54 protein-coding genes, 1 tRNA gene, 1 pseudogene and 1 riboswitch (2 of these 57 cut by a window edge) are annotated in these 56,177 nt (G+C 71.0%); of the genes and pseudogenes, 17 read left to right on the forward strand and 39 right to left on the reverse strand.

The window, feature by feature from the left end:
• Window positions 1–660, reverse strand: partial view of a PP2C family protein-serine/threonine phosphatase gene (locus IE207_RS16620; RefSeq protein WP_190184982.1) — the 5' portion only. It extends 516 nt beyond the left edge of the window; only the first 660 of its 1,176 coding nucleotides appear in the window; it begins with the start codon at window positions 658–660; its stop codon lies beyond the left edge, outside the window.
• 186 nt (window positions 661–846) lie between these two features.
• On the opposite strand from IE207_RS16620, the gene IE207_RS16625 reads away from it, so the two are divergent.
• From IE207_RS16625 to IE207_RS16635, 3 genes are all read left to right on the forward strand, one after another.
• A complete protein-coding gene (locus tag IE207_RS16625; RefSeq protein WP_190184983.1) occupies window positions 847–1,353 on the forward strand; it encodes a MarR family winged helix-turn-helix transcriptional regulator in 507 nt (168 codons plus the stop codon).
• Window positions 1,354–1,573: 220 nt separating this feature from the next.
• Window positions 1,574–1,969, forward strand: coding sequence for an STAS domain-containing protein (locus IE207_RS16630; protein WP_190184984.1), 396 nt, complete (start codon window positions 1,574–1,576; stop codon window positions 1,967–1,969).
• Window positions 1,970–2,054: 85 nt separating this feature from the next.
• Window positions 2,055–2,348: a DUF3072 domain-containing protein gene (locus IE207_RS16635; protein WP_190184985.1), complete on the forward strand. Its 294-nt coding sequence runs from the start codon at window positions 2,055–2,057 to the stop codon at window positions 2,346–2,348.
• Window positions 2,349–2,412: 64 nt separating this feature from the next.
• On the opposite strand, the gene IE207_RS16640 is transcribed toward IE207_RS16635, so the two are convergent.
• Together IE207_RS16640 and IE207_RS16645 are read right to left on the reverse strand one after the other, a co-directional pair.
• A complete protein-coding gene (locus IE207_RS16640; RefSeq protein ID WP_190184986.1) occupies window positions 2,413–2,595 on the reverse strand; it encodes a hypothetical protein in 183 nt (60 codons plus the stop codon).
• 126 nt (window positions 2,596–2,721) lie between these two features.
• On the reverse strand, window positions 2,722–4,140 hold the full coding sequence (locus IE207_RS16645; RefSeq protein WP_190184987.1) for an MFS transporter: 1,419 nt from the start codon (window positions 4,138–4,140) through the stop codon (window positions 2,722–2,724).
• Window positions 4,141–4,229: 89 nt separating this feature from the next.
• Between IE207_RS16645 and IE207_RS16650 the strand changes: the two genes are divergently transcribed.
• The gene (locus IE207_RS16650) at window positions 4,230–5,102 is read left to right on the forward strand and encodes a helix-turn-helix transcriptional regulator (RefSeq protein ID WP_373304715.1); all 873 of its coding nucleotides are present in this window, start codon (window positions 4,230–4,232) and stop codon (window positions 5,100–5,102) included.
• 135 nt (window positions 5,103–5,237) lie between these two features.
• Here the strand turns inward: IE207_RS16650 and IE207_RS16655 are convergent, their stop codons facing one another.
• A complete protein-coding gene (locus tag IE207_RS16655) occupies window positions 5,238–7,037 on the reverse strand; it encodes an ABC transporter ATP-binding protein (protein WP_190184988.1) in 1,800 nt (599 codons plus the stop codon).
• A gap of 627 nt (window positions 7,038–7,664) precedes the next feature.
• Here IE207_RS16655 and IE207_RS16660 point away from each other — a divergent pair.
• Window positions 7,665–8,168: a nucleoside deaminase gene (locus tag IE207_RS16660; RefSeq protein ID WP_190184989.1), complete on the forward strand. Its 504-nt coding sequence runs from the start codon at window positions 7,665–7,667 to the stop codon at window positions 8,166–8,168.
• Between the two features lie 222 nt (window positions 8,169–8,390).
• Here IE207_RS16660 and xdhC read toward each other — a convergent pair whose 3' ends face one another.
• From xdhC to IE207_RS16695, 8 genes are all read right to left on the reverse strand, one after another.
• Window positions 8,391–9,200 carry a xanthine dehydrogenase accessory protein XdhC gene (gene xdhC, locus IE207_RS16665; RefSeq protein WP_190184990.1) on the reverse strand — a complete coding sequence of 270 codons (810 nt, stop codon included), beginning with the start codon at window positions 9,198–9,200 and terminating at the stop codon, window positions 8,391–8,393.
• A 1-nt stretch (window position 9,201) separates the two neighbouring features.
• Window positions 9,202–11,649 carry a xanthine dehydrogenase molybdopterin binding subunit gene (gene xdhB / locus IE207_RS16670; protein WP_190184991.1) on the reverse strand — a complete coding sequence of 816 codons (2,448 nt, stop codon included), beginning with the start codon at window positions 11,647–11,649 and terminating at the stop codon, window positions 9,202–9,204.
• A complete protein-coding gene (locus IE207_RS16675) occupies window positions 11,646–13,133 on the reverse strand; it encodes a xanthine dehydrogenase small subunit (RefSeq protein WP_190184992.1) in 1,488 nt (495 codons plus the stop codon). Before IE207_RS16675 ends, xdhB begins: the two co-directional genes overlap by 4 nt.
• Window positions 13,134–13,613: 480 nt before the next feature.
• Complete coding sequence (locus IE207_RS16680) at window positions 13,614–14,231, reverse strand: histidine phosphatase family protein (RefSeq protein WP_373304716.1); 618 nt, start codon at window positions 14,229–14,231, stop codon at window positions 13,614–13,616.
• A 5-nt stretch (window positions 14,232–14,236) separates the two neighbouring features.
• Window positions 14,237–14,716, reverse strand: a complete 480-nt coding sequence (locus IE207_RS33195) for an SRPBCC family protein (RefSeq protein ID WP_229873775.1) — start codon at window positions 14,714–14,716, stop codon at window positions 14,237–14,239.
• Window positions 14,717–14,730: 14 nt separating this feature from the next.
• A complete protein-coding gene (locus IE207_RS16685; protein WP_190184993.1) occupies window positions 14,731–16,539 on the reverse strand; it encodes a carbamoyltransferase family protein in 1,809 nt (602 codons plus the stop codon).
• A gap of 22 nt (window positions 16,540–16,561) precedes the next feature.
• Window positions 16,562–17,629 carry an NAD(P)/FAD-dependent oxidoreductase gene (locus IE207_RS16690; protein ID WP_190184994.1) on the reverse strand — a complete coding sequence of 356 codons (1,068 nt, stop codon included), beginning with the start codon at window positions 17,627–17,629 and terminating at the stop codon, window positions 16,562–16,564.
• A 2-nt stretch (window positions 17,630–17,631) separates the two neighbouring features.
• Window positions 17,632–18,591 carry a cucumopine synthase-related protein gene (locus tag IE207_RS16695; RefSeq protein ID WP_190184995.1) on the reverse strand — a complete coding sequence of 320 codons (960 nt, stop codon included), beginning with the start codon at window positions 18,589–18,591 and terminating at the stop codon, window positions 17,632–17,634.
• A gap of 348 nt (window positions 18,592–18,939) precedes the next feature.
• On the opposite strand from IE207_RS16695, the pseudogene IE207_RS16700 reads away from it, so the two are divergent.
• A pseudogene (locus IE207_RS16700) lies at window positions 18,940–19,080 on the forward strand (CbtA family protein); the annotation flags it as partial.
• Between the two features lie 845 nt (window positions 19,081–19,925).
• A complete protein-coding gene (locus IE207_RS16705) occupies window positions 19,926–20,066 on the forward strand; it encodes a hypothetical protein (protein ID WP_190184996.1) in 141 nt (46 codons plus the stop codon).
• 270 nt (window positions 20,067–20,336) lie between these two features.
• On the opposite strand, the gene IE207_RS16710 is transcribed toward IE207_RS16705, so the two are convergent.
• Window positions 20,337–22,172, reverse strand: coding sequence for a glycoside hydrolase family 15 protein (locus tag IE207_RS16710; RefSeq protein ID WP_190184997.1), 1,836 nt, complete (start codon window positions 22,170–22,172; stop codon window positions 20,337–20,339).
• Between the two features lie 405 nt (window positions 22,173–22,577).
• On the opposite strand from IE207_RS16710, the gene IE207_RS16715 reads away from it, so the two are divergent.
• From IE207_RS16715 to IE207_RS16735, 5 genes are all read left to right on the forward strand, one after another.
• Window positions 22,578–23,210: a TetR/AcrR family transcriptional regulator gene (locus tag IE207_RS16715; protein WP_229873776.1), complete on the forward strand. Its 633-nt coding sequence runs from the start codon at window positions 22,578–22,580 to the stop codon at window positions 23,208–23,210.
• 128 nt (window positions 23,211–23,338) lie between these two features.
• Window positions 23,339–23,806 (forward strand): ester cyclase, encoded by a 468-nt coding sequence (locus IE207_RS16720; RefSeq protein ID WP_190184999.1) that lies wholly within the window; start codon window positions 23,339–23,341, stop codon window positions 23,804–23,806.
• 123 nt (window positions 23,807–23,929) lie between these two features.
• Complete coding sequence (locus IE207_RS16725) at window positions 23,930–24,505, forward strand: NADPH-dependent FMN reductase (RefSeq protein WP_190185000.1); 576 nt, start codon at window positions 23,930–23,932, stop codon at window positions 24,503–24,505.
• A gap of 69 nt (window positions 24,506–24,574) precedes the next feature.
• Entirely contained in the window at window positions 24,575–24,949 is a 375-nt protein-coding gene (locus IE207_RS16730; protein ID WP_190185001.1) for a nuclear transport factor 2 family protein, read from the forward strand.
• Between the two features lie 444 nt (window positions 24,950–25,393).
• The gene (locus IE207_RS16735) at window positions 25,394–26,086 is read left to right on the forward strand and encodes an alpha/beta hydrolase (RefSeq protein WP_190185002.1); all 693 of its coding nucleotides are present in this window, start codon (window positions 25,394–25,396) and stop codon (window positions 26,084–26,086) included.
• 627 nt (window positions 26,087–26,713) lie between these two features.
• On the opposite strand, the gene IE207_RS16740 is transcribed toward IE207_RS16735, so the two are convergent.
• Both IE207_RS16740 and IE207_RS16745 read right to left on the reverse strand, forming a co-directional pair.
• Entirely contained in the window at window positions 26,714–27,073 is a 360-nt protein-coding gene (locus IE207_RS16740; RefSeq protein ID WP_190185003.1) for a nuclear transport factor 2 family protein, read from the reverse strand.
• A 25-nt stretch (window positions 27,074–27,098) separates the two neighbouring features.
• Window positions 27,099–27,884, reverse strand: coding sequence for an SDR family oxidoreductase (locus tag IE207_RS16745; RefSeq protein ID WP_190185004.1), 786 nt, complete (start codon window positions 27,882–27,884; stop codon window positions 27,099–27,101).
• A 99-nt stretch (window positions 27,885–27,983) separates the two neighbouring features.
• Between IE207_RS16745 and IE207_RS16750 the strand changes: the two genes are divergently transcribed.
• On the forward strand, window positions 27,984–28,499 hold the full coding sequence (locus IE207_RS16750) for a winged helix-turn-helix transcriptional regulator (RefSeq protein WP_190185005.1): 516 nt from the start codon (window positions 27,984–27,986) through the stop codon (window positions 28,497–28,499).
• Window positions 28,500–28,934: 435 nt separating this feature from the next.
• On the forward strand, window positions 28,935–29,654 hold the full coding sequence (locus IE207_RS16755) for a tyrosine-type recombinase/integrase (protein ID WP_190185006.1): 720 nt from the start codon (window positions 28,935–28,937) through the stop codon (window positions 29,652–29,654).
• A gap of 28 nt (window positions 29,655–29,682) precedes the next feature.
• Here the strand turns inward: IE207_RS16755 and IE207_RS16760 are convergent.
• Window positions 29,683–29,759: transfer RNA gene (locus IE207_RS16760), tRNA-Pro, on the reverse strand.
• A gap of 158 nt (window positions 29,760–29,917) precedes the next feature.
• On the opposite strand from IE207_RS16760, the gene IE207_RS16765 reads away from it, so the two are divergent.
• Window positions 29,918–30,619 carry a thiamine pyrophosphate-binding protein gene (locus IE207_RS16765; protein ID WP_190185007.1) on the forward strand — a complete coding sequence of 234 codons (702 nt, stop codon included), beginning with the start codon at window positions 29,918–29,920 and terminating at the stop codon, window positions 30,617–30,619.
• Between the two features lie 26 nt (window positions 30,620–30,645).
• On the forward strand, window positions 30,646–31,554 hold the full coding sequence (locus IE207_RS16770) for a transketolase family protein (protein WP_190185008.1): 909 nt from the start codon (window positions 30,646–30,648) through the stop codon (window positions 31,552–31,554).
• 26 nt (window positions 31,555–31,580) lie between these two features.
• On the opposite strand, the gene IE207_RS16775 is transcribed toward IE207_RS16770, so the two are convergent.
• The 8 genes from IE207_RS16775 to IE207_RS16810 all read right to left on the reverse strand — a co-directional run bounded on the left by IE207_RS16775 (window position 31,581) and on the right by IE207_RS16810 (window position 39,008).
• Window positions 31,581–32,126, reverse strand: coding sequence for a GAF domain-containing protein (locus IE207_RS16775; RefSeq protein ID WP_190185009.1), 546 nt, complete (start codon window positions 32,124–32,126; stop codon window positions 31,581–31,583).
• 19 nt (window positions 32,127–32,145) lie between these two features.
• On the reverse strand, window positions 32,146–32,751 hold the full coding sequence (locus IE207_RS16780) for a GTP-binding protein (protein ID WP_190185010.1): 606 nt from the start codon (window positions 32,749–32,751) through the stop codon (window positions 32,146–32,148).
• Entirely contained in the window at window positions 32,729–33,151 is a 423-nt protein-coding gene (locus IE207_RS16785; protein ID WP_190185011.1) for a DUF742 domain-containing protein, read from the reverse strand. Before IE207_RS16785 ends, IE207_RS16780 begins: the two co-directional genes overlap by 23 nt.
• Window positions 33,148–33,579: a roadblock/LC7 domain-containing protein gene (locus IE207_RS16790; protein WP_190185012.1), complete on the reverse strand. Its 432-nt coding sequence runs from the start codon at window positions 33,577–33,579 to the stop codon at window positions 33,148–33,150. The genes IE207_RS16785 and IE207_RS16790 overlap by 4 nt, the downstream gene beginning before the upstream one ends.
• Window positions 33,580–33,650: 71 nt before the next feature.
• Complete coding sequence (locus IE207_RS16795; RefSeq protein WP_190185013.1) at window positions 33,651–35,444, reverse strand: ATP-binding protein; 1,794 nt, start codon at window positions 35,442–35,444, stop codon at window positions 33,651–33,653.
• Window positions 35,445–35,651: 207 nt separating this feature from the next.
• Window positions 35,652–36,851, reverse strand: coding sequence for an MBL fold metallo-hydrolase (locus tag IE207_RS16800; protein WP_190185014.1), 1,200 nt, complete (start codon window positions 36,849–36,851; stop codon window positions 35,652–35,654).
• Window positions 36,852–37,074: 223 nt separating this feature from the next.
• Window positions 37,075–37,860, reverse strand: coding sequence for an SGNH/GDSL hydrolase family protein (locus IE207_RS16805; RefSeq protein ID WP_190185015.1), 786 nt, complete (start codon window positions 37,858–37,860; stop codon window positions 37,075–37,077).
• Between the two features lie 164 nt (window positions 37,861–38,024).
• Window positions 38,025–39,008: a LysM peptidoglycan-binding domain-containing M23 family metallopeptidase gene (locus IE207_RS16810; protein ID WP_190185016.1), complete on the reverse strand. Its 984-nt coding sequence runs from the start codon at window positions 39,006–39,008 to the stop codon at window positions 38,025–38,027.
• A gap of 2 nt (window positions 39,009–39,010) precedes the next feature.
• Window positions 39,011–39,187, reverse strand: a riboswitch (cyclic di-AMP (ydaO/yuaA leader).
• A 361-nt stretch (window positions 39,188–39,548) separates the two neighbouring features.
• Here IE207_RS16810 and IE207_RS16815 point away from each other — a divergent pair.
• The gene (locus tag IE207_RS16815) at window positions 39,549–40,355 is read left to right on the forward strand and encodes a tyrosine-protein phosphatase (RefSeq protein ID WP_190185017.1); all 807 of its coding nucleotides are present in this window, start codon (window positions 39,549–39,551) and stop codon (window positions 40,353–40,355) included.
• Between the two features lie 36 nt (window positions 40,356–40,391).
• Here the strand turns inward: IE207_RS16815 and IE207_RS16820 are convergent, their stop codons facing one another.
• From IE207_RS16820 to IE207_RS16890, 15 genes are all read right to left on the reverse strand, one after another.
• Entirely contained in the window at window positions 40,392–41,795 is a 1,404-nt protein-coding gene (locus tag IE207_RS16820) for an aspartate aminotransferase family protein (RefSeq protein ID WP_190185018.1), read from the reverse strand.
• Window positions 41,792–42,823: an adenosyl-hopene transferase HpnH gene (hpnH, locus tag IE207_RS16825; protein ID WP_190185019.1), complete on the reverse strand. Its 1,032-nt coding sequence runs from the start codon at window positions 42,821–42,823 to the stop codon at window positions 41,792–41,794. The genes IE207_RS16820 and hpnH overlap by 4 nt, the downstream gene beginning before the upstream one ends.
• Window positions 42,824–42,828: 5 nt before the next feature.
• Window positions 42,829–43,476 carry a phosphorylase family protein gene (locus IE207_RS16830; RefSeq protein WP_190185020.1) on the reverse strand — a complete coding sequence of 216 codons (648 nt, stop codon included), beginning with the start codon at window positions 43,474–43,476 and terminating at the stop codon, window positions 42,829–42,831.
• Window positions 43,476–45,515, reverse strand: coding sequence for a squalene--hopene cyclase (shc, locus tag IE207_RS16835; protein WP_190185021.1), 2,040 nt, complete (start codon window positions 45,513–45,515; stop codon window positions 43,476–43,478). Before shc ends, IE207_RS16830 begins: the two co-directional genes overlap by 1 nt.
• A gap of 130 nt (window positions 45,516–45,645) precedes the next feature.
• Entirely contained in the window at window positions 45,646–46,740 is a 1,095-nt protein-coding gene (locus tag IE207_RS16840) for a polyprenyl synthetase family protein (RefSeq protein WP_373304717.1), read from the reverse strand.
• A gap of 68 nt (window positions 46,741–46,808) precedes the next feature.
• Window positions 46,809–48,182: a hydroxysqualene dehydroxylase HpnE gene (gene hpnE / locus IE207_RS16845; protein WP_190185022.1), complete on the reverse strand. Its 1,374-nt coding sequence runs from the start codon at window positions 48,180–48,182 to the stop codon at window positions 46,809–46,811.
• A gap of 61 nt (window positions 48,183–48,243) precedes the next feature.
• A complete protein-coding gene (hpnD, locus tag IE207_RS16850) occupies window positions 48,244–49,221 on the reverse strand; it encodes a presqualene diphosphate synthase HpnD (protein ID WP_373304718.1) in 978 nt (325 codons plus the stop codon).
• On the reverse strand, window positions 49,218–50,165 hold the full coding sequence (gene hpnC, locus IE207_RS16855; protein ID WP_190185023.1) for a squalene synthase HpnC: 948 nt from the start codon (window positions 50,163–50,165) through the stop codon (window positions 49,218–49,220). Before hpnC ends, hpnD begins: the two co-directional genes overlap by 4 nt.
• 340 nt (window positions 50,166–50,505) lie before the next feature.
• On the reverse strand, window positions 50,506–51,288 hold the full coding sequence (locus IE207_RS16860; RefSeq protein ID WP_190185024.1) for an ABC transporter ATP-binding protein: 783 nt from the start codon (window positions 51,286–51,288) through the stop codon (window positions 50,506–50,508).
• On the reverse strand, window positions 51,281–52,210 hold the full coding sequence (locus IE207_RS16865; RefSeq protein ID WP_190185025.1) for an ABC transporter permease: 930 nt from the start codon (window positions 52,208–52,210) through the stop codon (window positions 51,281–51,283). The genes IE207_RS16860 and IE207_RS16865 overlap by 8 nt, the downstream gene beginning before the upstream one ends.
• Window positions 52,211–52,308: 98 nt before the next feature.
• On the reverse strand, window positions 52,309–53,190 hold the full coding sequence (locus tag IE207_RS16870; protein WP_373304720.1) for a glycosyltransferase family 2 protein: 882 nt from the start codon (window positions 53,188–53,190) through the stop codon (window positions 52,309–52,311).
• An 8-nt stretch (window positions 53,191–53,198) separates the two neighbouring features.
• Window positions 53,199–53,978 carry a CDP-alcohol phosphatidyltransferase family protein gene (locus IE207_RS16875; RefSeq protein WP_190185027.1) on the reverse strand — a complete coding sequence of 260 codons (780 nt, stop codon included), beginning with the start codon at window positions 53,976–53,978 and terminating at the stop codon, window positions 53,199–53,201.
• Complete coding sequence (locus IE207_RS16880) at window positions 53,956–55,017, reverse strand: iron-containing alcohol dehydrogenase family protein (RefSeq protein ID WP_190185028.1); 1,062 nt, start codon at window positions 55,015–55,017, stop codon at window positions 53,956–53,958. Before IE207_RS16880 ends, IE207_RS16875 begins: the two co-directional genes overlap by 23 nt.
• Window positions 55,005–55,757, reverse strand: coding sequence for a phosphocholine cytidylyltransferase family protein (locus IE207_RS16885; RefSeq protein WP_190185029.1), 753 nt, complete (start codon window positions 55,755–55,757; stop codon window positions 55,005–55,007). The genes IE207_RS16880 and IE207_RS16885 overlap by 13 nt, the downstream gene beginning before the upstream one ends.
• On the reverse strand, window positions 55,754–56,177 hold the end of the coding sequence (locus tag IE207_RS16890; protein WP_229873778.1) for a DUF5941 domain-containing protein. The gene runs 1,130 nt beyond the window's last position; only the last 424 of its 1,554 coding nucleotides appear in the window; its start codon lies beyond the right edge, outside the window; it ends in the stop codon at window positions 55,754–55,756. The genes IE207_RS16885 and IE207_RS16890 overlap by 4 nt, the downstream gene beginning before the upstream one ends.

Raw genomic sequence — 56,177 nt, forward strand, 5'->3', positions numbered from 1 at the left:
ATTGACCGCGAGGTTGGTCAGCAGGGCCGCGTGGATGCCTTCACCCATGCCGTTGGTGATGGTGAGGGTGAGGTTCTCCGCCGTACTGGCCCAGTCGAAGTTGTCCCCGTGGATGGCGTAGGCGGGCTCCAGCTGGGCGCCGATGGAGTACTCGGCCCGTGAGCAGGCCCGGGCCGGCAGCAACTGCCACTGCATCTCCGCGGCCAGGGTGAGCCGGCTCACGCGACGGGCCTGGAGGTAGATGTCGGTGTCGCGCTGTGCGACGAGGATCTCGTGGCCGAGCAGGCCGGCGATCTCCGCGAGGTCGTTCCGGGTCTCGGGGGTGGCGAACTCGCCGGGCAGGGACACCGAGAGGATGCCGAGCCGGTCCCCGCGCACGGTCACGGGCAGGTGCAGGACGAGCACGCCCGGCCCGGCGTCCTCCTGGCAGGGCTCCTGACTTCCGAAGGCCCGCCCCGCGACGGTGGTGTGGACGGACAGCGCGGCGGCGCTCCGGGGCACGGCGGTGACGGGGTGCAGGGTGGCGAGGCTGTAGTCGGCCATCAGCAGTTCCACGCCATGCGCCCCGTAGTGGGTGGCGAGGGCGGAGCGTGCCACCTCGATCAGTGCATGCGGGGCGGCTGCACGCAGGGCGCGCTCGACAGCCAGGAAGTTCGTCATCGTCGGGTCAGGCTCTCTTGGGAATCACGGCGGTCGGGGGTCACAGCGGTCGGAGGTCACGGCGGTTGCAGGACCCGCGTCGGAGCGTAGGGGCATATCGGGCAAGACCGGGTGTGCGGCGGCTCGGGCGACGGCCGGGAGCTGCCGGGATGGCTAGGACAGGGTGCGGGATGACACAGTAGGCCAATGCCCGCGTCCGGCCCGCCCCCCGATCACCTGGCGACCGCGCACGCCCTCAGTACGGTCTCGCAGCTGCTCGACGTGCTGTGGGCTCGCGGCCAGGAAGCGGCGGCTACCGGAGCGATCCCGCCGTCCCAGCTGCGCGCCCTCTTCGTCGTCGAAGGGAACCAGGGCACCAACCTGCGGGCGCTGGGCGAGGCGTTGGGCTCCCGCCCTTCGGCGGTGAGCCGTCTGTGCGACCGCCTGGAAGCCGTGGGGCTGTTGCGCCGGACGGCGAGTGCCCACAGCGCGCGTGAGATCGAACTGCACCTCACCCGGGCCGGGCGGGACACGCTCGATCAGATCCGCGCCTTCCGCCGGAGCGAGGTGACCGACGTGCTCGCCACGATGTCTCCCGTGCAGCTGGCCGCCCTCGCCAACGGGCTCGCGGCCTTCGAGGACGCCGCCGGGGCCCGCACGGGCTTCCCCCGTCGCGATCCCGGCTCCCCGGCCGCCGTAGCGGAAACTGCCTGAGCGGAACCCCGCCGCGCACCGGTCCCGGAATCGGGGCTCCCGGTACGCACGCCCCCACCAGCGATTGTTGCCATGTGGAAACTATATCGCTAGCGTGGGCAGCCTGGTCGTGCATCAAGGCCGGAACTGCGGCTGTCCGCCGTCGAGGTGGAACCGCCGCAGAACCCGAAGCGAGTGACGACCACGAGGCCGGCCTCGCGCAGCCAATGAGAGGCCATCTGTGCCGACGACTCGAATTCATCACCTGGGCAACGACCTGTTGAGCGTGACCACGGTCCGGACCGAGAACGCCTGGATCATCACGGTCAGTGGAGAGGTCGACGTCGATACCGTGGAACCCCTGCGACGCAGTCTGGAAGCGGCTTCTTCTGCCCGTCTGCCCCTGCCCGTCCTGCTGAACCTGAGGGACGTGGACTTCGGCGGTTCAACCCTGGTCAACACCCTGCTGCGGGCTCGTCTGCGCATCGGGCCGGACCGGCTCAGCCTCGTCGACCCCGGCCCCCGGGTGATCCGGCTGCTCCGGCTCACCGGCCTGGACGCCCACTTCGCGATCGGCCGCCGCCCGGCGGCCCGGCCCCAGCCGGACCCCGTCCCCAAGGTCACGTACCTCCCCTGACCCGAGGGCCCCTGAGGGCCCCTCCCGTCACAGGAGATGGCCCGCCGCCGGAAATGGGGCGGCCGGGAGCGGGTAGTGGGGGGTCATGACCGACGTGACACCGAACGAACCGAACCCGAACGAACAGCAGCCCGACAAGGACGTCGCCGACTGGGTGACCGGCGACGAGCCGGCCACCGGCCCACAGCTGAGCTACCTGCACACCCTGGCTCGGGAAGCGGGCGAGGACGTGCCCGGGAAGCTCACCAAGGCCGAGGCCTCACAGCTGATCGACCGCCTCCAGCAGGCCTCGCCCCGGACGGCCGCTCCACAGGGGTCCGTGCCCGCCACGCCCGCCGACGGGGCGGCCACCCGGCCCGGAGATACCGAGAGCCCCTGACCGGGACGCCGTCCCCGCGGCCTTGCGCCGTGCGTGGCGGTTCCTCCCGCCGGCGGCCCCTCGATCAGTGGCCCGGGCGGCCGTGGCACTCGTGGCGGCCGTCGGCGCCTTCCTCGTTGAACCAGTAGTCCCCGGCAGCGAGGTAGCGCCGACGGGCCTCCCCGGCCATGGCGACCGCGCTTCGGGTGGCGTCGGCCGTGGCGGCGGGGAGTTCGGGGCGGTCCTGACGGGGCTGGCGTTCGAACACGACAGGCTCCTGACGAAGCTGGGGTGGGATCTCCCCCATGATGGCGCCGCACCCCGCGTCCCGCAGGTCGAGGCGGCTCCGTCCCCCGCGGGGGGGGCCGCCGGCGGATGCGCGCCGGGAGCCCGCTCAGGACGCCTTGCCCGTACGCCCGAGGCCGATCGCGACCAGAGCCGCCGCGGCGATCATGATCACCGTGTCGATCAGCAGGACCGAGTGCACCCCCTCCAAGAGCGAGGCCCGCGTGGTCGCGAGGACACCGAGGAGCGGGATCCCGATGGTGATGCCGACCTGCTGCGTGGTGGTGACCAGGCCGGTCGCCAGGCCCTGTTCCTCGTCCGGGACACCGCTCGTGGCGATCACCCCGTACGAGATGATCGAGCCGAGGTGGAACATGCTGGCCACCGACACTGCGAGGGTCGCCACGACCGCTCCCGACTGCGCGCCCACCGTCAGCAGCGCCGCGGTGAAGACGCCCTGGCCGAGCAGCGAGCCGATCAGGGTGCGCCGTGCTCCGAGCCGGCCGATCACCTTCGGTGCGTACGAGCCGGCGACGGCGGAGGCGACGCCCTGGGCCCCGAACACCAGGCCCGTGCGCAGGGAGGACAGGCCGAGGGTCTCCTGGAGGTAGAGCGTCAGGACGAACACGACCGTGGACATCATGGAGAAGGAGACCAGACCGCCGAAGTTGCCCCAGGCCACCGTGCGCCGCCCCAGCATCGGCAGTGACACCAGCGGGGCGGGCGACTTCGACTCGACCGCGACGAACGCGACGAGCAGGGCCACGGCGACGACCAGCGTGCCCCACACGTCCGCTTCGCCGAAGCCGCGCTGCGCCGCCGTCGACAGGGAGTAGATCAGTGCGAGCAGGCCGAGGGTGACGGTGACGGCGCCCGGTACGTCCAGCCGGGGCCGGTCGGGGGTGCGCGATTCGGGCAGCAGTCCGGGGGCCAGCGCGAGCACGATCACCGCGGTGGCGGCCAGCAGCCCCATCGTGGAGCGCCAGCCGAGGGTGTCGGTCATGACGCCGCCGAGGACCATGCCGACGGTGAATCCGAGGGACAGCAGGGTGCCGGAGATGCCGAGCGCCTTGTCGCGCAGCGGGCCCTCGGGAAACGTGGTGGTGAGCAGGGACATGCCGGTGGGCACGATGACCGCCGCCCCGAGGCCCTGGAGGGCCCGCCCGGTCAGGAAGGACGCCGGATCCCAGGCCGTCGAGGCCAGCAGGGAGGCCGCGCCGAAGAGGACGAGACCGGCCAGGAACAGCTTCTTGCGCCCGTAGAGGTCGGCGATGCGGCCGAAGAGGAGCAGGAAGCCGCCGGAGGGCAGGGCGAAGGCGGTGACCGCCCACTGGAGGGCGGACCGGCTCAGGCCCAGGTCCTTGCCGAGGACCGGCAGGGCCACGTTCAGTACGGAGAAGTCGAGGGCCACCATGAACTGGGCGGCGCAGAGCACGAAGAGGACGAGCTTCGCCCGGCCGCCCAGCCGGTCCTCGCGGGGGGCCGCCGACTGCGGCCCGGTGGTAGTCACTTGGGTATCGATCGCCATGGCCACCACCCTGGTGGCCGGGGAATGCCCGTGGAGAGTGGGAACTTATCCTGTTGGTGTCACCACCAGGCAGCCGACAGGGGGAACGAGTGGCTACACCGACCGGGCATCACCGCCGTGGCGAGCTGCGGGAGTTCCTGATGAGCAGGCGGGCCAAGGTCAGCCCGGCGGACGCCGGTCTGCCGGCCGGCGGGGGCCGGCGCCGCACGCCGGGCCTGCGCCGCGAGGAGGTCGCGGTGCTCGCGGGAGTCGGGGTGTCCTGGTACCAGTGGCTGGAGCAGGGCCGCGACATCACCGTGTCACCCCAGGTACTGGACTCCGTCAGCAGGGTCTTGAAGCTGACCAGCGTCGAGCGCCGGCACTTGTACGTGCTCGCGGGACTGAACCCGCCCGCCCTGGCGGTGGCGCCGGGCGACCAGGACATGTGCGACGGGCTGAAACGGCTGATCGACACGTGGATGCCGTTCCCCGCACACATCATGGACGCGTACTGGAACATAGTGCTGTACAACGACGCGGCGTCGACGGTGCTCGGCATGCGCCCGGACATCGTGCAGAACTGCCTGGTCTCGTTCTTCACCGACCCCGTGTACAAGGCGCGGGCCCGGCAATGGGAGAAGATCGCCGCAGTGGTGGTCGCCCAGTTCCGGGCGGCGTGCTGGGAGTTCCCCGACGACGACGGGTTCCGTGCGGTCGTCGAGCAGGCCCGGGAGCTGAGCCCGGAGTTCGCCGCGCTGTGGGAGCGGCGCGACATCCGGCCCGGCGGTCAGCTGCAGAAGGAACTGGAGCACCCGGTCGTGGGCACGCTCCGGTTCGAGTCGACCCAGCTGCGGGTCCCGGCCCGGCCCGACCTGGCGATCGTGCTGCACACCCCGCTGCCGGGCACCGGCACGGCGGAGAGGCTGGAGTGGCTGAGCTCGCCGGAAGGCCGGCGGGGTTCGATGTACCCGCTCGCCGGCTGAGCTCCGTCCCGCTCGCGGCCGGCCGCCGGTCCGGTGGCCGAGGCGAAGGGCTCGCCCTTCCGGAAGGGCGGCAGCCGCTCCGGCACCGGCTGGAGCCCGCGCCGTGCGGGCTCTCCTCGGCCACCCGGCGGCGTCTCAGACCGTGTCTTCGAGGAAGCCGCCCGACTGGTGCTGCCACAGCTTCGCGTAGGCGCCGTCCGCGGCACGCAGTTCGTCGTGGGTGCCCTGCTCGATGATCCGGCCGCGGTCCAGGACGACGAGCCGGTCCATGGTGGCGACCGTGCTGAGGCGGTGGGCCACGACGAGCGCCGTGCGTCCCTCCATGAGCCGCCACAGCGCGTCCTGGACGAGGATCTCGCTCTCGGAGTCCAGGGCACTGGTCGCCTCGTCGAGCAGCAGGACCGGCGCGTCGCGCAGGATCGCCCGGGCGAGGGCGACCCGCTGGCGCTGGCCGCCGGACAGCTTCACACCGCGCTCGCCCACCATGGTGTCGAACCCCTCCGGCAGCGCGTCGGCGAACTCCGTGACGTGCGCCGCCTGCGCCGCGCGGCGGATTTCCGCGTCCGTGGCGTCCGGCCGGGCGAAAGCGATGTTCTCCCGCAGCGTGCGGTGGAACATCGCCGGGTCCTGCGGCACGTAGGCGATCAGGCTCCGCAGGTCGGCCTGGCAGAGCCTGCTGATGTCCTGTCCCCCGATGAGGATGCGGCCGGCGTCGATGTCCGTCATGCGCAGCAGCAGGCGGGTGAGCGTGGTCTTGCCCCCGCCGGACCGGCCCACGAGGCCGATCTTCGACCCGCCGGGGACGGTCAGGTCGAGGCCCTCGAAGAGCGGGCGCGCTCCCGCGTGGGTGAAGGTCACCTTCTCGAAGCGCACGTCGGAGCCGGCCCCGGACAGCAGCGGCTCGGGGCGCGGCGGGTCGAGGACGGTCGGCGGCACCAGCAGCAGTTCGGTGAACTGGGCGGCCTCCGTCATCGAGCTCTCCAGGCGACGGTAGATCTGGTTGAACTCGAACATGATCCGCGTCGCGTTGGAGTAGTAGGTGAAGGCGACCACGACCGCCTCCACGCCGTGGCCCTCACCGGCGAGTGCGACGGCGAGGAGCAGACCGAGCGCGTTGGTCACCACGGACATCGGCGCGACCAGCGTGTCGATGCGCAGGTTGCCGTAGTCCCACGAGCGCAGCGTGAGCCGCCGCGACTCGGCGACCCGCGAGCGGTGCTCGGCGGCCTCGCGTTCCTCGGCGCCGAACGCCCGGATCGTGTCGATGTTCATCAGGCTGTCCGCGACGTGGCCCGAGACCCGCGCGATCGCTTCCTCCCGCTCCCTGACGAGCGACTGGCGGCGACGGATCAGGGGCGCCACCCCCAATGCCGTCAGTGCGATCATCACCAGCAGGATGACCACGAGCAGTGGCTCGTAGTGCCACAGCACCACGGATCCGAAGGCCAGCGGTACGAAGCTGCCCACGACGGAGAAGGTGAGCGTGTCGACGAGCTCCTCGAAGCGGGAGGCGAAGCTCAGGACCCGCTTGGTCAGGGACCCGGCGAAGTTGTCGTGGAAAAAGGCCGCGTCCTTGGCGAACAGCTCGTCCATGCCGATCACGTAGAGGCGCTCGATGCCGCGGGCGTCGAGACGGTTCAGGCAGTGCAGTCCGATGCGCCACAGGGCCTCGGCGAGCAGCAAGGTCACGGCGAAGCCGAGGACGTAGGGCAGCATCGCGCGGATGCCGGGGCGGGTGTCCCCCGCGATGCGGCCGATGAGCTTCGCGACGACCAGCGGCGCGATGTAGTTGATGCCGATGTTGCCCAGCGCGGGGAGCAGCATCGCGGGTGCGGTCAGCCACTTGAGGCGGGCCAGCTCCCGTCCGTAATAGCGGAGGGCGAGGAGCGTTGCGCCCGTGCCCGGTGTACCTTCGGGTAATTCGTGCGATGCCATGTCAAACCCTGCTTTGTGGGACCGACGGCCAGGAGTCGCAGTGTCCTGCAAGGACGCCCGGGCCGTCCAAGTCTTTTCCCCGCCGCCCGCCGCCGTGCGCCACAGTGCGCCCCGTGCGCCGTACGCGCCCACCGCGCGCCCGCCGGACCCGCCCTGGTCCCGCTCTCCGGGACCACCGCCCGGTCCCGCGCCTGTGCGGGTGTGAAGGGTTTGCAACGGAAGGTCGGCCGCACGGCACACGGGTACCCCCGGGGCACCCCGGGGCAGGACGGAAGACCACCTTTCGTATGACTCTACAAGAGGGGCCAGCTGACCAGCCAAGTCCTTTAGGGGTTCGGTGACTTTCGCCGACAGGGCCCGCCGGATGTACTTGCGCTATTCCGCATTAACAGCACGTGAACGAGGCTTCGGAGGGGACAGTGGGGGGCTTCCTGATGATCACCGAGACTTCTCCCGCCCGCGGTGGCCGGCCCGGTCTCACCGGGACGGCAGATGGTCGGCGCCCACCCGCGCCGATCTCCCGCGGGTGTCGCTGACCGAGCTGATCTTGAGGCGGAATCGCCAATCCCCACTTGTAACCCCGGGCCCGCCCGGGGAACCCCCACAGTCTGCGACAAAGGAGAGACCATGACCGCGCACACTCAAGAAAAGAGCATCCAGGAGCTCGAGCGCACCTGGATGGACGAGGCCATCGGCCTTGCCACCAACAGTGTGGAGAACGGCGGCGGTCCGTTCGGCGCATTGATCGCCAAGGATGGCGAAATCGTTGCGATCGGGAACAACAACGTCACCTCGCATCTGGATCCGACGGCGCACGGCGAGGTGACCGCGATCCGTGCCGCGTGCCAGGCGCTGGGCACCTTCTCGCTCGAAGGCTGTGTCCTGGTCACCTCGTGCGAGCCGTGCCCGATGTGTCTGTCCTCCGCACTGTGGGCGCGAGTCGACCGGATCATCTTCGCCGCTGACCGTGATGACGCCGCGGTGGCCGGTTTCGACGACCGCAAGTTCTACGACCTGCTCGAGAAGCGGCCCGCGGAGCTGTGGCCGATGGAGATCGAGCGAGTGGACATGCCGAACCGTACGGCGCCGTTCGAGGCGTGGCTCGCCAAGTCCGACCGCATCGACTACTGAAAACCCGGTTCACCGCCCTGTCCCGGCCCGCGCGTGCGGCCAGGACAGGGCGAGTTCGTTTGGCCGGAAGGGATCTCCGCCGCCCCGCAACGCCGGCGGCGGGCGTCCAGGGCCACGGCAGGCAGCCGAAAAAGGGTGCCCCCGCAGTCGTGCGAGTAGACGCACACGTGCGGGGGCACCCTTGTCGGTCCGGGTGGACGGTCGGCCGGTCCGGGCGGACGGTCAGTCGTCTTCGCTTTCGAAGCTGCGCAGCAGATCGGCGGCGACGCTCACCGCGATCGTCGCGGGTTCCTTGCCGGTGATGTCCGCCAGCCCGATCGGCGTCTTGATCCGGTCGATGGTGGCCTCGTCGTGACCGCCCTCGGTGGCGAGGCGCTTGCGGAACCTCACCCACTTGGCCGCCGACCCGATCAGCCCGATGGAGCCGAGCTGGGGGGTGCGCAGGGCGGCGTCGCACAGAGCGGCGTCCTCGGCGTGATCATGGGTCATGATCAGGACGTGGGTGCCGCGCGGCAGCTCCTCCAGCACCTCCTCGGGCAGCAGCGGCGTGTGGTGCACGTGCACCTGCGCCACCGAGTCCGCCAGTACGTCGAGCCGCTCCTTGGTGAGCATGTCCGAGCGGGTGTCGATCAGATGGAGGTCGAGGTCCTGACGCGCCAGGATGCGCGCCAGTTCCAGCCCGACGTGGCCCACGCCGAACACGGCGACCGCCCTCACCACCGGCAGGGGTTCGAGCAGTACCGAGACCGTGCCGCCGCAGCACTGCACGCCGTGCTGGTTGGTCACCTTGTCGTTCAGGGCGAAATCGATCAGCTCCGGCTCGGCCTTGCCCGCGGCGATCATCGCCCTGGACCGATCGATCGCGACGGCCTCCACATTGCCACCGCCGACCGAACCCCACGTCTCACTCTGCCCCACCACCAGTTTCGCGCCGGCGTCGCGCGGGGCATGGCCGCGGACGGTCGCGACGGTCACCAGCACGCCGGACTCCCGGCGTGCCCGCAACCGTGCGACCGCAGCGACCCACGTCATGTCAGGCACCGCTCAACGCGGTCGCGTCGGTGCGGACCCTGCCGCCCGCGGCGTGACCGCCCGCGACGTAGCCGTCGACGGCAGACCCCTCGCGGGCGTCACCGTCCGCGGAGGCATCGGCCTGGCGAGCCGTCTCGATGGCCCAGTACACCGCCTCCGGCGTCGCGGGCGCGGCCAGCTCGACGCTGACCCCGCTCGGACCGAACGCGGCAGCGGCCTGCCGCAGCGCTTCGCGCACGCAGAACGCCAGCATCAGGGGAGGCTCGCCCACTGCCTTGGACCCGAACACCGCGCCCTCTTCGTGGGCGTTCTCCATCAGCGTGACGTTGAACTCCTCGGGCATCTCCGAGAAGCTCGGCAGCTTGTACGTGCTCGCCGCCTGGGTCAGCAGCCGGCCGCGGTTCGGGCCGTCACTGACGTCCCAGCGCATGTCCTCCAGCGTCAGCCAGCCCGCGCCCTGTACGAAACCACCCTCGACCTGACCGATGTCGATCATCGGGGAGAGGCTGTCGCCGACGTCGTGCACGATGTCCACGCGCCGGATGCGGTACTTGCCGGTGAAGCCGTCCACCTCGACCTCGGCCGCGGCGGCGCCGTACGAGAAGTACTTGAACGGCGAGCCCCGGAACGTCTTCGCGTCCCAGTGCAGACCCTCGGTCCGGTAGTAGCCGGACGCCGACAGCTGAACCCGCTGGAAGTACGCGGTGCGCACCAGGTCGTCCCAGGCCAGCTCCTTGTCGCTGCCCAGGGTGCGCGCGACGCCCTCGACGATGCGCACGTCCGAGGCGTTCGAACCCAGCTGGCTGGCGGCCACCTGCAGCAGCCGCGCGCGCAGCTGCTCACAGGCGTTCTTGACCGCGCCACCGTTGAGGTCCGCCCCGGAACTGGCGGCAGTGGCCGAGGTGTTGGGGACCTTGTCGGTACGCGTGGGGGCCAGCCGCACCTTGTGCAGCGGGATACCCAGCGTGGTCGCCGCCACCTGCAGCATCTTGGTGTGCAGGCCCTGGCCCATCTCGGTGCCGCCGTGGTTGATCAGGACGGAACCGTCCTTGTAGATCAGCACCAGCGCGCCGGCCTGGTTGAAGGCCGTGAGGTTGAACGAGATGCCGAACTTGATGCCGGTGATCGCCAGCGCCCGCTTGGTGTGCGGGTGCGCCGCGTTGAAGGCGGCGATCTCGCGCTTGCGGTCGGCGATGCCGCCGTTGTTCTCGACCTGCTCCCAGACGGCGGCGATCCGTTCCGCCTGCGGGACCGGCTGGCCGTACGGCGTCGACTGACCGAGACCCGGCTGGTAGAAGTTGCGCTTGCGCAGCTCCATCGCGTCCAGGCCGAGCAGCGGCGCGACCCGGCCCAGGATGTCCTCGATCACCAGCATGCCCTGCGGTCCGCCGAAGCCGCGGAAGGCCGTGTTGGAGACCTTGTTGGTCTTGGCGATGCGACCGGCGACCCGCGCGTTGGGGATCCAGTACGTGTTGTCGATGTGACACAGCGCGCGGGCGCACACCGGCTCGGACAGGTCCAGGCTCCAGCCGCCGTCCGCGGTCAGCGTGGCGTCCAGCGCCTGGATGCGGCCGTCGGCGTCGAAGCCGATCTTCCACTCGGCGTGGAACCCGTGCCGCTTGCCCGACATGGTCAGGTCCTGGGTGCGGTTGAGCCGCACCCGGACCGGCCGGCCGGTCAGCTTGGCACCGAGCGCGGCGATGGCCGCGAAGCCGTGCGGCTGCATCTCCTTGCCGCCGAAGCCACCGCCCATCCGCAGGCACTGCACGGTCACCTCGTGGCTGTGCAGACCGAGGACGTGCGCGACGATCTCCTGGGTCTCCGAGGGGTGCTGGGTGCTGCTCTGGATGAATACCTGCTCGGCCTCGTCGATGTAGGCCAGCGCGGCGTGCGTCTCCAGGTAGAAGTGCTCCTGGTCGGAGAACTGGAACTCGCCGGTGAACACGTGCGCGGAGTCGGCGAAGCCGGCGTCGATGTCGCCGGTCTCCATCACGGGCCGGGCGCCGTGGAAGCTCTCGGCCTCGATCGCTTCCTTGAGCGTGATCACGGAAGGCAGCTCGTCGAGCTCCACCTCGACGGCCGCCGCACCGAGCCGGGCCGCCTCCAGGGTCTCGCCGAGCACCCAGGCGACCGCGTGGCCGTGGAACATGACCTCGTCGGGGAACAGCGGCTCGTCGTGCTTCATGCCGGCGTCGTTGACGCCGGGCACGTCGGCCACGGTCAGCACGCGGACCACACCGGGCACGGCGAGCGCCGGCTCGGTGCGCAGCGCGGTGATCTTGCCCCGGGTCTTCATGACCTGGACCGGGTAGGCGTGCAGCGCGTCCTTGGTGCGGTACACCAGGTCGTCGGTGTAGAGCGCCGTACCGGTGACGTGCAGGAACGCACTCTCGTGCGGCATGGAGACGCCGACTACGGGCTTCTCGGGACGCTCGGACAAATGGCTCATGACGACACCGCCTCGGTGGTTTGCGCGTGCAGCTTCAGCAGGCTCTGGCCGAGCATCGCGGAACGGTAGATGGCGCTGGCGCGGTGATCGCTCATCGGCGTGCCCTCGCCCCGCAGCACGCGGGCCGCGGCCTCGACGGTCTCCGCCGACCACGGCTTGCCCTCCAGGGCCGCCTCGGTGGCGAGTGCGCGGATCGGGGTGGCGGCCACGCCGCCCAGACCGATGCGTGCCTTGCGGACGATCCCGCCCTCGATGTCGAGGGCGAAAGCGATCGCCACGCTGGAGATGTCGTCGAAGCGACGCTTGGCGATCTTGTGGAAGGCCACGACCGGCGACAGCGGCAGCGGGATGCGCACCGCGCGGATCAGCTCGTCGGGACGGCGCACGCTCTGCCGGTAGCCGGTGAAGTACTCCGCCAACGGGACCACGCGCTCGCCGTCGGCGTCGGCGAGCACCAGCGACGCCTCCAGCGCGAGCAGCACCGGCGGGCTGTCACCGATCGGGGAGCCGGTACCCAGGTTGCCGCCAAGGGTGCCGCTGTTGCGGATGAGCCGGGAGGCGAACTGCGGGAACAGCTCGGCCAGCAGCGGGACGTCGCCGTCGAGGCGGCGTTCGATCTCGGTGAGCGTCACCGCCGCGCCGATCTCGATGTGGTCGGCTTCGACGCGCAGCTCCCGGAGTTCGGGCAGCCGGTCGATGGCGACGACGCACTCCGCCCGCCGGGAGCGGATGTTGACCTCGACGCCGTAGTCGGTGGAGCCGGCGACCACCACCGCGTCCGGCCGCTCGCGCAGCAGCTGGAGCGTTTCGGCCAGGGTGTCCTTGCGCAGGAACGTCGCGCCGTCCTGGGTGTACTCGGTGGCGACCGGTGCCGGCGGGGACTGCTCGCGGCGCTGCGCCAGCGGGTCCTCGTCGGTGGGCTCGCCGACGGCGTACGCCGCGTCGCGGATCGGGCGGTAACCGGTGCAGCGGCACAGGTTCCCGCTCAGCGCGTGCAGGTCGAAACCGTTCGGACCGTGCTCGTGGTCGGTGCTGTCGTCCGAGCCCGAGTCCGAGTCAGAGCCCGAGTCCGCGTGCGCACAGCGGTCCGGCCGGTAGTACTCGGCGGCCATGCTGCAGATGAAGCCCGGCGTGCAGTACCCGCACTGGGAGCCGCCACGGACCGCCATCTCCTCCTGCACCGGGTGCAAGGTGGCGGGCGCGCCGGATTCACCGACGGTGGCCAGACCCTCGGAGGTGATGATCTCCTGGCCGTCGAGCGCCGCGGCCGGGACCAGGCAGGCGTTGACCGCCACCCAGTCGGTCGGCTTGTTCACGCCGGGACGGGCCACCAGGACCGAACAGGCGCCGCACTCACCCTCGGCGCAGCCCTCCTTCGTGCCGGTGAGGCCACGCTCGCGCAGGAAATCCAGCACCGTGGTGTGGGGTGCAGCCGGGGAAATCGGGGTTTCTTTCCCGTTGACCGTGATACGCGCCGCTACCATGGCACGTCCTCATTTCGGCACGCGATCGATCGGACTGTCTTAGTAGCCATTTCTGAGCTTTCTACTTCGGTGGCGCAGCTCGAGAACCCGGAGCGCAACAAATCAGCACGCGACGACGTGCCTGAGCGGTGATGGAGACGCAAAGGTGATGGAGACGCAGAGATGCCCGGGGCCTCAAAATGGGCACACCGGGAAAGGGAACTGCTCAGCAGCCGTGTGCTACACGGCCCGGAGCCCAGGCGACCTGGTGAGCGAGGCGAAGCAGTCCGGAGATGGTCGACATCCGACTTCGCCTCCTTCAAGTAGCTCACGAGTCGTTGATGTCGAATTTACGTCGCCGCAGTACATCGGTCAAGCCAATGTCGGGTCGATTTCATGAAGACCGACCGCTTACCGGGGCGCCCCCTCGTACGCGGAACCGAACGAACACGTCGAAGGGCCCGGCACACGGGATGTGTGCCGGACCCCGGGCCTGCGGGTTCAGCTCAGGTGGTGCGTGTCGTTGAGCGCGCGCACCGTGGCGGTGCCGTCGACGTCGTACGTCACCGTGGACAGGGAGGCCGCTGCGACCTCCATGCGGAACAAGGTGCGCGGCGGCGCCTGGAGCGCGAGGCGGATCAGGGTCCTGATGGGGCCGACGTGGGAGACGACCAGGACGGTGGCGCCGGCGTACCGGGCCAGGAGACCGTCCCGTACGGCGGCGGCCCGGCGGGTGACCTGTTGCATGGTCTCTCCCGCGCCCGAGGGCGCGGCCTCGGGCGAGGCGAGCCATGCGCTCAGGTCGTCCGGGTGACGTTCGCGGACCTCGGCGAAGGTCAGGCCCTCCCAGAGACCGAAGTCCGCTTCCCGCAGGTCCCGGTCCACCTGAACGCCCAGCCCGAGGCGCGCGGCCACGGACCCGGCGGTCTCCTGACAGCGCCGCATCGGTGAAGTGACGACCGCCTCGATGCCGCCGCGGCGGGCGAGGGCCTGCGCTGTGGCCTCGGCCTGGCGGCGTCCGGCCGGAGAGAGTCCGGGGTTGGATCCCCCGCTGCCGGACAGGCGCCGCTCGGGGGTGAGCAGGGTCTCGCCGTGCCGCAGCAGCACGAGCGTCGTCACGTCACTCACTTCGCGGTCTTGGCGAAGTGGTCCCGTACGGCGTCGGTCTGCTGCTCCATGACGTCGATGATGGCCTCGACCACCTTGAGGTCGGCGTCCTCGGCGATCTCCAGGGTCCGCGACCAGTCGAAGAAGCTGCGGTCCGGCTCGTTGGTGATGGGGAACACGCGGATGGTGGCCTCGTAACTGGCGACTCCGCTGGTGGGGGCGACGGCCCGGTAGGACTGGGTCTTGTTGATCTCGTCCCGGGCGGCGATCTCCTGCTGGACGAGGCGGCCGTTGAGCGTGAGCTTGAAGTCGTAGCGGGCCGGGACCGTGTCCACCGAGGCCCCGTCCACCCAGGTGACGTCCCGGTGGATGTCCAGGTCGCCGGGGGAGACGATGTCCAGGATCTGCATGGCGTCACGGACGGTAGCCCACACGGTGTCCGGGTCGGCCTCGAGGACGGTCGAGTGGTACATGGTGTGCTTACGCTGGATCGGCACGGGGTCTCCTTCTACTACTGGTTGACGAGGTCGGTCTTGGCGACGAGGTGGTTCCCGAGGATCAGGTAGTCGATCTCGGTGCCCATGAAGCAGTTCAAGGCGTCGGTGGGGGTGCAGACGATGGGTTCGCCGGCGACGTTGAACGAGGTGTTGATCAGGCACGGCGTGTCGGTGAGCTCGATGAACTTACGCAGCAGTGCCGTCAGCCGTGGGGTTCCCTCGTCCGTCAGGGTCTGGATGCGGGAGGTGCCGTCCACGTGTACGGCGCCGGGGATGCGGTCCTTGTACTCGTCGCGGACGGGGAAGACGAACGTCATGTACGGGGAGCTGGTCTTGCGCCCCATGTCGAAGATCTTCGGCGCCTGCTCCTCCAGGACGAGGGGAGCGAACGGGCGGAAGGGCTCGCGGTGCTTGACCCGGGTGTTGATGATGTCCTTGATGTCGTCGAAGCCGGGGTTGGCGATGATGCTGCGGTGCCCCAGCGCGCGCGGTCCGTGCTCGACGCGGCCTTCGAACCAGCCGATGACGACCTTCTCCGTCAGCAGCTTCGCCACATGCCCGATGACCTCGTCATCGTCCAGGCGCGAGACGTGGACGCGGCCGGCGAAGGCCTCGAGGGCCTCCTCGATCGCGGCGTCGTCGTAGGCCGGCCCCAGATAGGGGGTGACGGGTGCGGCGGCGGCACGGATGCTCGCGGGATCGGTGTCGGGGTGGCCCAGCCAGGCGTGGGCCGCGGCTCCGATGGTGATGCCGGTATCGGAGGCGCCGAAGCTGACCTGCATGTCCTCGAAGCGGGAGCCCTCGAACAGCGGGGTGCTGTTCAGGCAGTTCAGGGCGACGCCGCCTTCGAACAACAGCCTGTCGAGATCCGTCCTGTCCTCCAGGTGGCGGACCTGGTGGGCGGTGGCGACGTTCAGCATCTGCTGTGCGGCGGCCGCGACGCGGGCCTTGTATTCGAGGGTGTCCTCGAAGGGTCCGAAGTACTCCTCGAACAGGGCGTCGTGACTGTGCAGGTTGTCGGTCTGGAGGGGCTTGGTGAAGGTGTAGCGGCCGTCGTCGTGCAGGGTCAGAAGATGCTCGACGAACGGGTTCGGGTTCGGTGGGGCGGTGTATCCGGCCAGGCCCATCACCTTGTACTCGTCGTTGTTGGGGACGAAGCCGAGGAAGCGGGTGATGGAGGAGAACAGGGTGCCGATGGAGTACTCGGCGCCGGTGACGGTGTCGTCGAAGACGGTGATCCGGCCGTCGCGGATCTCGCCCGTCAGGGTCGAGAAGCGTTCGGCGCGGCCGTCGCTGACGAGGAACGCGGAGTCCTTCATGCCGGCGAGGTAGTAGCCGGTCGTGGCGTGTGCCAGGTGGTGGGGGACGAAGCGGACCTTGGCGGGGTCGGGGCGGTGTCCGGTGCGGGCCTCGAAGTCCGCGAGGATCGCCTGGTGGCTGACGACCTGGTCGAACAGGTCGGAGATGTTGCCCATGAGTTCGGTCTTCGCGGCCTGCGGCGACGGCGAGCTGCGGATCCCGTCCAGGATCTCGCCCAGGATCTGGCTGGACCAGTCCCAGGGGAAGGCGAACAGGTCGACGTCCTCGAACGTGATCCCGGCTTCCCTCAGACACCAGTCGATCGCGTTCGCGGGGAAGTCGGTGGTCTTCTTCTCCCGGTTCAGACGCTCTTCCTCCACCGCGGCGACCAGGCGGCCGTCCACCAGGAGTGCGGCGGCCGCGTCGTGGCCCAAGAGGTAGTGCTTGTTGACGCCGGTCGCACCGAGGCGTTCGGAGAAGAACTCCGACACCCGGCTGAAACCGTTGCATCCAAGAACAATCACGGTGTTCCTTCCTGTCGTGCGGCTACTTGACGATCAGCAGGTCGCGGAGTTCCTCACCGGCCGCGGGCGCCTGGCACAGGCCCGCGCCGGTGAACCCGGCTGCGTACAGGAAGCGGCGGGTGGGGTGCTCCCCGATGAGGGCGGTGTTGTCGGGGCTGGCGTCGAAGTCGCCGGACCACGCACGGTGCAGGCCGATGCCGTCCAGGGCCGGGAACAGGGTGCCGAGGTGCCCGGCGACGCGGCCGAGCCAGGCTTCGCGCGCCTCGCCCTCCTTGGGTGCGCCCATGGCGAGGAGGATGCGGTCCTTCCACGAGCGGATCCGCAGGCCTGATGCGGCGTGCATCGTCATCGGTATCTCGCGGTGCGGGGACGGCGGGACGTCGGTGAACAGCATCTCCATCGTGCGGGGTGCCAGCGGCAGGTCGACCGATGCCATGCCTGCCACCTCGCCGGACCAGGGCCCGGCCGTGCACACGATGGCGTCGGCCTTGATGCTGCCCTGCGGGGTGTGGACGGTGTGGTCGTCTTCGATGCGTGTGACGGGTGTGTGGGTGAACAGCCGGGCGCCGTGGTTGCGGGCGGCGGCGGCGTAGCCCCGGACGATGTCGAGGCCGTCCACGTGGTACGCCTGGGGAGACCAGGCGGCGGCCAGGACCGCGCGTTCGTCGACCAGCGGGTTGAGCTCCGCCGCTTCGCGGGCGCTGATCAGGCAGACTTCGACACCGACGGCCCGCTGGGCCTGCTGTTCGGCCTCGAAATCGGCGATCTGCCGTGCGTCGGTGAACAGCACCATGAACCCGAGCCGCCTCATGGCGAGGGGGGCCGCGGTGTGGCGGGCGAAGTCGTGGTAGGCGTTCAGGCTGCGCACGGCCCTGCGCCCCGTGGAGGGGGCGCCCGGGAAGTAGGTGCGGACCATGCCCGCGGTGTGCGCGGACGCCCCGCCGCCGAGGCCTCCGCGTTCCAGCAGCACGGTGTTCACGCCGGCTGCGGCGAGGTGGTAGGCGGCAGAGGTTCCGATGACTCCCCCGCCGATGACGACGGCGTCGGCGCGGGCGGGCAGGGCGCTCGAGGTCTTCTCTGCTCCGGGCACGGCTACGCGGCTCCCTCGGCGCTCTGCTGGCGCAGGTGGTCCCCGGTCTCCCACGGGTACAGCTGGAGGTTCCAGCCGCCGAGGCAGTTGATGTAGAGGGCCATCTGGCTGGTGACGGCGTAGAAGTCCCCCCGGTCGAGGCTGTCGAGGACGTCGAGGAAGCGCTGGGTGAACGCCCACAGCTTCTCCAGGCCGCAGTAGCCCAGGAACTCGGCGGGGACGCCGACCAGGAGGCGGGTCATGTGGATGAGGGAGGACATCGGCATGTCCTGGACGGCGGCGCGGACGAGTCCCCCGTAGGCGGCGTAACCCAGCGGCCGCGTCTCGCCGTTGACGAAGAGCAGGGTGGGGAGGACGGTGCCGAAGTTGCCCGCCTGGGAGGGGATGACGCCCTGGTGGAGGCCTTCCAGCTCGACCGGGGGCGCGAGCCAGATCTTCTCCGTCTCGGCCAGGATGTCGGCGATCAGCTGGGCGGCGGTCGCGTTGGTGGCGCGGAGCATCGGGATGCGGTGGCCGCCAGGTTCGCCCGCACGGCGGACTTCGGCGAGGATCTGCTTCTTGGTGGAGTAGACGGCGTCCCAGATCGCGGCCCCGGCTTCCAGCAGGGCGGGCATGTCCTCTTCACGGATCTGGCCGACGGGAGTGGCGGGCATCGGCTCGGTCAGAGTGCCGTACTTGATGCCCAGGTGCTGCAAGCCGGAGCAGAAGACGGTGCCGTTGGGGGCCTCGCGCCGGTCGGGGATGCGGGTGGCGTGGGGGGTGTGCAGCAGGGTGGGTATCGGCGCTACGTGGTAGAGGTGCTCCCCCGCGATGAGGGCGTGCCCCTGGAGGCTCTGGTAGGGCAGCGACTCCCAAAGGGCGTCGGCCAGCGCCGGGTTGCGGCCGTCGAGGTCGGCGGTGACCGTGATCCCCAAGTCGGGCCAGGCGATCTCTATCTGACGTTCGGGCAGGTTCTCGGACATGACTTTTCCCCGTTCGTTGGTGCGGCCTGTCCGAGGAGTACATCGTCAACTGGCCTGATTGAGACAGGCGTTAAATACATGAACCTTGATCATCCCGAGACGTGCGTTTCTACGAGAAGCAGTCCCTCCGGTTAGGGAATCCGCAGCTCAGACGGTCCGCGCGCGCGACGGCTCCGAGGCTCCCGAGCGCCGCCACGGCTCGTCCGATCGCCGGCCTTGGGAGCACTCGCGCCCGGTCGGCCCCTCGGCCGGGTGCACGGCGGCTGACGTGAACACCGACGGTACGTGGTCCGGGCGCGATGACGAGGTGGTCGCGGAGCGTGAACCGGTACGCGCGGCTTTGACGGCGGCGTAGAACTCGTCAGCCGGTCCGTCCAGAACACCGCCGGCCTCGCCACCGGTGTCCTGGTCTACGGGGTCGCCCTGGGCGGCATCGCCTCCGTCGCGTTCTCCTTCGTCCTGGGCGGCATCGGCGCGCGATCATCGCGGGACGCCGGCTGGCACCGCACCTGGGCAACTGGACCGCCACGCTGACGGCGGGCGCGCCCTCACCCCCCCACCGACAGCCGGCAGGGCGGCTGGAGCTTCGCCGTGGCCGTCCCCGCGCCCGCCGTCGCACGACCATCCGACGGAGCGGCTTCGCCAACCAGGACGCCGCCGAGACTGCACTCCGCCGGTTCCTGACGAGCCGTTCACCGGACTCGTGTTCTGCCGCTCGACGGGCGGCCGCTCCGGCCGCACCAGGTCCTCAACCGGCTCCGCCGAGGTTCACCATCACCGCCGGCGTACCGCTCACCGTGGCGTCCAAGACGCGGCGGCACTCCACCCCTGTCGACCACCGCGAACGTCTGCAACGAGCCGCCCGGCGTGGCTGCGACCATCATGGCCCCGGACGCACGAAGGGCCGCCCTCCCACTCATGAGAGAACGGCCTCCGACCTGCATGAAGCATGGTCGGGACGACAGGATTCGAACCTGCGACCCCTTGACCCCCGGATCGATGAGTCGGGGTCAAAACCCTGACATACAGGACGATTTGAGGGCGTCTCATGTGCATGAATGCGCGTGTCGTGTGCCTGCGGGCAGAGGCGCTGGCCCCCAACTGGTCCCCAATCAGCCGTCAAGCCGAGGCGTCTCCCGGGCGCCCGCTGGGGGTCGCCGCCCCGGATTTGGCGTGCATCGCACAGCCTGTCGAACCTCCGGGTCGGCCCCTCAAAGCGGGCTGGCCGCACCTCACACGTGACGCTCATCAATCTCACGCCGCCCTGAGATCGTGACGGCGACGTAGGCAAGCCGGTCATCGGTGAACTGCGCCCCCGTCACATTCCCGTCGCCGTGCTCACCGGCCTGCTGGACCGGTCGGCGCTGTACGGCGTGCTGGCCGAGATCGAGGTGCTCGGCCTGGACCTGGTCGAAATCCGAAAGCTCACCCCGGAACGCACCTCATCAGAACCAGGTCACCGCGGCTCACGCTGACGGCCCTCCGCAGGCAGCGCCCGGGACCGGTGCCGGCTGATCCGGCGCGGGACCGGTCCGGCGCACCGTCCTGCCCGGTGGTATGACCCCCAGCGGTCCGCCGGGCGAATTCCAAACCGTAGGGAGAGGCACCGTGAGTGCCGAACGGCGCGAGAACCCCGACGCGATGCTGTGGCAGTCGGCGTTCCACGCCGGCATCGGCCTCGATGAGGGTCAGTCGTTGACCCGTAGTGACTTGTCGGGCACCGCCGTCCCTGTGGTGATGCCGCGTCAGCCCAGCGCGCGGTCGAGGTTGAAGGCGGCGCTGATCAGCGAGAGGTGGGTGAAGGCCTGGGGGAAGTTGCCCAGCTGTTCTCCGGTGGGGCCGATCTCCTCTGCGAACAGGCCGAGGTGGTTGGCGTAGGTGAGCATCTTCTCGAAGGCGAGCCGGGCCTCCTCCAGGCGGCCCGCGCGGGCCAGCGCCTCCACGTACCAGAAGGAGCAGATCGAGAAGGTGCCCTCGGGGCCGTGCAGGCCGTCCGGGCTGGCGGTCGGGTCGTAGCGGTACACCAGCGAGTCGGAGACCAGGTCCGTGGTGAGCGCGTCCAGGGTGGAGAGCCACTTGGGGTCGGTGGGCGAGACGAACTTCGCCATCGGCATCATCAGCAGCGAGGCGTCCAGCACGTGGTCGTCCAGCCCCTGGACGAACGCCCCCCGCTCGGCCGACCAGCCGCGCCGCATGATCTGCCGGTAGATCGCGTCCCGGGACTCCCGCCAGCGGGGCAGGTCGGCCGGCAGACCGCGGCGGTTCGCCATGCGCATCGCGCGCTCCAGCGCCACCCAGCACATCACCCGCGAGTACACGAAGTTCCGCCGGCCACCCCGCGTCTCCCACACCCCCTCGTCGGGCTGGTCCCAGTGCTCGCACAGCCAGTCCACCACGGCGCCGACCTCGTCCCAGCGGTCACTGCTGATCGGCTGCCCCCACTTGTCGTAGAGGTAGATCGAGTCGATCAGCGCGCCGTAGATGTCCAGCTGGAGCTGGCCGGTGGCGGCATTGCCCACCCGGACCGGTGCGGAGCCGAGGTATCCCTCCAGGTGCCCAAGCTCGTACTCGGGCAGGTCGGTGCGCCCGTCGATGCCGTACATGATCTGCAACGGGCCGCCGTCCCCCGTGCCCCGCAGGATGCCCCGCTCGGAGAGAAACCCCATGAACGCCTCGGCCTCCGAGGTGAACCCCAGGCGCAGCATCGCGTAGACGCAGAAGGCGGCGTCGCGGACCCAGACGTAGCGGTAGTCCCAGTTGCGCTCGCCGCCGATCTGCTCGGGCAGGCTGGTGGTCGGTGCGGCGACGATCGCACCGGTCGGCGCGTAGGTGAGCAGCTTCAGCAACAGCGCTGAGCGGTGCACCATCTCCCGCCACCGCCCGTGGTACTGCGAACCGGCCAGCCAGTGGCGCCAGAACCGTACGGTTGCCTCGGCCTGCTCCTGCGCCTCGGCGCGCGGGCACGACCGGGGCGGGACGCCGTCGCCGATCTGGTCGAGGGCGAACACGTGGGACTCGCCCTCAAGGAGCTTGAAGTGCGACCACACGTCCAGGCCGTCGCTCTCCAGGGGTGCGGTGGCGGTCAGCGCGAGCGTCAGTGACGGAGAGCGGAAAACCGCCGTGTGGCCTTCGAGGTGCGTGGTGTGCGCCTCGGCGCCGTAGCCGAAACGCGGGGCGATCCGCGCCCTGAACGGGAGGGTGCCGCGGACGCAGAGCACCCGCCGGATCAGCCGGTGCCGGTCCGCCTCGCGCGACTCGTCGACCACGGGCATGAAGTCCTGGATCTCCGCCACCCCGTCCGCGGCGAAGAACCGCGTGATCAGCACGTTCGTGTCGGGGAAGTAGAACTGTCTGGTGCGGGTCGGGACCTCGGCGGCCAGCTCGAACGACCCGCCCCGGTCGGCGTCGAGGATCGACCCGAAGACGCTGGGTGCGTCGAAGCGCGGGCAGCAGTACCAGTCGATCGTGCCGTTCGTGCCGACCAGGGCGGTCGTACGGAGATCGCCGATCAGGCCGTGATCGGAGATCGGGATGTACCGGCCGCCGTCAGCCTGCTCGAAGCCAGTCGTATCGAACGCCATACCGGCCTCCCTGGCGCTGCGGCCCGGGCCTGGAGATGAATCCGTGCTTTTCATGCTAGACCGCCACCCGTCGCACGACTCGGCGGCCGGCGATCCCCCTGGGTCAGTGGCAGTAGAGACCCTGACGTCGCGGCAAGGTCACGGTCGGTTCGAGCAACGGGCGGCGCCCGGCGTCCCGCCCGTGGCGGAGGGGCTGGACGAAGACCTCGGGCGGCCGCTGTCGCCGGAATCCACCAGGCTGCTGAGGCGATGGATCCAGGCAAGGTGCCGGACTCCCTCATGACCGCGAAGGACCGCGAAGGACCGCGACCACCTGGCCCACCTCGACGCCGTGCTCTCCGAGGCCGGAAACCCGGTTCAGGCGACCGCTTGACAATGAAGTCAAGCAGTCGCTTGAGTTCTATCGTGAGGCCAGAGAAAACGGACCTTCGCCGCGAGGCCGGTCAGCGAACGCGGGACGATCTGCTGGCGGCCGCCCTCGAGCTGCTCGCACAGCGGGGACAGGGAGGGGTAACCCTCCGCGAGATCACCCAGAACGCCGGGGCCAACGTCGCCGCGGTGAGTTACCACTTCGGATCACTGAAGGCGCTGTGCGAGGTAGCGATCGAGCACGCGCTGGAGCGATACCTGGACGCGCAGATCCGGGAGCTCGACGCTCTGACGGGGAGTGCGACGCTGAGCGAGTTGGCCGAGGCCTTCGCACGGCCGATGGTGAGCGCGCTCGTGGCCGGGGGGCGGGATCTGGCCGTGATGCGGACCGTGGCGCGGGTGGGGATCGATCCGCCCGAGGGGTGGGAAAGGCTGGCCGGGAAGTTCGAGGAGGCCCGACGGCAGGCGGTGCGGGTACTGGCGGCGAACCTTCCCGGGGTCGATGAGCGGGATCTCGTCTTCCGCGTCCGATGTGCGGCCGGGATGCTGAACTGGCTCGCGGTGGCGCCCATCGGGGCCGAGCTGGCCGCCGAGCCCGCAGAGCGGGTGGAGCGGATGCTCATCCCCGTGGTGGCCGGGGCGTTCCGGGGAGCCCTGGCAAGCCCCTGACCTGCGCGAATGGTCCGCATCGACCCAGGGCCACGCTGAATTCAATCGCTTGCTTGACAAGATGGCCGCCCCCTCCTCACACTTTCAATCAAAGGTTTGAATGGATTCTCCCCACACCGGAGGGCGCCATGAACACCGACGCGGAGACCGTGGTCCGAGCGGCATACCAAGCGGCCGAGGGCAGCGTCCTGGACGTGCAGGGCTTCAAGGACCTGTTCGCCGAGGACGGCGTCTTCAACAACGTCGTCGCCGGCGAGAGCTACCGCGGTGAGCACCTTGGCGACCAGGTGGCCTTCATGGGAGCGCTCGCCCCCGACGTCCACCGCGAACTGCACCGATTCCACGTCATGGGCAACGTCGTCGCCGTCGAGCTGACGATCCAGGGCACCTTCACCGGGCCGTTCGAGACACCCGCCGGCACCATCCGGCCGACCGGCGCCGCGCTCAACATCCCCACGGCCGACTTCTGGCACGTCGAAAACGGAAGGATCAAGGAGTTCAACTGCTACGTGGGCCTCAACGTCATGCTCGCCCAGCTCGGCGTGCAGCCCGACTTCGCCTCCGCCGTCACGGCCTCGGCCGCCGTGCCGAGCTGACCGAACCACTCCGCCCAACCCCCGCAACATGCTGCTGCGCTGGGCACCGCGCCCGCCCGATCACCGACCTGCCGGGCAGCGCATGTCCCACAGACCACGGAACCACGAAGGGGCAGGTCCATCATGCCCACCATTGGCATCATCCTCGGCAGCACCCGGCCCAACCGCGTCGGAGACCAGGTGGCACGCTGGGTCCTCGACCACGCCTCTCGCCGGACCGACGCCGGCTTCGAGCTGCTCGATTTGCGCGACCACCCCCTCCCCCACCTCGACGAACCGATGCCGCCCTCCCTCGCTCAGTACCAGAACGAGCACACCCGGCGCTGGGCCGAGACCGTCGCCGCGTACGACGGATTCGTCATCGTCACCCCCGAGTACAACCACGGCATCCCCGGCGTACTGAAGAACGCCCTGGACTACCTCTACGCCGAGTGGAACAACAAGGCCCTCGGCCTGGTCTCCTACGGCGCCGCGGGCGGCGCACGATCCGCCGAACAACTGCGCCTGGTCGCCGCCGAGCTCCAGATGGCCGACGTACGCCAGCAGGTCACGCTCTCCCTGCACACCGAATTCGAGAACTTCAGCGTCTTCAAACCAGGCGACCACAGCGTCCATGCGCTGAACACCATGCTCGACCAGGTCATCGCCTGGACCTCGGCCCTCGCCCCTCTACGGACGGCCCCAGCCGTCGCGAACTGACCCACTCGGCCGCGCGGACCAGTGGCCCTCCCCCACACCGGCCGACCAGCCGACACGAACGGACTCACCATGACCAGATCTGCCGCCGATCTGATGCGAGTCAACCTTCTCGAGGTGTTCAACGAACCCGACCCGGATCGCAGGGCCGCGGTCATTGCCGAGAACTACTCCGAAGACGTGGTGTGGCACGAACCGGACCGCATCAACCATGGGCGCACGGAGCTCACGCGCCGCGCCACAGAGTTGCGTGCCGAGAACCCGGACTGGGTCTTCCGACCCGCAGGCACCCCGTCGGAGCTCGATGACATCGGCCACCTCGGCTTCCGGTACGGCCCGGCCGACGATCAACCGCCAATGATCAGCGGCATGGACATCGCCCGCATTGGTGGGGGCGTCATCATCGAGCTCTACACGATCGTCACGGAGATCCGTCAGCCGTCCTAGTAGGTCGGCGCCGCCGTGCTGGGGGGCAGCCCTGCGCCGTGCCGTCGGCTGCTACAGCGAGGGGCGGATCGTCAACCCGCGCACGGCACGAGCTCAGATTCTCGGCGGCATCGTCTGGGGGTCTCCCAGGCATGGCCTGCACGGCTCTCCGTCCGATCGTGCAGGTTGTCGATACTGGTCGACCTCATGGTGTCCGGAAGCGGGGCACCGCACCATGGCCCACACAAGCGAGCTGAGCACGGTGAGACGAGGCACTGCGTTGGCCCGGACGATCACCGCCGCAGGCCGCCTTGGCATACTCGCGCTGCACCCCACCCATTCGCGTGGTGGCGGGGAGCGTGCCGTGGTGGTGACCTTGGTGAAGGATCCGCGGGTGGGGGCCGGTCACGGCGTCCGCGGGCAGGCGCGGAGGTGGCCGTGAGCGACCGAGCAGGACCAGGACCAATGGTGCGCGGGAGCACCGAGGGAGCCCAGCCCGGGACGACCCACGTGATCGTGCTCCCCGGCGGGGGTTACGCGGTGCACGCTCCGCACGAGGCGGAGCCGGTCGCCGCTTGGCTCACCGGGCTGGGGATGTCGGCGAGCACCTTCCGTTACCCGCTGAACGTGCGGCATCCGGAGCCCCTTCTGGCACTGCGGGCGGAGATCCGGCGTCGGCGGGAGCTGGGGGCCGAGCGCATCGGAGTGGTGGGTTTCTCGGCCGGCGGTCACCTCGCGGGGCTGGCCGCCCTTACGCCGGGTGACGAACCGCTGGAGTCGGTCCAGTTCGCCCTCCTGGGCTACGCGATCACATCGATGGAGACGGAGACCTATCGGCCGGCCCGCGTGATCCTGCTCGGTAAGGACGCCCCGCCGGACCTGCGTCGTGCGACGTCGCTCGACGCGCTGGTCAACGCGGCGGCGCCGCCGTTCTTCCTCTGGCACACCGCCGAGGACATCTACGTCCCTCTGGAACACACGTACCGGCTGGCTTCGGCCCTGGCCTCGTACGGCGTAGCGCATACCGTTCACGTCTACGCGCACGGCCCACACAGTCTCGGTCTCGCCCTGGGCGCCGGCGACGCCGCGGACTGGACACGATCAGCGGCGTCTTGGCTCGCCGAACAGGTATCCGTACCGGGCAACAAGGCGGCCTGACCGGAGGTCCCGCACCTGCTCTCGTCGGACACCCGGCAGTAGGAGACCTGGGCCGGCCTGGATGAGGTGAACCTCGCCGCGAACGTGGGTGCCCGGTCGACCGTCGGTGGGGGCCCGGCTGCCCGGCATGCCGACGGACGAGGAACTGCGCACCCACCTCGCCACGATCGCCCCCGGCACCCTCCGCACTCAGGTCAGGCCGCCGCTCACAGATCCTGGCCCCTTTGTCCGTGACCCAACCAGGTGTACTGGTCCTCGTCCGAAGTGACCACCGGGCAGCGGTGACGGTGCGGTGCCACGGGGGCACCAGCGTCATCCTCGACGCGTTCGCCTCGGCCCGGGCGCCGCCCCGCCGGCCAGTGGCCGCAAGACGTACGCCTGGGATCTCCACGACGGTCGAGCCCCAGTGTCCAGGCGCGGCCCGGCTCCGGTCAGGTCGAACCCACGCCGGCCGGGGGCGGCGTACGGGTTCGGGAACTCGGCGTTCCCCAGGACGCTGCGGGGGTCGGCGGGACGCGGTACGTAGACCGCGGAGTCCGACTGATCGAAGAGGTCGATGTCGGCCTCCTCCCGCCGGCGATGAGGGTGTCCCAGGCGCCACTCTCCCGGAATGGCGTTGGAAGGGGCTCAGGGTTCGATGACGAGGTGTTCGATGAGGCCGCCACGGAGTGTGAACTGGTAACGCAGATCGATGGTCCCGCCGGGGAAGTCGCCTTCGAGGTGGTGGGTGGCGGTGTAGTGGGTTGCGTTGGTCTGCTGTGCGCCCACGAGGTGGATGGTGTAGGTGAATTCGGTGGCCGATCGGTCGAGCCACCTCCTGATCGCCTCGGTGCCCTCGTAGGTGTTGCCGTCGTCGGTCACTGTGGCTTCGCGGGTGAACGCCGCGATTGCGGTGGCAGTGTCGTGGGCGTGGTGCGCTGTCAGGTAACGAGTGATCACCTCGGGCAGGGTGTCGGAGGTGCTGGTTCGGGGCTGGTTGTCGTGCATGACGTTCCTCGGGGTGGTGACGGGTTCAAACGGTGGGGGTGGTGCCGCCGTCGATGACGTGTTCGGCGCCGATGATGGCCGAGGCGCGGTCGGAGACGAGGAAGGCGACGAGCTCGGCGACCTCCTCGGGCCGGTTGGGGCGGCCCAGCGGGATGCCGCCCAGGGAGTCCATGAGCCGGCCCAGCGCCGCTTCCCGCGTGATGGCTGCATCGTGGGCAATGCGGGCGACGAGGCTGTCGGCGGCCGAGGTCTGCACGAAACCGGGCGAGACGGTGTTGACGCGGACGCCGTGCGGGGCGACCTCGTTGGCCAGGCCCTTGCTGTAGGTGGTCAGGGCGGCCTTGGCGGCGGCGTAGGCCAGGGTTCCGTTCCACAGCGGCATGCGGCGCTGGATCGAGGTGACGTGCACGATCACACCCTTGCCCATGGCGATCATGTGCGGCAGGAGCGCGCGGTCCAGGCGGACGGCGGCCAGCAGGTTGGTGTTCAGCTCCCTGGCCCAGTCGTCCTCGCCGAGCGCCGCAAACCCTCCAGCCGGCGCCTCGGACCCGCCGAGGGTGTTGACCAGGATGTCGACACCTCCCACGCGGGCGTCCACCTCGGCGGCCACGTGAGAGGCGCCTGGGGCGCTGGACAGGTCGGCGGTGATGAACGTCTTCTGCTCGACGTCATCGGGGCGACTGCGGGCCGTGACCAGCACGGTCGCGCCGGCCTGGGCGAGACGTCGGGCGATGGCGGCTCCGGTGCCCTTGGTGCCGCCGGTGACCAGAGCGCGTCGACCTTCGAGGGATTCGCTGATGGATGTGGTCACGGTGTGCTCCGTTCCCGGGTGCAGGCGCAGAAGGCACCGCTCCCACCATTACTGCTAAAATAGAAGCAACTAACTTCGACTTTAGCAGTAACTGAGGGGATGGTCGACGTGGCAAGCCGGATCAGGCTGGAGGACCGGGAGTGCCCACTGTCCACGACGGTGGAACACGTAGGCGAGTGGTGGACGCTGCTGATCCTCCACGACGCCTTCGACGGCTACACGCGCTTCGACCAGTTTCACGAGAGTCTGGGCATCTCCTCCAGCATGCTCACCACCCGGCTGAAAACCCTCGTCGCCGACGGACTGCTGGAGCGCCGGCCCTACCAGACCAACCCCGTACGCCACGAGTACGTCCTCACCGAACTCGGGCGCACTCTCCGACCGGTGGTCATCGCCCTGGCCGCGTGGGGCAACTCCCGCCTCACACCGGCCGAACGCAGCATGATCCTCATCGACGCGCACAGCGGCGAGGAAGTCGAGCCCATCGTTGTTGACGCCAAGACCGGCCGCCGACTCGACGACAGCGACACCTACGTCTTCACCGCAGGTCCCGCAGCCAGCGATGCCATGCGCCACCGATACGCGACACGACCGACCACCCCCGCGGAGGCGTGAGCAGCTGTTGTCGTACCGATCTTGGGACGCAGCGGGGCCGGCCCATGCGCCGAAACGGGCCGCGGTGCCAGCTCCTACTCCGCTGCACACGCGTGCGCAATGATCAAGGAAACGGGTGCGGATCAGGTCGCCGCTGCCGTCCAGGGCCGCCAGCAGGAGCAGGTTGCGGGTGGGAGCGGGTAAGCCGGTGGCGCGGAAGGCGAACGCGGACTGGAGGCGTCGGCTGAGCGGAAGGCGTTCGGGCAGGGCGGAGGCGGCCGAGCGCTGCGGGTCGCTGAGCGCGACGGGCAGTTCGAGCAGAGCCGGCGGATTGCCCCGTGCTTCGGCCATCAGGCGCCTGCGCACCCGCGGCGCGAGCGCCGGGAAGCGCTGGACGAGCAGCTCGTCGGACGCGGCCTCGCTGAGCGGGCCCACCTCGTGGACCGGGAGCCCGGCGTGGTCGAAGGACCCTTCCGTGCCGTCCCGGGCCGTGCACAGCAGGGCCGCGCCGCCCGCCAGGCGGCGGGCGACGTCACCGAGCACCCGACAACCACCTCGTCATCACCGCGCCGAAGACCCGCTCCAACCACGCCTGGGTCGCCATTTCACCCCGCGTCGCCACCGCGCTCCGGCACCGGGCGCTCACAACGACCCGTACGGGGGGGTGATCCTGACGACCCGTTCACCGGGCTGGTCTTCTGCCGGCCCGATGGCAGGCCGCTCGGACCCCACCTGGTCCTGGACCGGCTGCATCAGCTGTCCGAGGAAGCCGGCGTCCCGCGGATCACCGTGCACGACCTGCGGCACCTGGCGGCCACCATCACGATCACCGCCGGCGTACCGCTCACCGTGGTCTCCAAGACGCTGCGGCACTCCACCCTGTCGACCACCGCGAACATCTACAGCCACCTCACCCGGCAGGCAGCCCGCGAAGCCGTCGACACCATCGACGGCACCCTCACCGGAGCCGAGAAGGCCGGGCTCGGGACGAGCCGCCCGGCATGGCTGCGACCACCGCGCGACCACATCCGCCGGCTCGGTGAAGTTGTCCGCCGGCTCCGCTCCCCCGCAGCGTCGGCCTCCTGCGCCACGGCCTCCCGGCCGCAGACTGGACGTGCGAGCACATTGCGACCACCACGGCCCCGGACATACCAAAGGCCGCCCTCTCATGGATGAGAGAACGGCCTCCGACCTGCATGAAGCATGGTCGGGACGACAGGATTTGAACCTGCGACCCCTTGACCCCCAGTCAAGTGCGCTACCAAGCTGCGCCACGTCCCGAGCCCCGCTGACCTGGGGTTTCCCCTGGCCGAACCGGCAGGGAAACAATACCGCACTTCGCGGGGTGGCTGCGCGCACATTTCAGCCGCGCGGGTCATCTGACGGACGGGGCCGCGGGCGCTTGACCTCAAGCAGGCTTGAGGTTGCACGGTAGGTGCATGACACAAACGAACGCGGACACGGCGTTCCGCTACGAGGACCTGGGCCGTCTCATCGCGCTCATGACCGGTGCCGAGAAGCACGGGCCCGCCGCCACCTCCACGCTCGACGTGCTGTGGGTGCTGTACGACCGGGTGCTGCGGGTCGGGCCGGCGAGCGCGCAGGCAGCCGGGCGCGACCGGTTCCTGCTGTCTAAGGGGCACGGCCCGATGGCCTACTACGCCGTCCTCGCCGCCAAGGGCTTCTTCCCGGTGGAGTGGCTCGGCCGCTTCGGCGGGTTCGACTCACCGCTCGGGCACCACCCCGACCGCACTCTGATCCCCGGGGTCGAGATCGCCAGCGGCTCCCTCGGACACGGCCTGCCGCTGGGCGTCGGTACCGCGCTGGGCCTGCGCGCGCAGGGGCTGGACGACCCGGCGGTGTGGGTGCTGATCGGGGACGCGGAGCTCGACGAGGGCAGCAACCACGAGGCGCTCGCCTACGCCGGTTCGGCCGCCCTGGAGCGCCTGCACACCGTGGTGATCGACAACGACTCGGCGACCCACGGCTGGCCCGGCGGGATCGCCTCCCGCTTCGAGGCCGCCGGCTGGTCGGCGATCACCGTGGACGGGCGCGACCACGCCGCTCTGCACGCCGCCTTCACGGCGCCGCACCCGGGCCGGCCGCACGCCGTCGTGGCCCGCGTCGAGAAGAAGTTCTGAGACCACAACACAGGGGATGGGGAGAAATGGACACCATGCGGGAGCGGTTCATCACGGTCACGTCGAAGATGCTCGACGAGGACCCCCGGCTGGCACTCGTACTCGCCGAGATCACCATGGACGGGTTCCGCCCCGCCCAGCGGCGCCACCCGGACCGGGTGATCAACGTGGGCATCCGGGAGCAGCTCCTCGTCGGAGTGGGCGGCGGACTCGCCCTGACCGGGCTGCGGCCGATCCTGCACACTTTCGCCAGCTTCCTGGTGGAGCGGCCGTTCGAGCAGGTCAAGCTGGACTTCGGGCACCAGGACACGGGCGGTGTCCTCGTCAGCGCGAGCGCCAGCTACGACTGGCCGGCCGGCGGTTTCACCCACATGGCGCCCGGCGACGTGGCCCTCCTCGACACCCTCGACGGCTGGACCGTGCACGTGCCGGGCCACCCCGACGAGGCGGAGGCGCTGCTGCGCGACGCCTACGCCGCCGGGGACGACAAGGTGTACGTCCGCCTCAGCGAGCAGACGAACGCCGAACCGCGTCCGGTCACCGGCGCGGCCCCGCTCACCGTGCGGGAGGGGCGCTCGGGGGTGGTGCTGGCGGTCGGCCCGCTGCTGGACAACGTCCTCGCCGCGACGGAGGGCATGGACGTGACCGTGCTGTACGCCACGACCGTTCGGCCCTTCGACGACGCCGCCCTGCGCGCCGCCGTCGGGTGGGGCGGGCCGGCGGACGTGGTCCTGGTCGAGCCATACCTCGCCGGAACGTCCACGGCGGCGGCGAACGACGCCCTCGGCGACGTCCCGCACCGCGTCCTGGGCCTGGGCGTCGGCCGCGCCGAGCTGCGGCGCTACGGCACCCTCGCCGAGCACACCGCCGCGCACGGACTGGACGCCCGCTCACTGCGGGAGCGGATCTCCGCCTTCCTGCGCCCGGGCGCCTGAAGCGGGGGACGAGCCCGGCCTCGACCTCAGTCCAGGCCCTCGTCCCGCCCCCGCAGCAGCCCCGCCAGCTCCGCCGCGAGCGCCTTCACCGTCCCCAGCCCCTCCGTCCCCCACCGCCTCGGTGCCACGTCCACCGCGCACACCGTCCCGAGGACGATGCCCTGCCGGTCCGTGAGCGGAGCGCCGACGTAGGAACGCACCCCGCTCCCGTCCACGACGGCGTTGCCCGCGAAGCGCGCGAAGTCCCGTACGTCCTCCAGCACCAGCGCCCGGCCCCGGACCACCACATGGGGGCAGTACCCGTGGTCGCGGGCCAGCACGCGGGCCGGGTAGCCGCTCGGCGGGGCGTCGGGGCGGTGGTGGAGGCCCGCGAAGAACTGCCGCTCCTCACCGATGAAGTTGACCCCCGCGTGCGGGGCATCCAGGGTCTGCGCGATGCGCCGCGCGAAGGCGTCGAGTTCCGCGTCGGGCCGCTCCCCGAGGCCCAGTTCACGCAGCCGGACCGCGCGGGCGGGCGCTTCCCGGTCCACCGGCGTGAGCAGCAGATGGCCGGTCGATTCGTAGTACGTCATGACGGTTCCCCCGATCCTCCTAGGTGGCCGGGTCCGCCGCACTCGCGGACCCGGCGGCGTTGAACAGCAGGTGGTGGACGAGGGCGGCCAGCGCCCCCGTGCCGGAACTGGTCAGCCGCGCGTCACAGCGCACGACGGGCACGTCCGGTCCGAGCCCCACCGCCTCCCGGACCTCCCCGGGCGTGTAGCGGTGGCAGCCGTCGAACTCGTTGACGGCGACGATGAACCCGATCCCGCGCCGCTCGAAGAAGTCCACGGCGGGGAAACAGTCGGCGAGGCGGCGCGTGTCGGCCAGGACCACCGCCCCCAGCGCGCCGGCGCACAGCTCCTCCCAGAGGAACCAGAAGCGCTGCTGCCCGGGCGTGCCGAAGAGGTACAGGACGTGGCCCCGGTCGAGGGTGATCCTTCCGAAGTCCAGGGCGACGGTGGTCGTCGTCTTCGCCTCCACCCCTCCCAGCGGGTCGGTGCTCTCGCCGAGGCCGCTCAGCAGCTCCTCCGTGCACAGCGGTTCGATCTCGCTCACCGCGCCCACGAAAGTCGTCTTCCCCGCCCCGAACCCGCCCGCGACCAGGATCTTCAAGGTCGCGGGCAGGCCCCGGTCGTCACAGCCTTCGGCGTAGGCCATCGAGCACCGCCCGCAGCAGGTCCAGGTCGTCGGCGGGGAGCGAGTCACCGCCCGGGAACCTCGGCGCCCGCGCCTGCACGGCCCCGTGTTCCATCAGATCGGACAGCAGCACCTTCACCACCCCCGCCGGGAGCCGTAGCTGGCCGGCCACCTCCGCGACCGTCACCGCCGCCGCGCCGGCGCACAGGCGCAGCGCGAGGGTGTGTTCCGCGCCGAGCGGCGCGCGCGGGCGTACGCCCGTCGCCGTCACCAGCGAGAGCAGGTCCAGCGCGACGGCCGGCCGGGTCCGGCCGCCGCTCGCCGTGTACGGGCGCATGACCCGGCCCGCCGTGTCGTCCAGCCAGGGCGCGGTCTCGCGCCGCGTGCCGCACCCGTGCGCCCCCCGCGCCGCGGCCCTCATCGCTCCGAGTCGGCGACGGGCCGACGCGCCGGGGCCGCCAGGTAGGGACGTACGCTCTTCACCAGCATCGCCATCTCATAACCCAGCACCCCCGCGTCGGCCTCCCGGTCCGCCAGCACCGCCAGGCAAGTGCCGGAACCGGCCGCCGATACGAAGACCAGCGCCGAGTCGAGCTCCACCACCACCTGCCGGACCTCCGCGCCGTCCGCGAACCGGGATCCGGCACTGCGGCCCAGCGAGTACAGGCCCGATGCCAGCGCCGCCAAGTGGTCGGCGCTGTCGGCGTCCAGGCCGTGCACGCAGCTGACGAGTCCGTCCGCCGTGAGCAGCACCGCGCTGCGGGTGTACGGCACGCGCTGGACCAGGCCGCCGAGCAGCCAGTCGAGATCCGAGAGCCGGCTTGTCCTGGTCACCACTTCGCCGCTCATGAGGGTGCGCTCCTTGCTGGGGTGGGGGGTGGGGACGGGAGGGGGCGCGGCCGCCGGCGCGCCGGGCGGCGTCATGCCGGGGGCTCCGACCCGGCCCTGTCGAAGCCGCGCCGGAAGGCCGCCATCAGGCCGGGATCGTGCACGGGCGGCTCGGCTTCCGGGGCCCGGCGCGGGGCCGGGGCCTCGCGCAACTCGGGCACGAGGTGCTCCTGCGCACGGCGACGGGGCAGCGTCGGCCGGTCGGGGTCCACCCGGGCGGCGGGCACGGTGAGGGCGGCCGGCACCGGGCCTCCGGCGCCGGCGAAACCGGGGCCGGCGACGGGGTGGGCGGCGGCGACCGCGTGGACGTCGGCGGCGGCGTGAGCGGCGGCATCCAGGGCGGGCTCTGCTGCGGTGTCGGGACGAGCCGCGTCGAAGGCCCGGTCCCCGTCGGAGCCCGGGCCGGGGCCCGCGTCGGACACCGCGTACGGGACCGGTTCCGCGAGCGGCCGCGCACGCGGACGCGCGCCCGGCACCGGCTCGGCCCACGCCGGCACCGTCGGGCCGGTGTCCGCCGGTTCGGGCCGGCGCGGCGGAGGGGGCGTGCGCACGGGCTCCAGCGGAGGCATCGCCGCCCCCGACCCGGTCCCCCACGACGTGGCCGTCGAACCGCCCTGTGCGTCGGCGGCGCCCGGCGGCTGCGCGCCCAGCAACTCGTGCGGCAGCACGAGCACTGCCCGCACCCCGCCGTAGATGTTGGACTTGAGCTCGACGGCGACCCCGTGCCTGCGGGCCAGGGCCGACACCACGAACAGGCCGATCCGGCCGTCGGCCAGCAGGTGCCGCACGTTGACCTGGTCGGGATCGCCCAGGAGGGCGTTCATCCGGTGCTGCTCCTCGGCCGGCATGCCCAGCCCCCGGTCCTCCACCTCGACCGCGATCCCGGCGGTGACGCGTTCGGCGCGCACCACCACGTCGGTGTCGGGGGCGGAGAAGACGGTGGCGTTCTCGATGAGCTCCGCCAGCAGGTGGACGACGTCGGCGACGGCGTGCCCGCGGACGGTGCCGCCCGCCGGGGGCACCACCTTGACCCGCGTGTACTGCTCGACCTCCGCGACGGAGGACCTCAGCACCTCGCTCAGGTCGATGGGACGGGTCCACTGCCGACGGGAGGCGGCGCCGCCGAGCACGGCGAGGTTCTCGGCGTGGCGCCGGATCCGGGTGGCGAGGTGGTCGACGTGGAAGAGCTCCCTCAGCAGGTCCGGGTCCTCGACCGTGTCTTCGAGGTCGTCCAGCAGCGAAATCTCGCGGTGCACGAGGGACTGGAGCCGACGCGCCAGGTTGACGAACACCTCGACCTTGCGGTCGCTGTCGGACGGGGCGGCCTGCCCGGCCAGCCGTACGAGCACTTGGTGCGCCTGTTCACGGGCGCCGCGCAGCTCCTGCGCGAGCAGCCAGAACTCGTCCACGCCCGCGGGGTCGGTGCCCGGCGGCGGTCCGCCGCGCACCGGGCGGGGCGGCATCTCGCCCCGCTCCAGCCGGTCGGCGGCCGTCCGCAGCTCCTGGCGGCCGCGCAGGCTGGAGCGGCGCAGGGCCTCGCACCGTTCGCGTACGGCCTTCGCCGCGCGCTGCGCACCGAGCAGGGCGGCGGCGAGCGCACCGACCGCGAGCAGCCCGCAGCCGGTGAGCACGGGCCACAGCCGGGGGTCGCGGGTGCCCTCACCGCCGCCGAGTTGCAGGGTGAAGATCACGGCGGCCGCGCCGCTGAGTCCGGCGGCGAGCGTGGGCAGGACGGCGGCCCGGAGCAGCTGGGGGCGTAACTGCCGGCCGGGGCCGGTGGCGGCGTGTCTCGACGGTGCGTGGCGGGCGACGCGGTATCCGGACATCGGGGTCCTCGGTACGTGGGGCTTCCGGGCCCCCGGCACTGCCAAGGCCCGGTGTTGATCACCGGATACCCACGCTAGACCGCACAGTCCCACCCCGGACGCCCGGTTGGGCAACTTCACCGGGTGCTTACCGCCTGGGAAGGAGCGCTCGCACGACCGCCCGAATATGCCGCCGGCGCCCCGCGGCTCGCCGGCGGCGCGGCGGTGTTACGAGCCCACCGACTCCGGCTCCTCGTGGGGCAGCGCCGGCTTCGGCGTGGCGGAGGCGGGAGGGGAGACGGGTGCCGTCGCGGGGGCGGCGTCCGCGACGAAGGGGCGCCACCACGGCTCGGCCGGCGCGTCGGCGGCTCCCGGCTCGAAGGGCTGGCCCGGCACCGGCAGCGCGATCGCCGCACCGGCCGCCTCCGCCGCGGCGAAGGTGCCCTCGCCCGGCTCGTCCCACGGGTGCGGGGCCAGGTTGAAGGTGCCCCAGTGGATCGGCAGCATCGTGCCGTGCGGGATGCCGCCCTGGAGGTCGAGGTGGGCGCGCATGCCCTCCTCGGGCGTCATGTGGATGTCGGGCCAGTACTCGGAGTACGCCCCGATCTGGATCATCGTGGCGTCGAACGGGCCGTGCGCGGCGCCGATCTCCTGGAAGCCCGGGAAGTAGCCCGTGTCACCGCTGTGGTAGATCCGGTGCGCGTCGCCTTCGACGACCCAGGACGCCCAGAGGGTGAACTGCTGGTTGCGCAGGCCGCGTCCGCAGAAGTGCCGCGCGGGGGTGGCGGTGAGGGAGAGCCCGGCGACCTTGGTGCTCTCGTTCCAGTCCAGCTCGCGCAGCCGCTCCGCCGGGACGCCCCAGCGCTCCAGGTGGGCGCCGACTCCGAGCGGGACGGCGAAGACCGTGTCCGTACCGGCGAGCGCCTTGATCGTCGGGAGGTCGAGGTGGTCGTAGTGGTCGTGGGAGATCACCACGACGTCGACCTCCCCGAGCGAGGCCAGCGGTACCGGCACCGGGTGCAGCCGCTTGGGCCCCGCGAACGGGAAGGGGGAGCACCGCTCACCCCACACCGGGTCGAACAGCACCCGGTGGCCGTCGATCTCGGCGAGGACGCTGGAGTGCCCCATCCACGTCAGCCGCAGTCCGCTCGCGGGCGGCTTGGCGAGCTCGGCGAGGGTCGTCGGGTACACCGGGATCGGCGCGCCCGGGCTGCGCCGCAGGCGCTGCTCCTTGTGGAAGTAGATCTTGGCGAACTCCGCCATGGAGCCGGAAGGCCTGGTCCGGGCCCCCACCGGGTTCTGGAAGACTCCGTCGGCGAAGTTCGGCGAGCGCAGGATCCGCTCCAGCCGGGCACCGGACGGGTCCGCGCCGAAGGCTTCGGGCCGCAGGGCGCGCAGCCGGGGACGCAGGGGACGGGAGCCGGACAAGGCGCCTCCTGTGAGGATGGGGGCAGGACGGTCGTAGGTGTCTACGACCATCCCAACGCACACCGGCCCGCGGGGATTCCGCTTGCGGCCCTCCGGCGTGTCGCGGGATTCCCCCGCCACCCGGTCACCCCGTGCCCTGCGCAGGCCGCAGATCCGCCCCCGCGCCCCGAAAAGAGGCGCCGCCGCCCGCACAGGTCCGCCGCCCACACGGGCCCCGTCACCCCTACAGCGGCAGCAGGTCCGGCCGCTTCGCCTCGACGTGGTCCCCGGAGGACTCGCCGCGCAGCCGCCGCCCGATCCAGGGCACCAGGTGCTCGCGCGCCCACTGGACGTTGTCGCGGGTCACGTCCACCGAGCCGCGCGGCCGTTCCGGCGGCCACGGCTGGTCGGGGTCGGCGGGCACGTCGAGGCCGAGCACCTGGGCGGCGCGCAGCGCGACCCGGGTGTGCCCTTCGGGTGAGAGGTGCAGCCGGTCGGTGTCCCAGGCCCGCCGGTCCTGCACGGACTTGAGCGACCAGAGGTCGAGCACCGGGCAGTCGTACCGGTCGGCGATGGCGCGCACGTGCGCGCTGTACGTCGCCACCTTGCCCCGCAAGTGCTTGAGGACCGGCACCCCCCGGGTGTCGAACCCGGTCGTGATCATGACCTGGCCGACGGAGCCGGCGAGGTCGGCCACGGCCGCCTCGAAGCGCTCGGCCACGTCGTCCGGGTCGGTTCCCGGACGGATGATGTCGTTGCCCCCCGCGCAGAAGGTGACGAGGTCGGGTGCGAGGGCCTTGGCCCTCGGGACCTGATCGGCCACGATCTGGTCGAGCACCTTCCCCCGCACGGCCAGGTTCGCGTACCGGAAATCGTGTTCTTCCCGCTGATCGGCCAGGAGCACGGCAAGCCGGTCCGCCCAGCCGAGATATGAATCCCCGGGTCCCGGGTCCCCTACGCCCTCGGTGAAGCTGTCCCCGATCGCCGCGTACGAACCGATGGTCTTGAGTGTCGTCTTCGTCGCTGCCACAGCACCACATCCTTCACCCCCGCGGGCAACCTACGCCAACGTAATGAGGGTTTGACGGACCGTGATCTATGCCACGATGCACATGAGGAATAAGAAACGCGTGAGGCCGGAACCCCCTTGGGAGCCCCGGCCTCCTGCATCTGTGCGCCCCTGCTCGCGGTGCGTCAGACGCTGACGCCCTTCGAGCGCAGGTACGCGAGCGGGTCGATGTCCGAGCCGTAGGACGGGCCGGTGCGGATCTCGAAGTGGAGGTGCGGGCCGGTCACGTTGCCGGTGGCGCCGGAGAGTCCGATCTGCTGTCCGGCGGTGACGCTCTGACCGACCGAGACGGACAGCTGGGAGAGGTGTCCGTACTGGGAGTACTTGCCGTCGGCGTGCCGGATCACTACCTCGTTGCCGTACGCACCGCCCCAGCCCGCCGTGACCACGGTGCCGGCGCCGACCGCCTTGACGCTGGTGCCGGTGCTCGCGATGAAGTCGACGCCGGTGTGGTAACCGGAGGACCACATGCTGCCCGCCTGCTTGTACGGGGTGGAGGTCCCGCCGCTGACCGGGGCGACGAATCCGGACGCCGCGACGGTGCCGGTCGAGGAGCCGGAGCCCTGCGCGGACGGGGCCTCGGGCTGCTCGGCGGCCGAACCGCTGCCGGAGCCGGCCTCGGAGGGCGCCTGGGCCTTGCCGGAGGAACGGTGGGAGCCGTCCGGAGCCGAGGCCGGGCCGTCGGCCCGGGCGGCCGGCTTGGCGGGGGCCTTCTCGCCGTGCCCGGCGAGCGTCAGCCGCAGGCCCGGGTGGATCAGGGAGGGGTTCTCGCCGACGGCCTCGCGGTTGTCGGCGTACAAGCGCTCCCAGCCGCCGGACACGTGGCGCTCGGCGGCGATCTTCGACAGGTAGTCGCCGGGGACGACGGTGTAGACGACGGGGGCGGCGGCCGGGGCGGCGGCGGGCTCGGCCTGGACCGATGCCGGGAGCTGAGGGGCCTGGACGGGCAGCGCGGCCTGGGTGGCGGCGTGGGTGGCGGCGGGGGCGGCGTGGGCGCCGGCGGCGCCCATCAGCGGCAGCGCGAGCGCTGCGCCACCGGTACCGGCGGCGGCCAGGCCGCGGGGTATGGCACGGGACTTCGGACGGCGGTGCTTGCCTTTTGCGGGCATGACGAATTCCTCTCCGTCGCCTGCGAGGTGAGCTGTCGGGTTCGGACTGGAGATGTCCGGCCGTACGCACAGCAGCGATGTACGGCTTCACCCCGAGCCGTTCCGGCGGGAAGATCCGGAACAGCGGCTTACCTGGTTCCCCCGCTCCTGCCGCGCGCGTGAATAGTCGGGTGCGGTTCCCGGGCGGCGGCAGGATTCGGCGGTCCACCCGGATCGATCGCGAAGGTAATCCAGCGGGGCGGTGCACAACAAGCCGTGAATTTCCTGACGGAATAGCAGGTATGGGGAGCCGGCTGAATTCCCGTCACCCTCCGTCCATTCAGTGCCTGCAACGACCGTTACGACAAGGGAATTCGCGTTCCGCGATCAGGCACGCACGGTCACCGTATGATCTGGCTCACGGCGTCCGGCGTGATCTCGCCTCCGGATATGGCAAGTTGGCCCCAACCAGCGCAATTCGGACAGTGTGACGAAGAACCCGGCAGCCCGCGCCCACCACCCCGGCCGCGACGGCCCACGACGATGCGGAGGACCCGTCCCGTGACCCAGCAGATAGCCGCCAACCCGCCCGCGGGGCCCGAACTGTCCGGAGTGCACAATTTCCGCGACGTGGGTGGACTGCCGACCACCGACGGACGGAGGGTCAGGTCGGGACTTCTCTTCCGAAGCGGACATCTGGCGCATGCCACTGAAAACGACGTGGAATTCTTGGCCTCGCTCGGCCTGCACACCGTTTTCGACTTCCGCAACGGCGCCGATCACGCACTGGAAGGGCCCGATGTCGAACTGCCCGGCGTCCGGAACGTGAACATTCCGCTGACGGACCCCGCGGACGGCCGGGAGTTCTGGAAAATGGTCCGCGACGGCGATCTGGGGCAGCTCCGGGGCCTCCTGGGCGAGGGAAGGGCCGCCGCCCGCATGAGGAACTCGTACCGGGCGATCATCAGGGACCGGACGGCCGAGCACAGCCGGGTCGTGCACGCGCTCGCCGAGGACAGCGTCCCGGCCCTGATGCACTGCGCGGCCGGCAAGGACCGGGCCGGGCTGTCGATCGCCGTCACACTGCTCGCCCTCGGGGTCGAGCGGGAGGCGATCGTGGCGGACTACCTGGAGTCCAACGCTCCGCACAACCGCTACCGGGTGCGCCGGGGCGACGACTCCCCCGACGCCCGCTCCCCCGAGGTGATGGAGCTGCTGGCCCCCCTGTTCGACGCCCGCGCCGAATTCCTGACCACCGCCTTCGAGACGATCGACGCGACGTGGGGCGGGGTGGGGCCCTACCTGGCCGAGGGGCTCGGGCTCACGCCCGCGACCCTCGGCCGGCTGCGGGACCGGCTCCTCGACTGACCGGCCCCTCGAAGGCGAGGCGGCCGGGGCAGGCCGTCAGCGGTTGCCGACGGCCTGCTTCACGAGGGTCCTGCCGAAGTCCCACATCAGGGCGCCCCCGCCGTGCGCCTCGTCCATGACCTCGCGGAAGGCGACGACGAAGCGGTCCACATCCGCCTCGTCGACGATCAGCGGCGGGATCAGCTTGATGACCTCCAAGTGGTCCCCGGAGACCTGCGTGAGGATCCGGTGCTTCTGGAGCAGCGGGACCACGACCATCTGCGCGAAGAGCCCCTTGCGGGCCGCCTGGAGCATCGTCCAGCGGCTGCGCAGACCGAGCGAGGACGGGCGGCCGAACTCGATGCCGATCATCAGCCCGCGCCCGCGCACCTCGTGCAGAAGCTCGTACTCGTCCACCATGGCGGCGAGCCGCCCGCGCAGCAGGTCTCCCGTCGCGCGGGCGTGGGCCACGATCCCCTCGTCCTCCATGACGGTGAGCACCGCCAGTCCGGCCGCCATCGCCTGCGCGTTGGAGCCGAAGCTCGCGGAGTGCACCAGCACCCGGTCCATGGAGGAGTAGACCTTCTTGAAGATCCAGTCCCTCCCGAGGGTCGCCCCGACCGGTACGTAGCCCCCGGAGAGGGCCTTGGCCACGCACACCAGATCGGGTTCCAGGCCCGGTTCGTGCTGGTACGCGTAGAACTCCCCGGTGCGTCCGAGGCCGGTCTGCACCTCGTCGGCGATCAGGAGTGCCTTGTGGCGGCGCAGCAGGTCCTGGGCGGCGAGCAGGAACCCGGGCGGAGGCGCGAGCACCCCCTTGCCCTGGATGGGTTCCACGACGAAGGCGGCGACGTCGCCCCGTTTCAGCTCCCGCTCCAGCGCGGCCAGGTCGCCGAGCGGGATCCGGGTGTCGGGCAGCAGCGGCGCGAAGCCGTCGCGGAAGCCGCCCTCGCCGTTGACCGAGAGGGAGCCCGCGGTCAGGCCGTGGAAGGCGTGGTCGCAGTAGAGGACCCTGGGGCGTCCGGTGGCGTACCGGGCGAACTTGAGGGCGGTCTCCACCGCTTCGGTGCCGCTGTTGCCGAAGAAGACCCGGTCCAGGTGCGGGCTGTAGGACAGGAGCTTCTCGGCCAGCAGCCCGGGCAGCGGCTGGCAGTCGAAGCGGGTGAGGTCGGCGAGCTGGGCGTCCAGGACGTCGTGCAGGGCCCGGCGGACGACCGGGTGGTGCCGGCCGAGGCCCATCACGCCGAAACCGGCGAGCATGTCGAGGTAGTCGTTGCCCTCGGCGTCCCAGAAGTGGGCCCCTTCCGCCCGCTCGTAGACCTTGTCGAAGCCGATGGTGTGCAGCATCCGGGGCAGCTGGTGGTTGAGGTGCCGGGCGTGCAGTTCGTACCGCTCGGCGCCGCGTTCGGCCAGCAGGGCGCCGAGGTCGAAGCCCTTGCCCCCTGCGGTTGCGGGCGTCATGCCGAGGTGTCCCGGTTGCCGCCGAGCGTCTCCCTGGCCGCGCGCAGGGACTCCTTGAGGGAGCCCATCGTGGCGAGGACGGCGGTCGGCTCGTAGCCGCAGTGCGCCATGCAGTTCGCGCAGCGCGGGTCCTTGCCGCGGCCGTACTTGCTCCAGTCGGTGTCGTCGATCAGTTCCCGGTACGTCGGGACGTATCCGTCGCTCATCAGGTAGCAGGGCCGCTGCCAGCCGAAGAGGGAGTAATTCGGAATGGCCCAGGCGGTGCAGGGGAAATCGGCCTTGCCTTCCAGGAAGTCCAGGAAGAGCGGGGAGTGGTTGAGCCGCCAGCGCCGCCGGTTGCCGCCGGCGAAGGCCTTCTTGAAGAGTTCCCTGGTCTGTTCGACACCGAGGAAGTGTTCCTGGTCGGGGGCCTTTTCGTAGGCGTAGGCGGGCGAGATCATCATTTCGTCGACCTTGAGGTCGTCGTTGAGGTAGTTCAGCACCTCGATGATCGTCTGCGGTGTGTCGGTGTTGAAGAAGGTGGAGTTCGTGGTGACCCGGAAACCGCGGCTCTTGGCTTCCTTGATGGCCGCCACCGCCTCGTCGAAGACGCCTTCCTTGGCCACGGACTCGTCGTGCCGCTCGCGCAGCCCGTCGATGTGCACCGCGAACGCGAAGTAAGGGGAGGGGGTGAACTTCTCGATCTTCTTGCGGAGCAGCATCGCGTTGGTGCAGAGGAAGACGTACTTCCTGCGTGCCACCAGCTGCCGGACGATCTCGTGGATCTGGGGGTGCATCAGGGGTTCGCCGCCGGCGATGGACACCATGGGCGCCCCCGACTCCAGCACGGCGCCGACGGCCTGGGCGACGGGCATGCGCTGCTTGAGCACCCCCGCCGGGTGCTGGATCTTCCCGCACCCCTCGCATGCCAGGTTGCAGGCGTAGAGCGGCTCCAGCTCGACGATCAGCGGGAACTTCTCACGCTTGCGCAGCTTCTGTTCGAGAAGATAGGTCCCGACCCTGATGGACTGTCGCAACGGCATGGCCATCTGGCTCACCTCCTGGGGAGCAGCAAAGAACGGTGCCAGTCATAAAACGCGGGCAGTACGGCACGCAATACGCGGAAGGCCGATATTCCTCCGCGGACCGTGCCGATTCGGACGAGCTCGTGCTCCGGAGCGTCCACGATCACCCGGACGGCCGCAACCGGACGGCTCGCGCCCCAGGTGGCGGTCCACAAGGTGGCCGCGGATTCCATGTCGACGGCGATGGCGCCGGTGGCGCGCAGCTGGGCGCGTTCCTGGCCCCGTACGACGTGGTCGGATCCGGTCAGTGCGCCGGTGTGCACGGTCCGGCCGGGGACGGCCCGGGCCAGTGCCTCGGCGAGCAGGGGGGCGCCGTCGCAGACGACGGTGCCCCGGGGGTCCCTGGCTTCCTCGGCGACGACCAGGTCGCCGGGGTTCATGCCGGGGGCGAGGCCGGCGCAGAAGCCGGTGGCGAGGACGGCGGCCCCGGCCATGCCGGGCGCGGCGAGGGCCCGGGTGACGGCCCGCTCGGCGGCTCGCGGGCCCATGCCGGTGCGCAGGACGGCGTACTCCCGCGGGGAGCCGCGGTCGCCGCCGCTGCGCAGGGCCAGCCGTTCGATGCGCAGGGCGCAGGCCACGAGCAGCGGTACGGGGGCGGGGTCGGCGCGGTCGCCCATCAGGCCTCCTCGGCGAGGACCGCCGTGGCCTCGCGGACGGGACCCGCCGCGCTCACGTGGGCGGGGCCGGCCGTGTACCGGCCTCCGGGGCCGAACGGTTCCCCGTACAGGTAGCGGCCGAGGGCGGTCAGCGGGAACACCTGCCGGTACAGGTGGTAGTTGATGGAGAAGTCCCAGGGGAAGCCGGTGCCGGTGAAGTACGGCTCGTCCCAGGAGCCGTCCTCGCGCTGGGTGTGTACGAGGTGGGCGATGCCGCGTTCCACGGCCCTGCCCTCGCGTTCCCCGGCCGAGAGCAGGGCCATGAGCGCCCATGCGGTCTGGGAGGCGGTGGAGGCGCCCTTCCCGGCCCAGGCGGGGTCCTTGTAGGACCGCTGGTCCTCCCCCCACCCCCCGTCCTCGTTCTGTACGGACTCCAGCCAGGCCACGGCCCGCCGGATCGCGGGGTGAGCGGTGGGGAGTCCGGCGGCGGTGAGGGCCGGGACCACCGAGCCGGTGCCGTACACGTAGTTGGTGCCCCAGCGGCCGAACCACGCGCCGCTGGGCTCCTGTTCGGCCAGCAGCCAGGCGATGCCCCGCCGGGTCCGGGCGTCGCCCGTCATGCCTTCGACGGCGAGCATCTCGACGACGTGGGCGGTGACGTCGGCCGAGGGCGGGTCGATGACCTCGCCGAAGTCGCAGAAGGGGAGCCGGTTGGGGAAGGGGCTGGTGTTGTCGGCGTCGAAGGCCCCCCAGGCGCCGTTCTTCGACTGCATGCCGAGGTTCCAGGCCACCCCCCGGGCGATGGCGGCCTCGACCTTCGCCGGGTCGGGGTGGGCGATCCGGCGCAGCGCGAGGACCACCTCGGCGGTGTCGTCGATGTCGGGGTAGGTGTCGTTGTGGAACTCGAACGCCCAGCCCCCGGGGGCGAGTCCGGGCCTGCGCACGGCCCAGTCGCCACTGCGGGTGATCTCCTCGCCGAGCATCCAGTCGGCGGCCTTGAGCAGGGCGGGATGGTCGGCCGGCAGGCCCGCGTCGGCCAGGGCGATGGCGGCGAGGCAGGTGTCCCAGACCGGCGACTGACAGGCCTCGATCATCCGGGAACCGTCCTCGCGCCAGACGGCGAACCGGTCGAGGGATTCCAGGCCGGCCCGCATCACGGGGTGTCCGAGGTCGTAGCCGAGCAGGTGCAGGGCGATGACGGAGTAGACGGCGGGGGGCTGGATCCCGCCCCAGCAGCCGTCGTTCTCCTGGCGCTCGATGATCCAGCGGGCGGCGGTGTCCATGGCGGCCTTGCGCAGCCGGCGTGGGGCGAAGCGCCGGTAGAGGTGCAGGGCCTTGTCCATGCGCTGGAAGGCGCCGTCCCAACTGGCGAGCGGGGCACTGCGTTTGGCGGGGTTGGGGTTGCGTGCGTCGGTGTGCAGCTCGTCCAGTGCGAACGGCGCGGGACGGACCGGACGCAGGGCGGAGACCACGGTGAGCGGGACGATGGTCTGGCGGGCCCAGCAGCCGAAGTCGTAGATGTTGAGCGGCACCCAGGGCGGCAGGAAGACCAGTTCGGGCGGGAGTTCGGGCAGGTGCTCCCACTTCCACCAGCCGAAGAGGGCCAGCCAGATCCGGGTGAAGACCCGGGCGGCGGCGATCCCCCCGCGGGACCGGATCCAGGCCGAGGCGCGCGCCATGTGCGGGGCGTCGGGCGGGTCCCCGGCGAGCCGCAGCGCGACGTACGCCTCGATGGTGGCGGAGAGTTCGGGCGGTCCGCCGTGGAAGGTGGCCCAGGTGCCGTCCTCGCGTTGCTGCCCGCGGACGAATAAGGCCGCGGCGTGCGTGGTGGCCTCGTCCCGGATGCCGAGGAACTGCCGCAGCAGCAGGTCCTCGGCGTCCATGGTGACGTTGGTCTCCAGGTCGCCCTTCCACCATCCGGCCGGATCCTGCCGGTCGAGCAGGTGGCGGATGGCGCGCTCGGTGGCGTCCTGGACCCCGGGCAGCGCGCCCGGGGTGGCGGCCGGCTCGCGCGCGGGCCCCGCGCCCGGGGTTCCGGCGCCGTCGGTCGTCGCTGTCATGGCTTCCCCTTCGTGCAGTGTCCTCTGCTGTGCTGGGGTCTGCCGTCGGCCGGTGCACGCCTAGGCAGTGCCAAGCAGGTGGGCGGCGCCGGCCGGCGACTCATGATTCATATCCGCGCCCGGGCGATAATCACCTTTTACGCACGACGACGAAGTCGGCGAGGGCGACGAGCTGGTCGCGCACCCGCTGCGGCATGTCGACGTCGTCGAGCGCGCGGATCGCCACGGCGTGCTGGCGGCGGGCCTCGTCTGCGGTCCACTGGCGCCCGCCGGCCTCCTCGATGAGGGCGGCGCGGGCGGCGAACTCCTCTTCGGAGAAGTTCTCGAAGTCGTTGCTCTTGGCGTCGGCGGCCAGCAGCCGGCCCAGTTCCTCGCAGGCGGGCCCGCCCGCGGCGAGGGCGGCGACGACCGGCAGGGACTTCTTGCGCTGGCGCAGGTCGCTCCAGGTCTGCTTGCCGGTGGCTTCCGGGTCGCCCCAGATGCCGAGCAGGTCGTCGACGGCCTGGAAGGCGAGGCCGAGGTGGTACCCGTACTCCTCCAGCTTGTCGGCGGTACGGTCGTCCGCGCCGCCGAGCACGGCGCCGATGGAGATGGCGCAGGCCAGCAGGGCGCCCGTCTTGTTGCCCTCCATCTCCAGGCACTCCTCGACGCTGACGCGCTCGCGGTGCTCGTAGGAGATGTCCTGCGCCTGGCCGTCGATGAGCTTGCGGGTCGCCGTGGTCAGCCGGCGCGCCGCGCGGCCCGCCTCGACGGTTCCCAGCTCCAGCAGGACCTCGTTGGCGAGGGCGAACAGCGCGTCGCCGACGAGGATGGCCTGCGCCGGGCCGTGCACCTTCCACACCGTGTCGCGGTGGCGGCGCTGCTCGTCGCCGTCCATCAGGTCGTCGTGCAGCAGGGAGAAGTTGTGGACGAGTTCGACGGCGACGGCGCCGGGGATGCCGACCTCGGCGGCGACGCCCGCGGCTTCGGCGGAGAGCAGTGCGAGGGCGGGCCGCACGGCCTTGCCCTGGTCGCCGTCCGCGGGGTTGCCCTGGGCGTCGATCCAGCCGAAGTGGTAGGCGGCGACGGTGTCCATGGGCGCCGCGAGCCGGTCGACGGCGGCGCGGAGCACCGGGGTGGACAGGGTGCGGCCGCGTTCCAGCAGGGCGAGCGTGTCCGCTGCCTCCCCACCGGCCGTGCCCACGCTGGCGCCGGTGTTCTCGACAGCCGGATTCCCCGGGTTCACTGGCTCTCCTCTGGTTCCTGTACGTGCTGTTGTGCGTGCTGCGGGTGTGCCGCTGGTGCTGGTGGTGGTCATGCCGCCTCTTGCAGGGGGTTTTCGCGGTGGCGGCCGAGCGCGGCGAGTGCGGCGTGTGCCGCGCCCACTCCGCTGCGGACGGCGCTCTCCATGGTCGCGGGCCAACCGGTGGCGGTCCACGCACCGGCGAGATACAGCCCCGGCGTGTCGGTCCGGAATCCGGGGCGGAGCCGGCCGACGCCGGGAGTGGGGGCGAAGGTGGCGGTGCGTTCGCGGGTGACGAAGAAGTCCCGCACCTTCGCTCCGCGTGTGGCCGGCAGCAGCCGTTCCAGTTCGGGCAGGTACTTGGTCCGCAGGACGGAGACGGGCTCGTCGATGTCGTCCTGGGCGGCGGACTGGGACAGGGCCAGGTACTGGCCGCCGTCGGTGAGTCCGGACGCGTCGGTACGGTCGAAGACCCACTGGACGGGGGAGCCCAGCGCGGCGAAGAAGGGGCGCCGGAGCACCTTGCGGTCGTAGACGACGTGGACGTTGAGGATGGGGGCGGTGCCGATGTCGAGGAGCTTGTCGGGGTCGGCCAGCGCCCCGGCCGGGAGCAGCCCGTGCGCCTCGCGCTGCGGGACGGCGAGGACGACGGTGGCGGCGTCCAGCGTCCCGGTCTCGGTGTCCACCCGCCAGTTGCCGTCCTGGGAGCGAAAGATGCCGGTGACGCGGGCGCGCAGTTGCGTGCGCACCCCGGCGGCGTCGAGTTCCTTGCGGGCGAGCGTGTCGTGCAGGTCGCCGAGCGGGACCGCGGCCCAGCCGATGTCGGCGGCGCCGTTCTCGGAGAGCAGGCCGGTCTTGAAGACCATGGCGGCCAGGCCCAGGGAGGACTGGTCGGCGGTGGCGTTGAGGGTGGCGATGCCCACGAGGTCCCACAGCGCCTCGATGGCGCGCGGGGACTGGCCGTAGCGGCCGAGCCAGGTCGCGAAGTCCAGTCCGTCGAGGGCCGGGTCGGTGGGGTCGAGGCGGCGCAGGGCCAGGGCGGCGCGCCCGACGCCGGCCCGCTCGGCCAGGGACAGGTGCGGGTACCGGGCCAGGGAGGACGCCAGGTGCAGGGGTACGGGCAGGGCGCTGCGTCGCAGCCGGCCCAGGCGCGGGCCGCCGGGGTGGGCGACGTCGAGCACGGGGACGTCGAGCCGCTCTTGCAGCGGCGCGAGGGCGGTGCCGCCGACGCGGTCGAGGAACCAGCGGTAGGCGGTGCAGCAGCGCAGGTAGACGTGCTGGCCGTTGTCGACGGTGAGGTCGCCGCGCTTGAAGGAGAAGGCGAGGCCGCCGAGCCGGGGCCGGCTCTCGAGGAGGGTCACCCGCAGTCCGGCGCCGGCGAGTTCGAGGGCGGCGGTGACTCCTGCGAGGCCGCCGCCGACGACCACCGCGTGGTTCGCGCTCATACGTCCTCCCTCGTCGTCCCGGAGGACGCCGGGGTGAGGGACGGGGTTGCTCCGGCGGTCATCAGCTCCGCCTCCTGGTGCTCTGGCGGGAGATGGTCCGCGCGTCGAGGCCGGAGAGGCCGCGGACGGCGACGTACGCCTTCTCGTGGGTCGGCAGTGAGACGCGTCCGCGCAGCACGGCCTCGGGTTCGCGCTCGATCCGGTCCAGCAGGCGCCGGTAGATGCCGGCCATGGCGGCGACGCACGCACCGCTGCGCCGGTCGAGCATGGGCAGCAGCCGGTAGCCCTCGACGAACAGGGCGCGGGCGCGCCGCACTTCGTGGTGGACGAGCCCGGCGAAGTCGGCGCCGGCGGGGGCCCGGTCGGTGTGGAAGCCGTCGGAGCAACCGAACTTGGCGAGGTCCTCGGCGGGCAGGTAGGTGCGTCCGTTGCCCGCGTCCTCGCGGACGTCCCTGAGGATGTTGGTGAGTTGGAGGGCGAGGCCCAGGGTGTCGGCGTACTCGGGGGCGCGGGCCGCGTCGGCGGCACCGGGGGCGGTGCCGAAGACGCCGAGGGAGAGCCGTCCGATGGCGCCGGCCACGCAGCGGCAGTAGGCCTTGAGGTCGTCCCAGGTCTCGTACGTCTCGCCGCGGACGTCCATGAGGACGCCGTCGATGAGTTCGTCGAGGCCGCCGAGGGGGATCGGGAAGCGGCGCGCGGCGTGGGCGAGGGCGACGGCGACCGGGTCCGTGTCGTCCTCCTCGATCTCCCCTGCGCGGATCCGGCCGAGGAGGGCGCGGGTCTCCTCCAGCCGGACGAGCTTGGCGTCGGCGGGCAGCGTGCCGTCGCCGATGTCGTCGACGCGACGGGAGAAGGCGTACAGCGCGGACATCGCCTGCCGCTTGTCGGTGGGCAGCAGGCGGATGCCGTACGCGAAGTTGCGCGCCTGTATTCCGGTGACGGCTTCGCAGTAGCTGTAGGCCGCGGAAATCGGTGCGGACAGCACAGCCGGCTCGGACGGTGCGGACGCGTGTGTGGGGCCCTCCACGTTCGGGCTCACCCCTTTCTCGGCGCTGAGCGCAGGACGGCGGCCACCTCGCGGAGCAGGCCGCTCCTGGTGGGCTTGGGCGGGCCGGGGGCTACGTCGAAGCCGGCGGCCGCGATCGCGTTCAGGGCGGCGCGCCCCCCTCCCACGAAACCCGCGAGAAGCAGCCGGAGCCTGCCGTGCACGCTGCCGACGAGCGGGGTGCCCTCGTCGAGCAGCGCGCGGGCGCGTTCGGTTTCGAATGCGATCAGGGAGCGTACGGACGCTCCGGCGGTGGGCGCTTCGAGGTCGGTCTCGGTGACGTGGAAGCGGCGCATGTCCTGGCCGGGGAGGTAGATCCGGTCGCGGCCGAGGTCCTCGGTGACGTCCTGGAGGTGCTCGGCGATCTGCAGGGCGGTGCAGACGGCGTCGGAGTGGCGGATCCGCTCGGGGGTGCTGGTCCCGGTGAGGGAGAGGACGAGCCGGCCGACGGGGTTGGCGGACAGCTCGCAGTAGGCGACGAGGTCCTCGTACGTGTCGTAGCGCGAGACCAGCTGGTCCTGGCGGTTGGCCTCGATGAGCCCGAGGAAGGGTTCGGGGGTGAGGCCGTGGGCCCGCACGACGGGTTGCAGGGCCTGCAGGAGCGGGTGGCGCGGGGAGCCGTCGCCGGAACCGAAGACGCGCCCCAGGTCGGTTTCGAAGGCGTCCAGCATGGCGAGCCGGTCATCGGTGGCGGTCGCGTCGAGGCCCAGGAGCACGGCGTCGTGTCCGCCGGGGGCGAGGTCGCCGTCGCCGATGTCGTCGACCAGCCGGGCGTACCCGTAGACCGCCATGAGGCCCGCCCGCCAGGCGCGCGGGAGGAAGGAGGGGGCGACGGGGAAGTTCTCCGTCCGTGCCTTGCCGAGGGTGGCGCGCGCGTGGGCGTCGGAGGCTGTGGGGGCCGTGTGCCGCCGGGGCCGGGTGCCGTGCCCCGGGGTCACCGCCCGCCGCCCGGGGCGGGGACGGCCACCGTGCCCGTGGGCCGGAGAATTCCCATAGCCATTGCCGTCACATCTCCCGTTCTACACTGCCGACCCAAGTCATCCTATTTCGGACACGCCGCCGGACTTTACCCGGGGTACCCCGGCTTTTTCGACTGCGGGGAATCGTCCCCTCTTGGCGCGATTGGAGAACTGGTCCAGCTTACGCTGTACAACGCCGCGAAGGCCTATCGGGTATTCGTCCGAGAGGGAATGTCGGGCACCCGGAATATGCGGCTCACGCCGAGGCCCCCACCGCACGGAACGGCAGGGGCCTGCGGTCGTCACGCGGAGCGCGCCGTCAGTGGCTGGTGGCCTTCTCGTACGCCGAGACGACTTCCTCGGTGGGCCCGTCCATCAGGAGTTCGCCCTTCTCCAGCCACAGCACCCGGTCGCAGGTATCGCGGATGGACTTGTTGTTGTGGCTCACCAGGAAGACGGTGCCGGCCTTCTCCCGCAGCTCGCGGATGCGGGCCTCGGAACGGACCTGGAACTTGCGGTCACCGGTCGCCAACGCCTCGTCGATCATCAGCACGTCGTGGTCCTTCGCGGCCGCGATGGAGAAACGCAGACGTGCGGCCATGCCGGAGGAGTACGTGCGCATCGGCAGGGAGATGAAGTCGCCCTTCTCGTTGATGCCCGAAAAGTCGACGATGTCCTCGTAGCGCTCCTGGATCTGCTCGCGCGTCATGCCCATCGCGAGACCGCCGAGGACGACGTTGCGCTCGCCGGTCAGATCGTTCATCAGCGCCGCGTTGACACCCAGCAGCGACGGCTGGCCGTCGGTGTAGACCCGGCCGGACTCGCAGGGCAGCAGGCCCGCGATGGCCCTCAGCAGCGTCGACTTGCCCGATCCATTGGAGCCGATGAGGCCGATGGCCTCGCCGCGGTAGGCGGTGAAGGAGACACCGCGTACGGCGTGCACCCGGCGGACGCCCGGGCTGTCGCCCTTGCCCTTGCGCATGATCTTGCTGAGCGCCGCAGTGGCGCTGCCCTTGCCGGCGCTGCCGGTGTTGACGCGGTAGACGATGTGGACGTCGTCGGCGATGACGGTGGGGACGCCGCCCCCGTTGTTCTCAGCCACGGCCGTAACGCTCCTCAGCCTTCCAGAAGTACACGAATCCGCCGGCGCCGATGACGACGGCCCAGCCCACCGCGAAGGCCCAGACGTGCGGCGGCAGGTGGTGCGGTCCGTAGCTGTCGATCAGCGAGAAGCGGACCAGGTCCATGTAGATCGCCGCGGGGTTCCACTGGAGGACGTCCGCGATCCAGTGGGGCTTGCCCTTGAGCATCTCGCCGATCGAGAACATGACGCCCGAGGCGTACATCCACGTGCGGGTGATGAAGGGCATCAGCTGCGCGAGGTCGGGGGTCTTGGACCCCATCCGCCCGAAGATCAGCGCGAGGCCGGTGTTGAAGACGAACTGCAGCGCCAGCGTCGGGATGACCAGCAGCCACGACAGCCGCGGGTAGTTCCCGAAGGCGATCACGATGACCAGCACCACGATCATCGAGTACAGCAACTGTCCCAGCTGCTGGAGCGAGAACGAGATCGGCAGCGAGGCACGCGGGAAGTGCAGCGCGCGGACCAGGCCGAGGTTGCCCGGGATCGCCCTGACACCCGCCATGAGCGAGCTCTGGGTGAAGGAGAAGACGAAGATGCCGATCACCAGGAAGGGGATGTACGCCCCCTTCGGCATGCCGCGTCCCGCGTTCAGGATCAGGCCGAAGATCAGGTAGTAGACCAGGGCGTTCAGCAGCGGGGTCGCCACCTGCCAGATCTGGCCCAGCTTGGCCTCGCTGTACTGCGCGACGAGCTTCGCCCGGGAGAAAGCCATGATGAAGTGGCGCCGCCCCCAGAGCTCGCGCACGTACCCGCCCAGGCTGGGCCGGGCGCCGCTGACGGACAGGCCGTACTTCCTGGCGAGCTCGGCGGGGGTGAGCCCCGCGTCTTCGGACGGCGGCTTGCTCGTGGCGAGGGCGCCGTCGTGGGTTGTGTCACTCACAAGTTGAAACTTTCCGTCTTCAAGATGCGGCAGAAGGGGGCATCGGGCCCTGGGGCGCGGGCCCGGTGATCGGGCCCATGCTCCCAGACCCGAGCTTGTCAGATGACAGGTGGTCGGCCCAGCCGGGTCAACCGCCAGACCGTACGCCACTTCATGGGACGACGAGGACCGCAGGGAACGGTCCAGCCCTCCTTGAACCCGCCGAACCAGGCTCTGAGCGCCGGGGCGGAGGGCCTGCGTACCAGGGTCAGGGCCATCCAGACACCCAGGTAGACCGGCACCAGGGGGGCGGGAAGGTTGCGGCGGGCGAGCCACACCCGGTTACGGGCCACCATACGGTGATAGACGGCGTGCCGGGAGGGGGCTGTCGTCGGGTGCAGCAGCACCATGTCCGCCCGGTAGTCGATCAGCCACCCGGCGTCGAGCGCCCGCCAGGCCAGGTCGGTCTCCTCGTGGGCGTAGAAGAACTCCCCCGGCAGGACGCCGACCTGCTCGAAGACCTCGGTGCGCACGGCGTTGGCGCCGCCGAGGAAGGTCGTCACGCGGGACGAGCGCAGCGGGTCGGAGGCCCGCAGCCGCGGTACGTGGCGGCGCTGCGTCCGACCCGTGTCCGGGTCGGCGATCCGGAAGCTGACGATACCGAGCCGGGGGTCCTCGGCGAAGGCCTGCCGGCACAGCTCGGCGGTGTCGGTCCGCTCCAGCAGCCCGTCGTCGTCCAGGAAGAGCAGCGCGTCCACGTCGAAGCCGTCGCGGACACCGGTACGGAAGGCCTCGATGCCGACGTTGCGGCCGCCGGGGATGCCGAGGTTCTCGGGCAACGCCACGGTGCGGACGCCTTCCGGCAGGCCGGTGACCTCGACGCCCTGGCCCACGACGACGACCTCGACGGGGTCGCCCTCCTGGCGGGCCACCGAGTCGAGGAGCGCCTTGAGCTCGTCGGGACGGTTGCCCATGGTGATGATCACGGCGCCCAGCCGCATCGGCGGCGTCACTTGAGCCTGCTGGAGGCCAGGATCGACACCAGGTGCAGCACCGTCTGGAGCAGCGCGATGCCGGCCAGTACCGCGACGCCGAGCCGGGAGAAGTACAGGTCGCCGCGGACCTGGTCGAGGACGGCCAGCAGCAGGATCAGCAGCGAGGCCTCGATGCCGAGGACCAGCCGGTGGAACTTGAGCGCGGACGCGGCCCGGCGGGCGAGCGCCATGCCGGAGGAGCGCGGCTCGGCGGCGGCTTCCGCGACGGGCGCCTTCCCGGTCTGGTGGCGGGCCACGCCGACCAGGTCGGTCTCGGCCTTGATCAGGATCGCGCCGAGCGCCGCGAGGGTGCCGAGGAAGGCCCACAGCCAGTCGATCCGGCCGCCGCCCCACAGGTCCGCGGCGCGCAGGCCGAAGCCGACCAGGACCGCCGCGTCACAGAGGTAGGCGCCGACCCGGTCCAGGTAGACCCCGGAGAGCGAGAACTGCTTCTTCCAGCGGGCCACCTCCCCGTCCACGCAGTCGAGGAGCAGGTACGTCTGGACGGCGACCACGCCGAGGACGGCGCCCCAGACGCCCGGCACCAGCAGGGCCGGGGCGGCGAGGACACCGGCGAGGGTCATCACGTAGGTCAGCTGGTTGGGCGTGACCTTGGTGGTGACCAGGACGCGGGTGATGCGCAGGGAGATCTCGCGCATGTACAGGCGGCCGCCCCAGTGCTCGCCACTGCGCCGGTCCTTGACGCCCGCCGGGTGTACGACGGGCCGGAGTTCAGCTACGGATGGTCTTGGCATAGTCGGCGTAAGCGTCCCTGATCTCGGCTGCGGACAGGTTGAGGTGCTCCAGGACGGTGAAGCGTCCCGGGCGGGTCTGGGGGGCGTACTCGACGGCGGCGACGAACTCGTCCGCGCTGAACCCGATCTCCTCGGGCGCCGTCGGCAGGCCGTGGCGGCGCAGCACCTCGACGAAGAGCCCGGACTGCTCCACGGCCCCGCGCAGGTGCATCGCGAAGGCGGCGCCGATGCCGACCTGCTCGCCGTGGAGCGCGGAGCGCCCCGGGTAGAGCAGGTCGAAGGCGTGGCTGATCTCGTGGCAGGCGCCGGACGCCGGGCGGCTGTCGCCGCTGATCGACATGGCGATGCCGGTGAGGACCAGGGCCTCGGAGAGCACGGTGAGGAACTCGTCGTCGGCGCAGTCCCCGGGGTGGCGCAGCACCGCCTCGCCGGCGGTGCGCGCCATCGCGGCCGCCAGGCCGTCCACGGGCTCGCCGGTGATCTTGTGCGAGAGCTCCCAGTCGGCGATGGACGAGATGTTGGAGATCGCGTCGCCGATGCCGGCGCGGATGAACCGTACGGGCGCCTCCTTGATCACGTCGAGGTCGATGACCATCGCGATCGGGGTGGGCACTCCGTAGGAGCCTCGGCCGTTGTCGTTGTCCAGGATGGAGACCGGGGAGCAGATGCCGTCGTGGGAGAGGTTGGTGGCGACGGCCACCATGGGCAGCCCGACCCGCGCCGCGGCGTACTTCGCCACGTCGATGATCTTGCCGCCGCCCAGGCCGACGACGGCGTCGTAGCGGCGGCCCTTTATGTCGTCGGCCAGCTTGACCGCGGAATCGATGGTGCCGTCCGCGACCGCGTACCAGTCCGCGTGCGGCAGGACCGGCTCCAGCTTGGCGCGCAGCGCCACGCCGGAGCCGCCGCTGATCGCGATGGCGAGCTTGCCGGACGCGGAGATGCGCTGGTCGGCCAGGAGGCCGGCCAGATCGTCCATCGCCCCTCGGCTGATGTCGACGACGACGGGTGAGGGGATCAGCCGCGTCAGTACTGGCATGCGATGGTCCGGCCCTTGGCGAGGTCGTCGTGGTTGTCGATCTCGACCCACTTGACGTCGCCGATCGGGGCCACGTCGATGGTGAAACCGTCGTTGACGAGCTGCTGGTAGCCGTCCTCGTAGTAGAGGTCGGGGTCGCGCTCGAAAGTGGTCTTGAGGGCCTCGGCCAGGGCCTCGGCGGCCTCGGGCTCGATGAGGGTGACGCCGATGTACTCGCCCGTGGCGGTGGCGGGGTCCATCAGCTTGGTGATCTTCCGGACGCCCTCGCCGTCGGCCGTGATGACCTTCATCTCCTCGTCGGCCAGGTTCTTGACCGTGTCGAGGGCGAGGATGATCTTCTGGCCGTTGCCCCGGGCGTCCAGCAGGGTCCGCTCGACCGAGACCGGGTGGACGGTGTCGCCGTTGGCGAGGATCACGCCCTGCCGCAGGACGTCACGCGCGCACCACAGGGAGTAGGCGTTGTTCCACTCCTCGGCCTTGTCGTTGTCGATCAGCGTGATCTTGACGCCGTACTTGGCCTCCAGCGCCTCGCGGCGCTCGTACACGGCTTCCTTGCGGTAGCCGACGACGATGGCGACCTCCGTCAGCCCGACCTCGGCGAAGTTGCCCAGGGTCAGGTCGAGGACGGTGAGGCTCTCCTCGTCGCCTTCGGGGCCGACGGGCACGAGGGCCTTGGGCAGGGTGTCGGTGTAGGGACGCAGGCGGCGTCCGGCACCGGCAGCGAGTACAAGGCCGATCATGCTGGTTCTCCTTCGTCATGTACGGCGGGTGCCCCGGAGGAGACCCAGAAGCGGATGCTCTCCACGAGCACCACGAGTGCCACGGCCACGGCCAGGGCCGTGAGCGCGACGGGGAAGTCCGCGGCGCGCGTCGCCAGTGCGGCGGCCAGGACGGCGGTGACGAGCACCCGGCCTTCGTGACCGCCGGTCGTCCGCACCAGCCAGTGCGGGGGCGCGCCGGTGCCACCGCGGATGCGGTACACCGTGTCGTAGTGATGGTAGGCGACCGCCGCGACCAGTCCGAATGCCGCCGGAAGGGCTCCGGGGACGTCCGCCTTGGCGGCGAGGATCAGCACGGTGGTGTACTCGGCGGCCCGGAAGACGGGCGGGACGAGCCAGTCGAGGGCGCCCTTGAGGGGGCGGGCGACGGCCACTCCGGCG

Origin of the sequence: Streptomyces cirratus, from assembly GCF_014650775.1 — a bacterium.
Taxonomy (GTDB): Bacteria; Actinomycetota; Actinomycetes; order Streptomycetales; family Streptomycetaceae; genus Streptomyces; species Streptomyces cirratus.

Excerpts from the sequence above, each read along its gene's own strand:
- IE207_RS16625 (WP_190184983.1), top strand. The coding sequence starts at position 847 with ATGCCCGCGTCCGGCCCGCCCCCCGATCACCTGGCGACCGCGCACGCC.
- IE207_RS16660 (WP_190184989.1), top strand. The coding sequence starts at position 7,665 with ATGACCGCGCACACTCAAGAAAAGAGCATCCAGGAGCTCGAGCGCACC.
- IE207_RS16810 (WP_190185016.1), bottom strand. The coding sequence starts at position 39,008 with ATGCCCGCAAAAGGCAAGCACCGCCGTCCGAAGTCCCGTGCCATACCC.
- IE207_RS16695 (WP_190184995.1), bottom strand. The coding sequence starts at position 18,591 with ATGTCCGAGAACCTGCCCGAACGTCAGATAGAGATCGCCTGGCCCGAC.
- IE207_RS16710 (WP_190184997.1), bottom strand. The coding sequence starts at position 22,172 with ATGGCGTTCGATACGACTGGCTTCGAGCAGGCTGACGGCGGCCGGTAC.
- IE207_RS16820 (WP_190185018.1), bottom strand. The coding sequence starts at position 41,795 with ATGACGCCCGCAACCGCAGGGGGCAAGGGCTTCGACCTCGGCGCCCTG.
- IE207_RS16720 (WP_190184999.1), top strand. The coding sequence starts at position 23,339 with ATGAACACCGACGCGGAGACCGTGGTCCGAGCGGCATACCAAGCGGCC.
- IE207_RS16795 (WP_190185013.1), bottom strand. The coding sequence starts at position 35,444 with ATGTCCGGATACCGCGTCGCCCGCCACGCACCGTCGAGACACGCCGCC.
- IE207_RS16875 (WP_190185027.1), bottom strand. The coding sequence starts at position 53,978 with ATGCCAAGACCATCCGTAGCTGAACTCCGGCCCGTCGTACACCCGGCG.
- shc (WP_190185021.1), bottom strand. The coding sequence starts at position 45,515 with ATGACAGCGACGACCGACGGCGCCGGAACCCCGGGCGCGGGGCCCGCG.
- IE207_RS16730 (WP_190185001.1), top strand. The coding sequence starts at position 24,575 with ATGACCAGATCTGCCGCCGATCTGATGCGAGTCAACCTTCTCGAGGTG.
- IE207_RS16790 (WP_190185012.1), bottom strand. The coding sequence starts at position 33,579 with ATGAGCGGCGAAGTGGTGACCAGGACAAGCCGGCTCTCGGATCTCGAC.
- IE207_RS16655 (WP_190184988.1), bottom strand. The coding sequence starts at position 7,037 with ATGGCATCGCACGAATTACCCGAAGGTACACCGGGCACGGGCGCAACG.
- IE207_RS16775 (WP_190185009.1), bottom strand. The coding sequence starts at position 32,126 with ATGACGTACTACGAATCGACCGGCCATCTGCTGCTCACGCCGGTGGAC.
- IE207_RS16785 (WP_190185011.1), bottom strand. The coding sequence starts at position 33,151 with ATGAGGGCCGCGGCGCGGGGGGCGCACGGGTGCGGCACGCGGCGCGAG.
- IE207_RS16735 (WP_190185002.1), top strand. The coding sequence starts at position 25,394 with ATGGTGCGCGGGAGCACCGAGGGAGCCCAGCCCGGGACGACCCACGTG.
- IE207_RS16675 (WP_190184992.1), bottom strand. The coding sequence starts at position 13,133 with ATGGTAGCGGCGCGTATCACGGTCAACGGGAAAGAAACCCCGATTTCC.
- IE207_RS16780 (WP_190185010.1), bottom strand. The coding sequence starts at position 32,751 with ATGGCCTACGCCGAAGGCTGTGACGACCGGGGCCTGCCCGCGACCTTG.
- xdhB (WP_190184991.1), bottom strand. The coding sequence starts at position 11,649 with ATGAGCCATTTGTCCGAGCGTCCCGAGAAGCCCGTAGTCGGCGTCTCC.
- IE207_RS16765 (WP_190185007.1), top strand. The coding sequence starts at position 29,918 with ATGACACAAACGAACGCGGACACGGCGTTCCGCTACGAGGACCTGGGC.
- IE207_RS16770 (WP_190185008.1), top strand. The coding sequence starts at position 30,646 with ATGGACACCATGCGGGAGCGGTTCATCACGGTCACGTCGAAGATGCTC.
- hpnH (WP_190185019.1), bottom strand. The coding sequence starts at position 42,823 with ATGGCCATGCCGTTGCGACAGTCCATCAGGGTCGGGACCTATCTTCTC.
- IE207_RS16750 (WP_190185005.1), top strand. The coding sequence starts at position 27,984 with ATGGTCGACGTGGCAAGCCGGATCAGGCTGGAGGACCGGGAGTGCCCA.
- IE207_RS16885 (WP_190185029.1), bottom strand. The coding sequence starts at position 55,757 with ATGATCGGCCTTGTACTCGCTGCCGGTGCCGGACGCCGCCTGCGTCCC.
- hpnE (WP_190185022.1), bottom strand. The coding sequence starts at position 48,182 with ATGAGCGCGAACCACGCGGTGGTCGTCGGCGGCGGCCTCGCAGGAGTC.
- IE207_RS16740 (WP_190185003.1), bottom strand. The coding sequence starts at position 27,073 with ATGCACGACAACCAGCCCCGAACCAGCACCTCCGACACCCTGCCCGAG.
- IE207_RS16725 (WP_190185000.1), top strand. The coding sequence starts at position 23,930 with ATGCCCACCATTGGCATCATCCTCGGCAGCACCCGGCCCAACCGCGTC.
- IE207_RS16635 (WP_190184985.1), top strand. The coding sequence starts at position 2,055 with ATGACCGACGTGACACCGAACGAACCGAACCCGAACGAACAGCAGCCC.
- IE207_RS16870 (WP_373304720.1), bottom strand. The coding sequence starts at position 53,190 with ATGCGGCTGGGCGCCGTGATCATCACCATGGGCAACCGTCCCGACGAG.
- IE207_RS16880 (WP_190185028.1), bottom strand. The coding sequence starts at position 55,017 with ATGCCAGTACTGACGCGGCTGATCCCCTCACCCGTCGTCGTCGACATC.
- xdhC (WP_190184990.1), bottom strand. The coding sequence starts at position 9,200 with ATGACGTGGGTCGCTGCGGTCGCACGGTTGCGGGCACGCCGGGAGTCC.
- IE207_RS16830 (WP_190185020.1), bottom strand. The coding sequence starts at position 43,476 with ATGGGCGACCGCGCCGACCCCGCCCCCGTACCGCTGCTCGTGGCCTGC.
- IE207_RS16645 (WP_190184987.1), bottom strand. The coding sequence starts at position 4,140 with ATGGCGATCGATACCCAAGTGACTACCACCGGGCCGCAGTCGGCGGCC.